The 55,736-nt window shown below is 63.3% G+C and carries 58 protein-coding genes (2 of these 58 only partly in view); 25 read left to right on the forward strand and 33 right to left on the reverse strand.

Annotation, left to right across the window (positions count from 1 at the left end):
• A protein-coding gene (gene ccoN / locus BTO32_RS02365) for a cytochrome-c oxidase, cbb3-type subunit I (protein ID WP_076722817.1) crosses the window boundary here: on the reverse strand, window positions 1-179 show its start. The gene continues 1,252 nt to the left of window position 1, outside the view; the window shows 179 of its 1,431 coding nt (coding positions 1-179); its start codon is at window positions 177-179; its stop codon lies beyond the left edge, outside the window.
• A 212-nt stretch (window positions 180-391) separates the two neighbouring features.
• On the opposite strand from ccoN, the gene BTO32_RS02370 reads away from it, so the two are divergent.
• Entirely contained in the window at window positions 392-1,054 is a 663-nt protein-coding gene (locus tag BTO32_RS02370) for an alpha/beta family hydrolase (RefSeq protein ID WP_425435210.1), read from the forward strand.
• On the opposite strand, the gene BTO32_RS02375 is transcribed toward BTO32_RS02370, so the two are convergent.
• The gene (locus tag BTO32_RS02375; RefSeq protein WP_076722819.1) at window positions 1,044-2,888 is read right to left on the reverse strand and encodes a sensor domain-containing diguanylate cyclase; all 1,845 of its coding nucleotides are present in this window, start codon (window positions 2,886-2,888) and stop codon (window positions 1,044-1,046) included. The two genes, BTO32_RS02370 and BTO32_RS02375, sit on opposite strands and share 11 nt — an antisense overlap.
• A 114-nt stretch (window positions 2,889-3,002) precedes the next feature.
• On the opposite strand from BTO32_RS02375, the gene rlmM reads away from it, so the two are divergent.
• Complete coding sequence (rlmM, locus tag BTO32_RS02380) at window positions 3,003-4,079, forward strand: 23S rRNA (cytidine(2498)-2'-O)-methyltransferase RlmM (RefSeq protein ID WP_076722820.1); 1,077 nt, start codon at window positions 3,003-3,005, stop codon at window positions 4,077-4,079.
• 2 nt (window positions 4,080-4,081) lie between these two features.
• On the opposite strand, the gene BTO32_RS02385 is transcribed toward rlmM, so the two are convergent.
• Window positions 4,082-4,372, reverse strand: a complete 291-nt coding sequence (locus tag BTO32_RS02385; RefSeq protein ID WP_076722821.1) for an antibiotic biosynthesis monooxygenase family protein — start codon at window positions 4,370-4,372, stop codon at window positions 4,082-4,084.
• A 94-nt stretch (window positions 4,373-4,466) separates the two neighbouring features.
• Here BTO32_RS02385 and tusA point away from each other — a divergent pair, with 94 nt between their 5' ends.
• A complete protein-coding gene (gene tusA / locus BTO32_RS02390) occupies window positions 4,467-4,706 on the forward strand; it encodes a sulfurtransferase TusA (protein ID WP_076722991.1) in 240 nt (79 codons plus the stop codon).
• Window positions 4,707-4,712: 6 nt separating this feature from the next.
• On the opposite strand, the gene dsbD is transcribed toward tusA, so the two are convergent.
• Window positions 4,713-6,593: a protein-disulfide reductase DsbD gene (gene dsbD, locus BTO32_RS02395; protein ID WP_076722822.1), complete on the reverse strand. Its 1,881-nt coding sequence runs from the start codon at window positions 6,591-6,593 to the stop codon at window positions 4,713-4,715.
• Between the two features lie 126 nt (window positions 6,594-6,719).
• On the opposite strand from dsbD, the gene BTO32_RS02400 reads away from it, so the two are divergent.
• From BTO32_RS02400 to pdxB, 3 genes are read left to right on the forward strand one after another with little or no spacing between them, the layout of a single operon-like run.
• Complete coding sequence (locus tag BTO32_RS02400) at window positions 6,720-7,286, forward strand: elongation factor P hydroxylase (protein ID WP_076722823.1); 567 nt, start codon at window positions 6,720-6,722, stop codon at window positions 7,284-7,286.
• 20 nt (window positions 7,287-7,306) lie between these two features.
• On the forward strand, window positions 7,307-8,584 hold the full coding sequence (locus BTO32_RS02405) for a DEAD/DEAH box helicase (protein WP_076722824.1): 1,278 nt from the start codon (window positions 7,307-7,309) through the stop codon (window positions 8,582-8,584).
• An 18-nt stretch (window positions 8,585-8,602) separates the two neighbouring features.
• The gene (gene pdxB, locus BTO32_RS02410; protein WP_076722992.1) at window positions 8,603-9,757 is read left to right on the forward strand and encodes a 4-phosphoerythronate dehydrogenase PdxB; all 1,155 of its coding nucleotides are present in this window, start codon (window positions 8,603-8,605) and stop codon (window positions 9,755-9,757) included.
• A gap of 217 nt (window positions 9,758-9,974) precedes the next feature.
• Here the strand turns inward: pdxB and BTO32_RS18265 are convergent, their stop codons facing one another.
• Together BTO32_RS18265 and BTO32_RS17985 are read right to left on the reverse strand one after the other, a co-directional pair.
• Entirely contained in the window at window positions 9,975-10,184 is a 210-nt protein-coding gene (locus BTO32_RS18265) for a carboxymuconolactone decarboxylase family protein (protein ID WP_139339010.1), read from the reverse strand.
• Between the two features lie 589 nt (window positions 10,185-10,773).
• Window positions 10,774-11,019 (reverse strand): alpha/beta hydrolase, encoded by a 246-nt coding sequence (locus tag BTO32_RS17985; protein WP_217696994.1) that lies wholly within the window; start codon window positions 11,017-11,019, stop codon window positions 10,774-10,776.
• Between the two features lie 265 nt (window positions 11,020-11,284).
• Here BTO32_RS17985 and BTO32_RS02425 point away from each other — a divergent pair, with 265 nt between their 5' ends.
• Together BTO32_RS02425 and BTO32_RS02430 are read left to right on the forward strand one after the other, a co-directional pair.
• A complete protein-coding gene (locus BTO32_RS02425; RefSeq protein WP_076722825.1) occupies window positions 11,285-12,514 on the forward strand; it encodes an MFS transporter in 1,230 nt (409 codons plus the stop codon).
• A 144-nt stretch (window positions 12,515-12,658) separates the two neighbouring features.
• Entirely contained in the window at window positions 12,659-13,957 is a 1,299-nt protein-coding gene (locus BTO32_RS02430) for a DEAD/DEAH box helicase (protein ID WP_076722826.1), read from the forward strand.
• A gap of 138 nt (window positions 13,958-14,095) precedes the next feature.
• On the opposite strand, the gene BTO32_RS02435 is transcribed toward BTO32_RS02430, so the two are convergent.
• The 4 genes from BTO32_RS02435 to BTO32_RS02450 all read right to left on the reverse strand — a co-directional run bounded on the left by BTO32_RS02435 (window position 14,096) and on the right by BTO32_RS02450 (window position 17,413).
• Window positions 14,096-14,614: a transposase gene (locus BTO32_RS02435; protein WP_139339002.1), complete on the reverse strand. Its 519-nt coding sequence runs from the start codon at window positions 14,612-14,614 to the stop codon at window positions 14,096-14,098.
• Window positions 14,615-14,729: 115 nt separating this feature from the next.
• Window positions 14,730-15,611, reverse strand: coding sequence for a protease HtpX (gene htpX / locus BTO32_RS02440; protein WP_076722828.1), 882 nt, complete (start codon window positions 15,609-15,611; stop codon window positions 14,730-14,732).
• A 114-nt stretch (window positions 15,612-15,725) separates the two neighbouring features.
• Entirely contained in the window at window positions 15,726-16,187 is a 462-nt protein-coding gene (locus BTO32_RS02445) for a hypothetical protein (protein WP_076722829.1), read from the reverse strand.
• Between the two features lie 11 nt (window positions 16,188-16,198).
• Window positions 16,199-17,413: a pyridoxal phosphate-dependent aminotransferase gene (locus BTO32_RS02450; RefSeq protein ID WP_076722830.1), complete on the reverse strand. Its 1,215-nt coding sequence runs from the start codon at window positions 17,411-17,413 to the stop codon at window positions 16,199-16,201.
• 261 nt (window positions 17,414-17,674) lie between these two features.
• Between BTO32_RS02450 and BTO32_RS02455 the strand changes: the two genes are divergently transcribed.
• Both BTO32_RS02455 and BTO32_RS02460 read left to right on the forward strand, forming a co-directional pair.
• Window positions 17,675-18,160 carry a glutathione peroxidase gene (locus BTO32_RS02455; protein ID WP_076722831.1) on the forward strand — a complete coding sequence of 162 codons (486 nt, stop codon included), beginning with the start codon at window positions 17,675-17,677 and terminating at the stop codon, window positions 18,158-18,160.
• The gene (locus BTO32_RS02460) at window positions 18,160-18,627 is read left to right on the forward strand and encodes a MarR family winged helix-turn-helix transcriptional regulator (protein ID WP_076722832.1); all 468 of its coding nucleotides are present in this window, start codon (window positions 18,160-18,162) and stop codon (window positions 18,625-18,627) included. Before BTO32_RS02455 ends, BTO32_RS02460 begins: the two co-directional genes overlap by 1 nt.
• Here BTO32_RS02460 and BTO32_RS02465 read toward each other — a convergent pair.
• Together BTO32_RS02465 and BTO32_RS02470 are read right to left on the reverse strand one after the other, a co-directional pair.
• On the reverse strand, window positions 18,581-20,923 hold the full coding sequence (locus tag BTO32_RS02465; protein WP_076722833.1) for a hybrid sensor histidine kinase/response regulator: 2,343 nt from the start codon (window positions 20,921-20,923) through the stop codon (window positions 18,581-18,583). The two genes, BTO32_RS02460 and BTO32_RS02465, sit on opposite strands and share 47 nt — an antisense overlap.
• Before the next feature lie 47 nt (window positions 20,924-20,970).
• Entirely contained in the window at window positions 20,971-21,741 is a 771-nt protein-coding gene (locus tag BTO32_RS02470; RefSeq protein WP_076722834.1) for a hypothetical protein, read from the reverse strand.
• A 234-nt stretch (window positions 21,742-21,975) separates the two neighbouring features.
• On the opposite strand from BTO32_RS02470, the gene BTO32_RS02475 reads away from it, so the two are divergent.
• Entirely contained in the window at window positions 21,976-22,986 is a 1,011-nt protein-coding gene (locus BTO32_RS02475; RefSeq protein ID WP_076722835.1) for a LysR family transcriptional regulator, read from the forward strand.
• Here the strand turns inward: BTO32_RS02475 and BTO32_RS02480 are convergent.
• From BTO32_RS02480 to BTO32_RS18185, 8 genes are all read right to left on the reverse strand, one after another.
• Window positions 22,975-23,943 (reverse strand): GNAT family N-acetyltransferase, encoded by a 969-nt coding sequence (locus BTO32_RS02480; RefSeq protein ID WP_076722836.1) that lies wholly within the window; start codon window positions 23,941-23,943, stop codon window positions 22,975-22,977. The two genes, BTO32_RS02475 and BTO32_RS02480, sit on opposite strands and share 12 nt — an antisense overlap.
• Window positions 23,944-23,946: 3 nt before the next feature.
• The gene (locus BTO32_RS02485; RefSeq protein WP_076722837.1) at window positions 23,947-25,098 is read right to left on the reverse strand and encodes a cupin domain-containing protein; all 1,152 of its coding nucleotides are present in this window, start codon (window positions 25,096-25,098) and stop codon (window positions 23,947-23,949) included.
• 15 nt (window positions 25,099-25,113) lie between these two features.
• Entirely contained in the window at window positions 25,114-26,481 is a 1,368-nt protein-coding gene (gene purB, locus BTO32_RS02490) for an adenylosuccinate lyase (RefSeq protein ID WP_076722838.1), read from the reverse strand.
• 83 nt (window positions 26,482-26,564) lie between these two features.
• Entirely contained in the window at window positions 26,565-27,221 is a 657-nt protein-coding gene (gene hflD / locus BTO32_RS02495; RefSeq protein ID WP_076722839.1) for a high frequency lysogenization protein HflD, read from the reverse strand.
• Window positions 27,218-28,396 carry a tRNA 2-thiouridine(34) synthase MnmA gene (gene mnmA, locus BTO32_RS02500; RefSeq protein WP_076722840.1) on the reverse strand — a complete coding sequence of 393 codons (1,179 nt, stop codon included), beginning with the start codon at window positions 28,394-28,396 and terminating at the stop codon, window positions 27,218-27,220. The genes hflD and mnmA overlap by 4 nt, the downstream gene beginning before the upstream one ends.
• A gap of 49 nt (window positions 28,397-28,445) precedes the next feature.
• On the reverse strand, window positions 28,446-28,895 hold the full coding sequence (locus BTO32_RS02505; protein ID WP_076722841.1) for an NUDIX hydrolase: 450 nt from the start codon (window positions 28,893-28,895) through the stop codon (window positions 28,446-28,448).
• Window positions 28,892-29,527 carry a pseudouridine synthase gene (locus tag BTO32_RS02510; RefSeq protein ID WP_076722842.1) on the reverse strand — a complete coding sequence of 212 codons (636 nt, stop codon included), beginning with the start codon at window positions 29,525-29,527 and terminating at the stop codon, window positions 28,892-28,894. Before BTO32_RS02510 ends, BTO32_RS02505 begins: the two co-directional genes overlap by 4 nt.
• Window positions 29,528-29,727: 200 nt before the next feature.
• Window positions 29,728-30,039 carry a cold shock domain-containing protein gene (locus tag BTO32_RS18185; RefSeq protein WP_076722843.1) on the reverse strand — a complete coding sequence of 104 codons (312 nt, stop codon included), beginning with the start codon at window positions 30,037-30,039 and terminating at the stop codon, window positions 29,728-29,730.
• Window positions 30,040-30,348: 309 nt separating this feature from the next.
• Between BTO32_RS18185 and clpS the strand changes: the two genes are divergently transcribed.
• A complete protein-coding gene (gene clpS / locus BTO32_RS02520; RefSeq protein ID WP_076722844.1) occupies window positions 30,349-30,708 on the forward strand; it encodes an ATP-dependent Clp protease adapter ClpS in 360 nt (119 codons plus the stop codon).
• Window positions 30,709-30,726: 18 nt separating this feature from the next.
• On the forward strand, window positions 30,727-32,997 hold the full coding sequence (gene clpA / locus BTO32_RS02525; RefSeq protein WP_076722845.1) for an ATP-dependent Clp protease ATP-binding subunit ClpA: 2,271 nt from the start codon (window positions 30,727-30,729) through the stop codon (window positions 32,995-32,997).
• Window positions 32,998-33,070: 73 nt separating this feature from the next.
• Here clpA and infA read toward each other — a convergent pair whose 3' ends face one another.
• The 9 genes from infA to BTO32_RS02570 form a co-directional block, all read right to left on the reverse strand.
• Complete coding sequence (infA, locus tag BTO32_RS02530; RefSeq protein ID WP_076722846.1) at window positions 33,071-33,289, reverse strand: translation initiation factor IF-1; 219 nt, start codon at window positions 33,287-33,289, stop codon at window positions 33,071-33,073.
• A gap of 83 nt (window positions 33,290-33,372) precedes the next feature.
• Complete coding sequence (locus BTO32_RS02535; protein ID WP_076722847.1) at window positions 33,373-34,086, reverse strand: arginyltransferase; 714 nt, start codon at window positions 34,084-34,086, stop codon at window positions 33,373-33,375.
• Window positions 34,087-34,800 (reverse strand): leucyl/phenylalanyl-tRNA--protein transferase, encoded by a 714-nt coding sequence (gene aat / locus BTO32_RS02540; protein WP_076722848.1) that lies wholly within the window; start codon window positions 34,798-34,800, stop codon window positions 34,087-34,089.
• A 16-nt stretch (window positions 34,801-34,816) separates the two neighbouring features.
• Window positions 34,817-35,770, reverse strand: a complete 954-nt coding sequence (trxB, locus tag BTO32_RS02545) for a thioredoxin-disulfide reductase (RefSeq protein ID WP_076722849.1) — start codon at window positions 35,768-35,770, stop codon at window positions 34,817-34,819.
• A 150-nt stretch (window positions 35,771-35,920) separates the two neighbouring features.
• Entirely contained in the window at window positions 35,921-36,832 is a 912-nt protein-coding gene (locus BTO32_RS02550) for an AAA family ATPase (RefSeq protein WP_076722850.1), read from the reverse strand.
• 7 nt (window positions 36,833-36,839) lie between these two features.
• Entirely contained in the window at window positions 36,840-37,763 is a 924-nt protein-coding gene (locus tag BTO32_RS02555; protein WP_076722851.1) for a carbon-nitrogen hydrolase, read from the reverse strand.
• On the reverse strand, window positions 37,760-38,812 hold the full coding sequence (locus BTO32_RS02560; RefSeq protein WP_076722852.1) for an agmatine deiminase family protein: 1,053 nt from the start codon (window positions 38,810-38,812) through the stop codon (window positions 37,760-37,762). The genes BTO32_RS02555 and BTO32_RS02560 overlap by 4 nt, the downstream gene beginning before the upstream one ends.
• Window positions 38,813-38,911: 99 nt before the next feature.
• Window positions 38,912-39,214 carry a hypothetical protein gene (locus tag BTO32_RS02565; protein WP_076722853.1) on the reverse strand — a complete coding sequence of 101 codons (303 nt, stop codon included), beginning with the start codon at window positions 39,212-39,214 and terminating at the stop codon, window positions 38,912-38,914.
• A 68-nt stretch (window positions 39,215-39,282) separates the two neighbouring features.
• Window positions 39,283-39,870: a PilZ domain-containing protein gene (locus BTO32_RS02570; protein WP_076722854.1), complete on the reverse strand. Its 588-nt coding sequence runs from the start codon at window positions 39,868-39,870 to the stop codon at window positions 39,283-39,285.
• 118 nt (window positions 39,871-39,988) lie between these two features.
• Here BTO32_RS02570 and BTO32_RS02575 point away from each other — a divergent pair, with 118 nt between their 5' ends.
• Both BTO32_RS02575 and lolD read left to right on the forward strand, forming a co-directional pair.
• Window positions 39,989-41,230, forward strand: a complete 1,242-nt coding sequence (locus tag BTO32_RS02575) for a lipoprotein-releasing ABC transporter permease subunit (RefSeq protein ID WP_076722855.1) — start codon at window positions 39,989-39,991, stop codon at window positions 41,228-41,230.
• Window positions 41,223-41,933, forward strand: a complete 711-nt coding sequence (gene lolD, locus BTO32_RS02580; RefSeq protein ID WP_076722856.1) for a lipoprotein-releasing ABC transporter ATP-binding protein LolD — start codon at window positions 41,223-41,225, stop codon at window positions 41,931-41,933. The genes BTO32_RS02575 and lolD overlap by 8 nt, the downstream gene beginning before the upstream one ends.
• Here lolD and BTO32_RS02585 read toward each other — a convergent pair.
• On the reverse strand, window positions 41,921-42,442 hold the full coding sequence (locus tag BTO32_RS02585; RefSeq protein ID WP_425435211.1) for a DUF2062 domain-containing protein: 522 nt from the start codon (window positions 42,440-42,442) through the stop codon (window positions 41,921-41,923). The two genes, lolD and BTO32_RS02585, sit on opposite strands and share 13 nt — an antisense overlap.
• Window positions 42,443-42,610: 168 nt before the next feature.
• Here BTO32_RS02585 and BTO32_RS02590 point away from each other — a divergent pair, with 168 nt between their 5' ends.
• The 9 genes from BTO32_RS02590 (at window position 42,611) to murB (ending at window position 51,384) form a co-directional block, all read left to right on the forward strand.
• Entirely contained in the window at window positions 42,611-44,905 is a 2,295-nt protein-coding gene (locus tag BTO32_RS02590; protein ID WP_245820254.1) for a DNA internalization-related competence protein ComEC/Rec2, read from the forward strand.
• Window positions 44,906-44,977: 72 nt separating this feature from the next.
• Window positions 44,978-45,604, forward strand: coding sequence for a MotA/TolQ/ExbB proton channel family protein (locus BTO32_RS02595; RefSeq protein ID WP_076722859.1), 627 nt, complete (start codon window positions 44,978-44,980; stop codon window positions 45,602-45,604).
• Between the two features lie 5 nt (window positions 45,605-45,609).
• Complete coding sequence (locus BTO32_RS02600; RefSeq protein WP_076722860.1) at window positions 45,610-46,038, forward strand: ExbD/TolR family protein; 429 nt, start codon at window positions 45,610-45,612, stop codon at window positions 46,036-46,038.
• Entirely contained in the window at window positions 46,034-47,809 is a 1,776-nt protein-coding gene (msbA, locus tag BTO32_RS02605) for a lipid A export permease/ATP-binding protein MsbA (protein WP_076722993.1), read from the forward strand. Before BTO32_RS02600 ends, msbA begins: the two co-directional genes overlap by 5 nt.
• Window positions 47,806-48,861: a tetraacyldisaccharide 4'-kinase gene (gene lpxK, locus BTO32_RS02610; RefSeq protein ID WP_076722861.1), complete on the forward strand. Its 1,056-nt coding sequence runs from the start codon at window positions 47,806-47,808 to the stop codon at window positions 48,859-48,861. The genes msbA and lpxK overlap by 4 nt, the downstream gene beginning before the upstream one ends.
• Window positions 48,854-49,042, forward strand: coding sequence for a Trm112 family protein (locus BTO32_RS02615; protein ID WP_076722862.1), 189 nt, complete (start codon window positions 48,854-48,856; stop codon window positions 49,040-49,042). Before lpxK ends, BTO32_RS02615 begins: the two co-directional genes overlap by 8 nt.
• Window positions 49,043-49,067: 25 nt before the next feature.
• Entirely contained in the window at window positions 49,068-49,856 is a 789-nt protein-coding gene (kdsB, locus tag BTO32_RS02620; protein WP_076722863.1) for a 3-deoxy-manno-octulosonate cytidylyltransferase, read from the forward strand.
• 2 nt (window positions 49,857-49,858) lie between these two features.
• Complete coding sequence (locus tag BTO32_RS02625) at window positions 49,859-50,335, forward strand: low molecular weight protein-tyrosine-phosphatase (protein WP_076722864.1); 477 nt, start codon at window positions 49,859-49,861, stop codon at window positions 50,333-50,335.
• Entirely contained in the window at window positions 50,332-51,384 is a 1,053-nt protein-coding gene (murB, locus tag BTO32_RS02630; protein WP_076722865.1) for a UDP-N-acetylmuramate dehydrogenase, read from the forward strand. Before BTO32_RS02625 ends, murB begins: the two co-directional genes overlap by 4 nt.
• A gap of 32 nt (window positions 51,385-51,416) precedes the next feature.
• Here murB and BTO32_RS02635 read toward each other — a convergent pair whose 3' ends face one another.
• Both BTO32_RS02635 and BTO32_RS02640 read right to left on the reverse strand, forming a co-directional pair.
• Window positions 51,417-53,150 (reverse strand): proline--tRNA ligase, encoded by a 1,734-nt coding sequence (locus BTO32_RS02635; RefSeq protein WP_076722866.1) that lies wholly within the window; start codon window positions 53,148-53,150, stop codon window positions 51,417-51,419.
• 140 nt (window positions 53,151-53,290) lie between these two features.
• Window positions 53,291-53,788, reverse strand: coding sequence for an Lrp/AsnC family transcriptional regulator (locus BTO32_RS02640; RefSeq protein WP_076722994.1), 498 nt, complete (start codon window positions 53,786-53,788; stop codon window positions 53,291-53,293).
• Window positions 53,789-53,934: 146 nt separating this feature from the next.
• Here BTO32_RS02640 and leuA point away from each other — a divergent pair, with 146 nt between their 5' ends.
• The gene (gene leuA / locus BTO32_RS02645) at window positions 53,935-55,632 is read left to right on the forward strand and encodes a 2-isopropylmalate synthase (RefSeq protein WP_076722867.1); all 1,698 of its coding nucleotides are present in this window, start codon (window positions 53,935-53,937) and stop codon (window positions 55,630-55,632) included.
• A gap of 78 nt (window positions 55,633-55,710) precedes the next feature.
• Here the strand turns inward: leuA and BTO32_RS02650 are convergent, their stop codons facing one another.
• On the reverse strand, window positions 55,711-55,736 hold the 3' end of the coding sequence (locus BTO32_RS02650) for a cold-shock protein (RefSeq protein ID WP_076722868.1). The gene runs 184 nt beyond the window's last position; only the last 26 of its 210 coding nucleotides appear in the window; its start codon lies off the right edge, out of view; its stop codon occupies window positions 55,711-55,713.

Consider the following 55,736-nt stretch of genomic DNA (forward strand, 5'->3'; position numbering starts at 1 on the left):
AGCGGCCGCAGGCGACCGAAGTGGGTAAAGGGCAGGTCGAGGTTGAGGGACGGCCAGACCAGCTGCGCTGCGATCAGCACACCCAGGGCCATACCTACAATACCCCATACCACTGTCATGATGGCGAATTGTCTCACCACCTTGTAGTTGTATGTCAGGTTTGCATTTACTGTGCTCATAGCCTTACCAATGGGTTTAAAATGGGGAATTGTGCGGGCGCAAGTATGGAGAAAGCATTAGCGCTTTGCAATGACTCAGGTCAACTCCAAAACCCTGCCAAATCCGCCGGAAACGCCCGCATGGCGCGCATGAGAGGCATTCCGGGTATTGGCTTTCGCCCGCCGTTACAAGGGTGCATTGCACCCAATATGATAGCGCACGTATTCCTGAGGTGAATGGTTTGAAACTGATCAAAAGCGGTCGGTATGGCGATCATGCCGGACCGGTGCTGGTGCTCGCCCATGGTGCCGGGGCCGGCGCGGACTCCGAATTCATGGAAGCGCTGGCGCGGGCGCTGGACGGCGTGGGGGTGGCGTCGGTTCGGTTTGAGTTCCCCTACATGGAGCAACGACGCCTCGATGGTCGCAAACGACCGCCGGACCGGGCGCCCCGCTTGCTGGCGCGGTTCCGGGACGTGCTGGCCCAGGTCCGCCAGGAAACCGGCGGCCATCGACCGGTGCTGATCGGGGGTAAGTCCATGGGTGGCCGTATGGCGAGCCTGCTGGCGGCGGAGTCAGCGCAGATGGACGGTGTGGTCTGCTTCGGGTATCCGTTTCATCCGCCCGGCCGGCTGGACCGATGGCGAACCGCACATCTGCCCGAGGTATCCTGCCCAATGCTGGTGCTCCAGGGTACCCGGGACCCGTTTGGCAAGCCGGAGGAGCTGACACCCCACAACGCCGAACTGGGGGCCTGCGAGCTGGTCTGGCTGGCGGGCGGTAACCACGATTTCCGGCCGCCAGCGCGGCAGGGGGCGACTCAGGCTGACCTGATCGCCGATGCCGCGCGTCATACCCGCGACTTTCTGGAACGGCATGGCCTGATCAGTCGCTGAGCGCCAGGGCCGCGACGCAGACCCGGTCGCGGCCGCTGCTCTTGGCCTGGTACAGCGCCTCGTCGGCGCGCTGAAACAGGGACTCGGGGGCCTCGCCAGGCACCAGCTGCGCAACGCCCGCGCTCATGGTCAGGGTCAGACCGGCCCGGTCCGGAGTGGCCACAACCAAGTGTCGGAGGTCGGCCAGGATGTGTTCGCACAGTTGCCGCGCGCCCTGGGCGTCAGTACCGGGCAACAGCAGGGCGAATTCCTCGCCGCCGAAGCGGATCGCCACATCGCGGGGGCGCTTGGCGTGGCGCTGGAGCACCTCGGCAATGCGTTGCAGGCAGACATCGCCGAAGGCATGGCCCCAGGTGTCGTTGATGGCCTTGAAGCGGTCTGCATCGATCAGGGCCAGGGACAGTGGCTGCCCGGTTCGCCGCGATTCGGCGCAGAGCTCCGGCAGCGCCGCGTCCATGTGGCGCCGGTTGTGCAGGCCGGTGAGAGCATCGTTCAGACTGAGGGCGGCCAGCTTCCGGTTGGCCCGCTCCAGTTCGTGCATGGTGGAACGGAGCTGGGCGGTTCGTTCGTGTACCTTGAACTCCAGTTCGGTGCGGGCCTGATGTTCCATTTGCAGCAGTTTCTCGTTGAGCAGGCGCCAGCGCTGCACCAGGGCGTAGTTCAGCAACACCACCTGGCCACCGATGGTGGCCTGCATCAGGGACTCCCGGGCCAGGAAATCGGCCAGGTAGCCAAAGGCGGCCAGGGCGTAGACCAGGGCTCCGGCCAGCATCACGATCCAGGATAACAGGTACCAGACCGCCGGCGGGTAGCCCTGGCGCCACCGTATCGCGGCAACCACGAGCAGGCTGGCGATCACGGTCAGGGCCAGTACGGTGTTCAGCAGAATGCTTTTGCTGTAGGGGAGGATGAACGTCAACGCCAGAAATCCCAGACAGAACCAGGCCAGGGTGGTGAGGGTGGTGGCCGGCAGGGTATCGGCTTGTACCTCCAGGAAGGAGCGGCCGAACAGGGTCATGGCCAGCGCGCACAGGGTCAGGGAAATGGGGATGGCGAGGTTCGCGAAGTGCGCGCTTTCCGGCCAGAAATACTGGTTCGCGAAACCGCCCATGGCAAACAGGAACAGCCCCATGGCGGCCATGTAGAACGCATTGTGGAAGTAGTAGGGGGTGCCTGAGCTGAAAAACAGCAGCAGGTTGAATGCAGCGAAGATGACGAGGGCACCATAGAACAGGCCATGGGTCAGGGTCAGGTGGTTGCTGCTGGCAATCACCTCCTCGGGGGTTTCCAGAGCCAGCGGCACGTTCAGAGCGCCGCTGCTGTGGACCCGGATGGTCACCTGGCGCTGTTCCTGGCTGGCCAGGGCAAGGGGCAGGAGAAAATACCGGTAATTGACTTGCCGGGATGCAAACGGATACTGGTCGCCGGTGATCATTGAGCTCCGGTAGCCGTCCGGGCCGATTTGCCAGAAACTGACCTCGTCGAGCAGCGGGTAATCGAGTTTCAGGTACCAGAGCCGGTGCGGGTCACCGCCGTTCCAGACATGCAGGTGAATCCAGTAAACCGACTCGGTGTGGCTGAACACCAGGTCGTGGCCGTTGGCCGGGGTCCAGGCGAAATTCTCCGGAAGCTGGTCCGGCGAGCGGGCTTCGTGGCCGGGATCGCCCGGACTGGCGGTGTGATAGCAGACATGGTCCATCAGGTGCTGGCGGGCAGTGTCGTCGGACAGGTCGAGGACGGGGCAGTCGCCGTGGCGGCCGGGGCTGTCGGCGTGGCCCGACAGCGACAGGCAACAGGCCAGGAGGGCGGGCACGATCCGTGTCAGGAGGGACATCTGCTTCTTCCGACGCTGGGGATGAGCCGGAAGTGTAGCCAACGGATACTGTGGCCGCTGTTAAACAGGTTCAAGTTTATCACTCCGGGGGAACCCGGTTGACAAGGAAACTTCATGGATCAGCTGATGGCATTCTGTCGGCCAGGCTTCGAGACGGAAGCCGGCCGGGAACTGGTGGACGCGGCGATGGCCGAGGGGATCTTCGGCTATTTTGAACCGGGCAAGGATCAGGGGCTGGTCCGATTTATCTTGACGGGCCACGAGTCCGCCCCGGACTTGCTCGCCCGGGTCCGTCTGGACGATCTGGTCTTTGTCCGCGACTGGTTCGTGGTTCTGGCAACCCTCGATCTGCCCATCCGGGACCGGGTGGGCGCCGTGATCGAGGCATTGCGCGGAGAGGGTCTGGCGCTGCCGGAAGCCTGCCGCGTCGAGGTCAGGGTTCTGGAGAACAACACCGACCGGGACCTGGGTAACTTCGCCAGGAAATGGGTGGCGCCTCTGTCCCGGGCGCTGCGCGGGGCCGGGCTGCTGAAGGCCGACCCGGACGCCGGGGCCGAGGCGCGTCTGGACATTCTGTTGCCCAATTTCTCGACCGCCATCGTTGGCCTCAGCCTCGCGGGCAACCGGGCTCGATGGCTGGGCGGTGCGCCCCGCCTGCGCCTGCCGGCCGCCGCGCCAAGCCGGTCGGCACTGAAGCTGGAGGAGGCCTGGAAGGTGTTTTTGCCCGCGGGACGCGAGCTGGATTATCTTGGCGGCGGCAAGAAGGCGGTTGATCTGGGCGCCGCGCCGGGCGGCTGGACTTGGCAGCTGGTTCGCCAGGGTATGCGGGTCGTTGCGGTGGACAATGGCCCGATGGATCCGGGGTTGATGGCTTCGGGGCTGGTGGAGCACGTCCGCGCGGATGGTTACCGGTGGCGGCCACGCCGTGGTGTCGACTGGATGGTCTGCGACATCGTCGACCAGCCTCGCAAGAGTGCGGCCTTGGCGGTAACCTGGCTGGCGGAACGGCTGTGTCGCTACACCGTGTTCAACCTCAAGCTGCCCATGAAGCAGCGGTACGAGGAATGGCTGTTGTGCCGGGAGCGCATTGAGCAAGGGCTGGCGGAGGCGGACATTGGCTACCGCATGCGGGCCCGTCATCTGTATCACGATCGCGAGGAAATCACCTGCTTCATCGAACGCCTGGACTAGGCTCAGACGGCGCTCTGCTCCAGCACGGTGATGGTCTCCTCCCGGTCCATCATCGGGATCAGTTCGGCCATCAGCTCCTTGCGTTCGTCGGAGTGGTACCAACGGTTCCAGTCCGCTTCCGAGCGCCAGTTCGCCAGTGTGATCCGGTGGTTCGGGTCGTGGGCGTCGAGCAGGGTTTCCCCGGACACGAAGCCCGGCGCGGCCACCGCCTGCTGCAGGACTCGCCGGGCCCGCTGTTCGTAGGCGTCCTCCAGGGATTCGGCGATGTGGCGTTCAATCAGAACCCGTATCATGGCTATGTTCCCTCTTGTTTTTTGCCCCTATAAGCAAGAAATTAGCAGGAATTTCCGGAAAATCAGGTTCATTGCAGGCAAGGAGTGAATTTTGGTGACGGCTGCTGAATTCCAGGCCGAATTGGATGCCCGGGGGCTGTACTGCCCCGAACCGGTCATGCTGTTGCACAATCGCATCCGCGACGTGGCGCCCGGGGAGGTGTTGAAAGTACGGGCCACGGACCCCTCGACCACCCGCGACATCCCCCGCTTTTGCCAGTTTCTGGGGCATGAGCTGGTGAGTCAGGCGGCGCAGGGGGACGAGTTCGTGTATCTGATCCGCCGCGGCGCCTGAGCCGGGTCAGGACGAGCCCGAGGGCAGTCGTTCCAGGTGTCGGAGGAAGGCCTCCCGGTCCATCTCGCCCAGGACGCGCCGATCCGTCAGTTCCTGCCCGTCGCGGGTGTAGAACAGAAGAGCGGGGGGGCCGAACAGCCCCAGTTCGTCCAGCAGGGCCTGCTGCGCCGGAGTGTTGTCGGTCATGTCGATCTGCACCCGGGCGAAATCCGACAGGGCCCGGACCACGTCTGGATCGCTGAACACGGTGCGTTCCATGACTTTGCAGGAGATACACCAGTCTGCGTAAAAGTCCAGGATCGCCGGTCGTCCCTGCCGACGTGCGGCGTCGAGTTGCGCCTTCACCTGTTCCGGGTCCGGCGTGCGGCGAAACAGGGCATGAGCCGGCGCCTCGTCCCGGACGGACGAGGCTGAGGCGACGGTAAACGGCGCCAGCGGGTTGAGCGGGTCCCGGGCGCCGCTCACCGCACCGGCCAGCAGTGCCAGGCCATACGCGAACAGCACCAGTCCCAGCCCCTTGCGGGTCCGTTCCCAACCCGCCCGTGCCGGATCCAACGCGCCCAGTTGCACGCCGGTGATGGTCACCAGCAGCCCCCACAGCGTCAGCGCCGCCCAGGCCGGAATCAGCCGCTCCACCAGCCAGATGGCAACGGCCAGCAGCATCACGCCATAGACGTGTTTGACGGCCGCCATCCAATGGCCGGTACTGGGCAGCAGCTTGCGGCCACCGATCGCCACCAGGATCAGCGGCATGCCCATGCCAAGGCCGAGCGCAAACAGGGCGAGGCCACCCATGACGGCGTCCTGGGTGGTGGAAATATAGAGCAGACTGCCCGCCAACGGCGCCGACACGCACGGTGACACCACCAGCGCCGACAGGGCCCCGATACCAAAGATGCTGGCGACGCGGGTGCCGCTGAGGCGGTGGCTGGCTTCGTTCAGGGGATCCCGGATGAAGCGGGGCAGCTGGAGTTCAAACAGATCGAACATGGACAGCGCGAAGATCACGAACAGTGCCGCGAACAGTCCCAGGACCCAGGGTGACTGCAGCTGCGCCTGCAGGTTGAAGCTGGCGCCCAGCAGGCCCGTCAACACCCCGGCCGCGGCGTAGGTGATGGACATGCCGAGCACATAGCTGAACGACAGCAACAGGGCATGACCGGTCGTGCGGGTATTGTGGCCCGAGACCAGCGAGGAAATGATCGGCACCATCGGCAGTACACAGGGAGTGAAGGTCAGGCCCAGCCCCAGCAGGAAGAACAGGCCCGCCACGGTGGCACCGGAGCGGCTGGAAAGGAAGCCGGCCAGGCCGGTCGCGGTCTCGGTGTCCGGCTCCATGTCTGGCCCGGTGTCGGGTGGGGGTGACGGCGTGGTCGGGCCCGCGGCCGGAGTACCGGCGGCGGTGCCGGGGTAATACAGAACTTCCCGGGTCTGAGGCGGGTAGCACAGACCTGCCTTGGCGCAGCCCTGGTAGGACACCTTGAGTGTGGCTTCCCGGGCGCCGTCGGGCAGCGACACCGGTACCCGGGCCTGGACCGGGTCATGGAACACGGTGACCTCGCCAAAGAACTCGTCCTCGGTGGTGTCCCCGGGTAGGGAGAACGACGGTGTTCCCACCTCGACCCCGGGTGTAACCGGGGTGACCGAGATCCGGTGTCGGTACAGGTAGTGGCCGGGCGCGATGTTCCAGTCCAGCAGCAGGGTGCCGGGCTCCGACGAGAAGCTGAACGGCAGGGCCTGGTCCACCGGCAGGAAGTCCGGGGAATCCCCGAACAGCCCGTTCCCGTGGGCGGTTGGGACCAGGAGCGTCAGGCCGCTGGCCACCACGAACAGGGCCCGACGTATGGGCCCCGGACAAATACGTGCAAGAAGGGTTGGAAAAACCATTGATGTCATGCTATCCGGTTGCGCGTGGGTCGAAGGGTCTGGCTCGCCCGCTGTGGACACAGGGGGCGGGGGAAAGTTCCCTCCAGTCTGGTATTGCGTCGTGTAAAGTCGCACAATAGCCGTCCGATGAAGCACAGTCCAAGCGATCTTATCATGCTGTTCAATGACCTGTTCCGGGACGACTACCGGACGATTCTGGTCAGGGGCGGCGACGAACCCGAATACCTGCCTGCGGACGGGCCGGATGGCCTGGCCCAGGTCGTGTTTGCCCATGGCTATTATGCCAGCGCCTTGCATGAAATCAGCCACTGGTGCATCGCCGGTGAGTACCGGCGCACACTTCATGACTATGGTTACTGGTACTGTCCGGATGGCCGTACCCGGGAGCAGCAGCGCGCGTTCGAGACGGTGGAGGTCAAGCCCCAGGCTCAGGAGTGGCTGTTTTCGGTGGCTGCGGGCTTCCGGTTCCACGTCAGTCTGGACAACCTGTCCGGAGGCGGTGCCTGTGACGAGCGGGGGTTCCGGCTCAAGGTGCTGGCCCAGGCTGAACAGTACCTGGCGCGGGGGCTGCCGCCGCGAGGCCAGGCGTTCTTCGATACGCTCACGGTATTTTACGGCACCGCGGAGACCTTCCACGAGTCCTGGCGGCAAGACGTCCAGCGTCTGATACCGCCCGACCTGTTTTACGACTGACCAAGGAATACCGAATCTGTATGACATCCAACCCCAAACACACCAGCGACTTCAAGTTCAGCGATCTCAATCTGGATCCGCGTCTGCTGGCGGCGATCGAGGCCATTGGCTATGAATATTGCACGCCGATCCAGGCGGAAACCCTGCCTTGGACACTTGCCTGCCAGGATCTGATTGGCCAGGCCCAGACCGGCACCGGCAAGACCGCGGCGTTTCTGATCACGGCCATCCAGGCGCTGCTGGAAACCCCGGTGCCGGAGTCCGAGCGGTTTGCCTCCGAACCCCGGGTGCTGGTACTGGCACCCACCCGGGAACTGGCGCTGCAGATCGCCAAGGACGCGGAGCCGCTGTGCCAGTATACCGGCCACACCGTCGCCACGGTGGTGGGCGGTATGAACTACGATAAGCAACGGGACCAGCTGCAGAACGAAATCGTCGACATTCTGGTGGCGACGCCGGGCCGACTGATCGACTTTCTCGGTTCTCAGGATGTGTTCCTCGACCAGATCGACATCCTGATCCTGGACGAAGCGGACCGGATGCTCGACATGGGCTTCATCCCCGACGTCAAGCGTATCATCCGGCGCTGCACGCCCAAGGAGGAGCGTCAGACCCTGTTGTTCAGTGCCACCTTCAACCAGGACGTGTTGAACCTGGCCTCCATGTGGACCCGGAACGCCGAGTTCGTGGAAATCGAGCCGGAGCAGAAAACCGCGGAGCGGGTGGCCCAGACGGTCTACTTGGTGTCCGAGGATGACAAACTGCAGGTGCTGGTCAATTACCTGAAACGCCCGGAAGTGGAGAAGGCCATCGTGTTCGCCAACCGCCGGGACCAGTGCCGGGATCTGGAACAGGATCTGCGCAATCAGGGCATCAAGGTCGCGCTCATGTCGGGGGAAATTGCCCAGAACAAGCGCCTGCGGACCCTGGACCAGTTCAAGAAGGGCAATATCCAGGTGCTGGTGGCCACGGACGTGGCGGGCCGGGGCATCCACGTCAGCGGCGTGACGCACGTCTTCAACTATAATTTGCCGGAAAACGCCGAGGACTATGTCCACCGCATCGGCCGTACCGGGCGCGCGGGCAGTCATGGGGTGTCGGTGAGCCTGGCCGGCGAGGACGACGCCTTTGCGTTGCCGGCGATTGAGTCCTACATTCAGCAGAAACTGAAGACCGAGGTGCCGGACGACAGCCTGATGGCTGCTCTCGATCAACCTCCGATTGCCCGCAAGAGGGGCGGCCGGCGAGGTGGTGGCGGGCGCCCGCAGGGTGGTCGCGGACGGCCGCGCAGGCATTGAAGGATAACGGGGATGACCATGCTGATCGTGGCAGACGAGAACATTCCGTTACTGGATTCCTTCTTTGGCGACATGGGGGAGATCCGCCGCGTCAACGGCCGGGACTTGTCGCCCGGGGAGGTCCGGGATGCCGACATTCTGCTGGTTCGCTCGGTCACCCGGGTCGACCAGCGACTGCTGGAGGGAAGCCGGGTCCGCTTTGTCGGCACGACCACCATCGGCACCGACCATGTGGACCTGGCTTGGCTGGAAGCCAACGGCATCCGTTTTTCCGCAGCCCCCGGGTGCAACGCCAACAGCGTGGTCGAATACGTGCTGTCGGTGCTGTCCCTGTACGCTGAACGTCGCGGCCTGGCGGACTGGAGTGATCTGAGTGTCGGCATCATCGGCGTGGGCAACGTCGGTGGCGGGCTGGCTGCTAGGTTGGATCGTCTGGGGTTTACCGTGCGCCTGTGCGATCCGCCACGGGCGGAGCGGGAAGGCGAGTCGGGGCCGGAGTTCGTCAGTCTTGACGAAGCGCTGGCGTGCGACGTGGTGACCCTGCACACGCCGCTGACCCGGGAAGGGCCTCACGCCACCCATCACCTGATTGGCGAGCGGGAATTGTCACGCCTGGGCGCCGGCCAGCTGCTGATCAATTCCGGCCGGGGCGAAGTGGTGGACTCGGCGGCGCTGAAAGCGCGCCTGCAGGCACCGCAAGCGCCGACGGTGGTGTTGGATGTCTGGGAGCGGGAACCGCGTATCGATCCGGAACTGGTTGAGCGGGTCTGGCTGGCGACGCCCCACATCGCCGGTTACAGCCTGGAGGGCAAGGTGCAGGGCACCGAAATGATCTACCAGGCGGTGAGTCGCTTTCTCGGGCTTCCGGTTCGCAAGAAGGCGGGCCAGTTCCTGCCCGAGCCGGCTCTGAGCAAGATGTCCTTTACCGGTGCTGCCGACGAGGGGCGGGCCCTGAGCCTGGCGCTGCGGGCCTGCTACGATCCCCGCCAGGACGACGCCCGGCTGCGCCTGGCCATGGCCGGTGACGCCGAGGCCCGTGCCGCCGCGTTCGACCGCCTGCGGCGGGATTATCCGGTGCGCCGGGAGTGTTCCAGCCTCAAGATTCAGCTCAAGGGAAGCAGCCGGTCGCTGCAGGACACCTTCCGGGCCATGGGGTTCAAGCTCAAGATTTGACACGAACGTTACGGTGACACGGCTGGGTGGAGGTAAAAAATAACCGCGAGCCCTGTCGCGGTTATTTTGCCAGCTCCGGGGAGGCTGTTTTCACACAGCCTCCCCGGAGTGCCTTTTTCGTTTCCTGCCATATCATGGCGCGGCGGCTGCCGGCCCGCTTCTCACTGCGACATCTGATAGAGGCTGCCCAATATCGCCCGCTGCGACCGATACGCGATCAGCCAGCGTTTCCCTGCGGATGCAGGACCGCTTCGATCGCCTGTTCAACACGCTGCGCCTCGATCTTGCCGACGATGGCCGCCAGCACCTGCGCCACATCCCTGAGCTGCTGCTCGGTCACGCCGACGTTGGTGGCCATGCGGATATGAGCACGCAGCTGAGGTTCGGCGCAGTGCCGACACCGTAACCAGCTCGCGGTGCTGATAATCCAGAATGCCGCGGGCGAAGATGTCGCCGAACAGGTGGCTCTGCAGGTAGGTGTTCATCACCGGCGCAAAGTCGAACAGCGGGCCGCTCACCGGCGCACCGACCAGCTCGGTTTGTACCTGCTCGCCGATCTGCTGGCTGGATTGCCCGGCCGGGATCGCGCTCGGCTGCTCGCCGATCCGGTCCTCAATGCCGTTCGCCTTGCGTTCATCGACGATCCGCATCAGCGTCGCGGTCGCATTGAGTGCGCGCGGGAAGCCGGTGTAGGCGTACAGATGTACCTGCAGCACCTTGATCTCGTTGACGCTGAGACCCGCATCAAGCCCCTTCACGATCGCCTGTTCCAGCGACGCCAGATTGCCTTGGGTAGCCCAGGCTGCGATCGGCACCATCGCCTGTTGCTGCGCGGTCAGCGTGGCGACGTTAGGTGCGGCCTTGCGGTCGAGCGCCTGCGCATACTGGGCATCGGTGACCTTTTCCTTCCAGATCACGTTTTCGCCATCCTTGCTGCCGGTAATCACCCAGACCTTTGCGTTTCTGTGTCATGGAAACCTCCAAAGTGGTGTTGGAAATGGAAACCGTTGGCGCGATCAGGATGCGCGCTCCGCTGTCAGCGCGGTGGCGAAGAACTGCTCCAGCTTGTCGAAGGGGATCACGTCGGTGCGATCGTACAGATCGACGTGATTGGAGCCCGGCACCACATAGAGCTCCTTCGGTTCGGCCGCTGCCGCGTAGATATCTTCACTGAAGTAGCGCGAGTGTGCGTGCTCACCGATGATCAGCAGAATCGGACGCGGCGAAATCCACTCCAGCTTGTCGAGCAGCGGGAAGTTCATGAACGCGGGCGCCGACGTCTGTGTGAACTGGGTAATGGAGTTGGGGTGGTAACCGCGCGGGCGGGAGTACAACTCGCCAAACTCACGCCCGATCGGGTGCGTGTTCTCATCGATCTGCAGCGGCGCGCCGCGCTCGCTGAGTGCCGGTCGTCCGCTTTTTGGTCGGCGTTACCTACATTGAATCCCACTGACCGCAGAAGCAATTGGCGCACACCGGCAGGCTTCCCTAGAATAGCGCGCCCTTCGGACCGGAAATGGATAACTGATGACCGCCTCCTCCCTGCTCAGAGACACGACCTTCATGCGCTTCTGGGTTGGCCAGATGGCCGCCTCCTTCGCGCAGCAGATGCTGCTGGTGGGGCTGGGCTGGCAGATCTACAACCTGACCGACAGCGCCCTGAGCCTCGGCCTGGTCGGGCTGGCGCGCTACCTGCCGCAGCTGGCCCTGACTCTGTATGGCGGTCATGTCGCCGACAACCTGAACCGGCGTACCATCATGCTGATCAGTCGCGGTGTCATGACACTGACCATCGCCGTGCTGGCCATCACCAGCGTGCTGGAGATCATCACCCCGGCGATCATCTACGGCTGCTGCATCACCATGGGCGCCGCGCGTGCGTTCGAGATGCCGGCCACGCAGGCGATGGTGCCGAAACTGGTCGGTCCGGACCTGCTTGCGCCGGCCCTGACCTGGACCGCATCAGGCCGCGAGGCGACCACGATCATCGGCCCGGCACTCGGTGGCGTCATCTATCTCTTCGGCGCCGGCGCGCTGTACGGCACCAGCGCCGCCTGCGCCCTGCTGTCGGCCGTCATTCTGCTGGGCCTGGACTACCGCCACGAGCAGCGCCCGCGCCAGCCGATGACACTGGACTCGCTGCTGGGCGGCTTCCGCTTTACCTGGCATAACCCGGTGGTGTTCGGCTCGATCTCGCTGGATATGTTCGCCGTGCTGGTGGGCAGCGTCACCGCGCTGCTGCCGATCGTCGCCCGCGATATCCTGCAGACCGGCCCCTGGGGGCTGGGCCTGCTGCGCAGTGCCCCGGCTGTCGGTGCCGTGCTGATGTCGCTGTATCTGGCCTGGCGCCCGATCGATAGCCGGGTCGGGGTCAAGGTGTTTGCCGCCGTGGCCGTGTTCGGGGCGATGATCGTGCTGTTCGGGCTGTCGCACAGTCTCTGGTTGTCGGTCATCGCGCTGGCGGTGATGGGCGCGGCCGACATGATCAGCGTCGTGATTCGCCAGACGCTGGTGCAACTCGAGACACCGGACGAGATGCGCGGTCGCGTCAGCGCCGTCAACTCGATCTTTATCAGCACCTCGAATCAGCTCGGTGAGTTTCGCGCCGGGCTGGTCGCCTCGCTGATCGGCGCCGCCCCCGCCATCGTCATCGGTGGCCTTGGCACACTGGCGATCACCGCGCTCTGGGCCTGGTGGTTCCCGGCGCTGACCCGGCGCGACCGGCTCGATATGCGCGCCGGGCCGAAAACGAAATGAATAGCCAGCACCGCCGCGTTAGGGTAAGCTGCACGTCTTTCCCAAGCACTTTCCCGCACCGGTTTATCCCGCCCGCGTTCTGAAAGCACTGAAGTTCCGGTTCCGCCGCCTCCGGCGACCACCATTTTTACCAGAGAGTCATTCATGAGTTTTGCCAGTCTTGGCCTGTCCGACCCTATTCTCAAAGCGATTGCCGAGCAGGGTTACGACACCCCTTCCCCCATTCAACAGCAGGCGATTCCCGCCGTGCTGGACGGCCGCGACGTCATGGCCGCGGCCCAGACCGGCACCGGCAAGACCGCCGGCTTCACGCTGCCGATTCTGGAGCGTCTGAGCAAGGGTCAGCGTGCCGGCGCCAATCAGGCGCGTGTGCTGATCCTGACCCCGACCCGCGAGCTGGCTGCACAGGTGGGCCAGAGCGTTGCGACCTACGGCCAGTACCTGCCGCTGCGTTCCACCGTGGTCTTTGGCGGCGTCAAGATCAACCCGCAAATGATGGCGCTGCGCAAGGGCGCCGATGTGCTGATCGCCACGCCGGGCCGTCTGCTCGATCTCTACAAGCAGAACGCGGTGCGCTTCGATCAGCTTGAAGTGCTGGTACTGGACGAAGCCGACCGCATGCTCGATATGGGCTTCATCCACGACATCAAACGCATTCTGGCGATTCTGCCGGCGCAGCGGCAGAACCTGCTGTTCTCGGCCACCTTCTCCGACGAGATCCGGGCGCTCGCCAAGGGGCTGGTACAGGATCCGGTCGAGGTGTCGGTGACGCCGCGCAACGCCACTGCCGATACCGTGAAGCAGTGGATCGCGCCGGTCGACAAGAAGCAGAAGGCACCGTTGCTGATCAAGCTGATCAACGATCACGCCTGGCATCAGGTGCTGGTGTTCACGCGCACCAAACACGGTGCCAACAAGCTCACCACCCAGCTGGAAAAGTCCGGCATCAAGGCCGCGGCGATTCATGGCAACAAGAGCCAGAACGCGCGCACCAAGGCCCTGGCCGAGTTCAAGGAAAATCGCCTGCAGGCGCTGGTGGCAACCGACATCGCCGCCCGCGGACTGGATATCGATCAGCTGCCGCAGGTGGTCAATTACGACCTCCCCAATGTGCCGGAAGACTATGTTCACCGTATCGGCCGCACCGGTCGTGCCGGTGCGACCGGACAGGCGGTATCGCTGGTCTGTGCCGACGAGATCGATCAGCTGCGCGCCATCGAGCGCCTGACCAACAAGGTGCTGGAGCGCCGCACCGTGACCGGGTTCGACCCCAGCCATGCGCTGCCGGAATCCAGTCTGGAGAACAAGCCGGCCCGTCGTCGCCGGCCGAAGAAACCCAGGCCGCAGCACCGCGACGGCGTGCGCTCCGGCGATACCCACCGCGGCCATCAGCCGCGCGGCAACGGCGCGACTCCGGCGGCACGCAGCCAGCGGCAGCGCTGAGCACCGCGTCCGCGCAACACAATAAGGCACCCTGGGAGGCTGTGTAAAAACCGATTTCCAAGCCGCTGAGCGGGAAAGCAAGATGCCTCGGACAGAGTCCGGGGCATGTTTGCTTTGAGGCGGTTATAGTTTCAGGCTTCAGAAACCCTGAGAGGAGACCCAGGCCAGTCTCTCCAGCATTCCCTTCACATCGACCAGCGTCTTAAGCTCATCCTGCAGTTCCGCCTTGAACTTGCTGCCATCAATCGCCACCAACTGGCCACTGACCAGTCCTGCCTGCTTACAGAACACAATGAACTGGCGGCACACCTGCTTGATCGCATCACCGTTATCCTTGCGGAAGTCCGCGATGGTCTTGAAGTCCGGTGCCAGCTGCTTCATCAGCCAGAGCACTTCCAGGTTGCGATGACATTCTTTTTCCAGCCGTCGGGTACTGCTGGTCTGGTTGAGGTAGGCGTAGATATAAAGCTTGAGCAAATCACCGGGATGGTAAGGGCGGCGGCCGGTACGAAGCGTCTGAGCTTTCCTGAACCCCATCTCTGACAAATTCAGTGAATCCACAAACGCATCAATGACGCGAACCGGATGATCTTCGGGGGCATAATTCTTCAGCGCTGGGTGGGAGCAACAGCGCCTGACTTCGAGCGGTGCCTTCAAGATGTCTCATAAAAAATAACCGCGAGCCCTGTCGCGGTTATTTTGCCAGCTTCGGAGGCTGTTTTCACACAGCCTCCGTTCGGTCCCCTTTTGGGTTGGGTTGCCCGCTTCGCCATCAAAGACTGGCCTGCTGCAGGGCCCGGATCCGCGCGTCCAGAGGCGGGTGGGTCATGAACAGGGCGGCAAAGCCTTCCCGGGCGCCACGGTTGATGCCGAAAGCCTGTAGCGTGTCCGGCATTTGGTCGGGCACTTCGCTTTCCTGTTTCAGCCGCGCAAGGGCGCTGATCATGGCCGCGCGCCCGGCAAGTCTGGCGCCGGCAAGGTCGGCACGGAATTCCCGCCGGCGCGAGAACCAGAATACGATGGTGCTGGCGAGGATGCCCAGGACCAGTTCGGCCACCATACTAACCACGAAAAAGCCGATGCCATGCCCCTGCTCATTACGGAACACCACACGGTCGACCAGTGATCCGATGACCCGGGAGGCGAAAATCACGAACGTGTTCACCACGCCCTGAATCAGGGCCAGGGTCACCATGTCGCCATTGGCCACGTGCCCGATTTCGTGGCCCAGTACCGCCCGGATCTCCTCCTTGTCGAAGCGCTGCAACAGCCCCTCGCTGACCGCGACCAGGGCGTCGTTCCGGTTCCAGCCGGTGGCAAAGGCGTTGGCCTGGGACGCCGGAAACACGGCGACCTCGGGCATGCGGATTCCCGCCTTGCGGGACAGCTCGGCCACGGTGTCCATCAGCCAGCGCTCCGCAGGGGTGCGCGGTGCGTCGATCACCCGGGCGCGGGTGCTCCACTTGGCCATCGGTTTGGACAGGAACAGCGAAACCAGGGCGCCGGCAAAGCCGAACACGGCGGCGAACGCCAGCAGCGACCCGTAGTCGATGCCCTGTTGGCTCAGGTAGCTGTCGACTCCAAGCAGACGCAGGGTGAAGCTGGCCACCAGAATGACGGCCAAGTTGGTCGCCAGAAACAACAGTATGCGCATGGTAATTCCTTGATATCTCCGTCAAAGACACAACGTCCGTCTGACCGGAATATGCGTCCGGAGTTCACCGCTTCAATATCATTACAGCGATTTAATGATTGGTCGCAGGCGGCGTCACCAGGAGGATGTGCTAAAGAAGGCCGCCCGGACGATGGCGCCGATGCGCTCGGAATGGCCGCTCCTGAGGGCCTGACGAATCAGGTGGATGTAGGTGGATAGGTCCTTGCGGACCGATGGGGGCAGCTCGCTTTCGTCGGGTGTGACACCCGCCAGCTCCGCCAGGGCTGCCGGTGCCGGACTGCTGAGGCGGATGAAGGCGTCCCGGGTGAGCACAGCCTGGTCCAGGGCCTCCTGACGGATGGTGTCGACATAGCGCAGAAAACCTTCTTCGGCCAGCCAGAGCAACGCGCCGAAGCAGGCCATGTGGCGTTTGCTGTGAAGGCCGAATTCGTCCGGCTCGTCCGGGCCGGCAATATCCTCGACAAACAGGTTGATCCGCCTGGGAAACGCGCTGTACAGCTGGCTCAGCGCGATGGCAACGTCCCTGTAGAATTCCTCGACGTGAATGTCCGCCATGTCGTTTGTCGCTATTGCTGATATTTGCTGAGGAAGTGGCCCAGGCGGGTCATCGCGTCTTCCAGGGTGTCTTCCCGGGGCAGGAATACCACCCGAAGATGCTGCTTGTCGTCGATATTGAAGGCCGATCCCTGGACCAGCAGGATCTTTTCCTGGAGCAGCAGATCAAGCACCAGCCGCTCGTCATCGACGATGGGGAACCGCTTGGGATCCAGTTTCGGGAACAGGTACAGGGCTCCGGCGGGCTTGACGCAGCTCACCCCGGGAATGTCGTTCAGCATGCGCCAGGCGGTTTCCCGCTGTTCGTAGAGTCGGCCACCGGGAGCCACCAGATCATTGATCGACTGATAGCCGCCAAGCGCCGTCTGGATACCCAGCTGTGCCGGTACGTTGGCGCACAGGCGCATGTTGGAAAGCATCTCAATGCCTTCGATCAGGTCCGTGGCCCGGTGCTTGGCGCCGCTGATGATCATCCACCCGGAACGGTAGCCGGCGGCCCGGTAATTTTTTGACAATCCGTTGTAGGTGAAGAACAGGACGTCGTCGGCCAGGGACGCAATGGACACGTGCTCGGTGCCGTCGTACAGGATCTTGTCGTAGATTTCATCGGACAGCACGATCAGGTTGTGCTGGCGAGCCAGCTCAATGACCTGCTCCAGAAGTTCGGTCGAGTAGACGGCGCCGGTCGGGTTGTTGGGGTTGATCAATACGATGGCCCGGGTACGACGGGTGATTTTCTTGCGGATGTCGTCGATGTCCGGAAACCAATTCTGTGCCTCGTCGCACCGGTAGTGCACCGGCTTGCCGCTGGACAGGGTGACGGCGGCCGTCCACAGCGGATAGTCGGGAGCCGGGATCAGTACCTCGTCGCCGGTATTCAGCAAGGCCTGCATGGACATCACGATCAGTTCGCTGACACCGTTGCCCAGGTAGATGTCGTCGATATCGACCTTGTCGATACCCCGCTGCTGGCAGTAATGCATCACCGCCTTGCGGGCGGAGAACAACCCCTTGGACTCCACGTAACCCTGGGCTTGGGGCATGTTGTAGATGACGTCCTGCTGGATTTCCTCGGGCACGTCCAGCTCGAATGCCGCCGGGTTACCGATGTTGAGCTTGAGCACGCGGTGCCCCTCTTCCTCCAGCCGGCGCGCCTCCCGCAGAACCACCCCCCGGATTTCGTAACAGACGTTATCGAGTTTGGCGGACTTGTAGTAGTTCTGCATGGATCGGATTCCTTAGGTAACGAATGGACAGGCCGGATGATCGAGGCAAGGGTTATTCTAGCGGAGCCGGCCCGGTCGACAATAGGGGAAATATGATCAATTGTGGCGAACTGGGGCGGGGTTAGCGGCCAAACTTCAACGCGATCCTCGGTTCTGTGAACCGGTGGCCCGTTTGGCGGTTCCGGACCATGTAAATTGTGCCATAGTATCTTGTGCGCAAGATAATTCTTGTTCAACGATCACTCTCAGAAGGCACGTGTCATGGCGGATACCCGTATTTACGATTTCACGGTCACCGATATTCAGGGCAACGAACGCAGTATGGCGGACTACCGGGGCAAGGTGCTCCTGATCGTTAACACCGCCAGCAAATGCGGGTTCACGCCACAGTTCGAGGGGCTCCAAGCGCTGTACCGGGATCTCCGCGACCAGGGGCTGGAAGTCCTGGGATTTCCCTGCAATCAGTTCATGAATCAGGACCCGGGGGATGAAGCCTCAATCCAGGCGTTCTGCTCCCTGAACTACGGCGTGGAGTTCCCGATGTTCGCTAAGATCGAGGTGAACGGGGACGGCACCCATCCACTGTACCGGTTCCTCAAGCGTCAGGCCCGGGGAATGATGGGTTCCGAGGCGGTCAAGTGGAATTTCACCAAGTTTCTGGTGGATCGCGAGGGGCGGGTGGTGCGCCGCTACCCGCCGACCGCCAAGCCCGAGGCGATCCGGGCGGACATCGAGGCCCTGCTTTGATGGCAGCGTCCGACGACCCGTTGCTGGCATTGGACAACCAGCTATGCTTCGCGTTGTATGCGGCGTACCGGGCGGTGGCGGGCCGATACCGGTCGCATTTGGCGGCATTGGGGCTGACCTATCCCCAGTACCTGGTGATGCTGGTGCTCTGGGAACATGCCCGCGAGGGCCGGGTGACCCGGGTGTCCGACCTGGGCGAACGTCTGCGGCTGGATTCGGGCACCTTGACGCCGCTGTTGAAGCGGCTGACGGCGCAAGGGCTGATCCGGAAGCAGCGGGCAGCGGACGACGAACGGGTGGTGCAGGTGTTTCTGACGGATGCGGGCGCGGCCCTGAAAGCGCGGGCCCGGCAGGTTCCGGCCCGGTTGCTGTGCGACCTGCCGGTGTCGCCGGAGCAGGTCGCGCGGTTACGCCAGCAACTCAGGTCTCTGCTGGCGGCGATGGATCAAGCGGTGCCCAACGGTTGATGGCGGCCCGCAGCGCCTCCCGGTTGTAAGGTTTGGTGATGTAATCGTTCATACCGGCCTTCAGGCAGTTCTCGCGGTCGCCGGCCATGACGTTGGCGGTCACCGCGATGACTGGCAGGTCCCGCCATTGGGGCTGCTGACGTATCCGCCGGGTCGCCTCGTAGCCGTCCATAACCGGCATCTGGCAGTCCATCAGTACCAGGTCGTAGTGTTGTTGCCGGAGTGCTTCCACAGCCCGCTGGCCGTTTTCCGCGAGATCCACGCGATGGCCCAGTTTCTTCAACAGGCTGCTGGCCACCAGCTGGTTCACCTGGTTGTCTTCCACCAGCAGGATGGACAGGGACGGGATGCGGACCGACGACTCCGCCGGAGCGTTGGGTGCCGGCAGGGCCGGGGGCTGGCAGCCGGCCGCCTGGCACAGGCACTGGTGCAGGTCTTGTCGACGCAGTGGCAGGGGCAGCACCTGCTGCCGGCTGTTGCCGGCGAGCCGGTTGCCGGTGCTGTCCGCCAGGATCACGCCCTCGCCCTGCCAACTGTCCACGAAGCGTCGGGCTTCCTCGGTGTCATCATCGAGGCTGGCCAGCAGGATACCCTCCGGGTGCCGGCTGGCACCGCGAACCGGCACCCCCCAGGCACGCAGCTGGCTTTCGATGGCGAGCCGGTGCGGGTAGCCCTGGGGTAGGGCCAGAGCGACCCCCACCCGTTTCACTTTCTCGGGCACGTCAAGATCGAGCGACGGTGCGGGAATTTCCTGGACCGGCAGCGGCAGGGTGACGGTGAAATGCGAGCCGCTGCCTTCCTGGGAGTCCACCAGGATCTGGCCATGCATGCGTTCGACCAGCTGTCGACACAGGGTCAGGCCCAAACCGGTGCCGCCAAACAGGCGCGTGGTTTGTGAGTCGGCCTGGGAAAATGGCGAGAAGATTCGCCGCAGGCCCTGGCGGGACATGCCGATGCCGGTGTCGATCACTTCCAGCCGTAGGCTGCCGCCGGAGTGGCTGGCCTTGATCCGGACCTGCCCCTTGTCGGTGAATTTGATGGCGTTGCTGATCAGATTGTTGAGAATCTGTCGGGTCCGGGTCGGGTCGCCCACGAACCCTTCGGGCAGCTCCGGGTCGATTTCGGTGATCAGATCAATGCCTTTGCGGCGAGCCTGTTGGGCATGGAGGGTGGCGCACTCCTCAATCAGCTGGCGCATGCTGAAGGGGATGCTTTCCAGGCTCAGCTTGCCGGCTTCGATCTTGGAAATGTCGAGGATGTCGTTGAGCAGGCTGAGCAGGCTTTCGCCCGCAGTGATGGCGATGTCCAGGCGGCTGCGCTGGCCCGGTTCCAGCTCGCCCTCGCGCACCAAGCTGAGCATGCCCAGTACGCCATTCAGCGGGGTTCGAATCTCATGGCTCATGCTGGCCAGGAAGTTGGCCCGGGCCCGGGCCCGGCGCACGGCGTCTTCCTTGGCTCGGACCAGGGCCCGATTGCCCCGTTGCAGGGCTTGGTTCTTTTCGGAGATTTCCCGGGTCCGGTCCGCCACCTCCTGTTCCAGCTGACTGGAGTAGTTCTTGATGGCGCTTTCGGCGGCTCGTAGTCGGGCAAGGCTGGAGTCGATGGTTTCAAGGTGCTGGTTGATGATGCCGACCATGGTGCCGATTTCATCCTGCTCGTGGCGGGCAGGGATCGGCAGTCGCACCTTTTCCGGGGAGTTTGCGGTAACCCGGTTCAAGGTATCGATGACATTGAGAATCGGCCGGGTCAAGACAAAGTAGAAGATGGCCAGCAGCGTGACGGACAGCGCCAGGCTCTTGAGCAGGCCGATGGCCAGGGTGTAGGCGCTTCGCTCCAGGAACTGGAGACCGTAGTGAAAGGTGTCGATGGTGACCACCAGGCGCCCCAGCGGCAGATCCTCGAGTTGCGGAACGCGCAGTTCCGAGCTGAACCTCAGGCTGTCCGAGAACAGCAGGTCGGAGACCCAACGGTAGGGGGACTCGGGGCGGTTCTGGTGGGCCGAGGCCAGGACGTGGCCCTCCCTGTCAACCAGGCGGGCATCAATGGTGGCCGGATGGCGCAGCAGTCCGTCTAGGAGCTCCTCGGCCAGCCGGATATCGATGTTGTAGGCGATCTGCGCCGCGGGGCTTTGACTGATCTCGATCATGGCGTTGATTTCCGCGCGCATCGAGGTCCTGGCGTTGAAGTAGTCCAGGGTGATCTGGATCAGATTGAGAACCAGCCCCAACGCCATGGCCACCAGCACGGTGTCGCGGGTTAGCCGGTAGGACAGGCGTTTGCGGAAACGGTTGGTCACGTCGGGCCGGGTTCCTATTGCGTGGGTGGCTGCGGCTAGGTCGACTGCTAGTCGTCGTAGTCGGCCTTTTTCTTCCATTCATCGTCCTGGAGGAAGTGGTCCCACTCCCGATCCAGTTTCGACAGGGACGCCTTGCTGCCGTCCTTGCCATTGGTACTCATGGCTTCCAGCTCCTTGATGCGGGTCCGGAAACTCTTCACGGCCTTCAGGGCCAGGGGATTGTCCTTGGACTTGCCCATTTCCGTGCTGGCCAAGTGGTAGGCGTGGATCGCCTTGCGGATCTGATTCTGCCGGACGTAGTCACGGGCCTGGAACACGTGGAGGTCGGCATGGGTCTTGTGAACCAGGAACAGCACGTATTTCAGGTTCTTCTTGGCGGTGGCCGCGTTGATGCTGCCGGATTTGTGCATGCCTTCGATCATGCGGAACAGGTTCTGCAGCAGTTCCTTGACGTAGCTGGCCTTTTCCGGGGAATCGATGCGCACCGGTGGGCGGGAGTCCTGGCTTTCCATGACCGCTTTCTTGGCCTGGGTAATGGCTTCGAGCCACTGCGCCACCGGTAGGTTGGACTTCAGGGCCTGCAGCTCATGGCAGGCCTCCTCCATGCGCTTGAGAATCAGCAACTTGAGGTCCGGTGTCAGGTACTGGCCGGGGATCTCGGTCAGTAACCGGTGCGCTCGGTTGTAGGTGTCTTCCTGGGCGGTGATTTTCCGCGCCCGTTCGATGCGAGCCCGTTCGCGCATCTGGCTCAGGACGATGATGACGATCGAAACGACGACGATACCGGTCAATAAGAGAACAATGGTGGTGGTATCCATGGTGTCAGCGCGAACTCCGGGGTCAGGTCAACGGGGATATGGCTCAGCAACGGATAGGGTTCTGGCGATCATAGTCAACTAGTCTAGGCAAGAGTAGCAGAAATAGTGGGTTAGGTCCGCCAGGGCGGATTGGGAACCTCATCATAGTCTTGGTGAATTTCTTCGGGCTGCCGTATTATCTCGGTGAATGGGCCCTGTCCCGAAATCCGTTTGCCACCGCGCTGGAGTGAGTCCGTGGATCTGTCCCGTGTCGACCTGAACCTGTTGGTTTACCTGGATGTGCTGCTCAGGGAGCGCAATGTGACCAAGGCTGCCAACCATCTGGGCATCACCCAGCCGGCCATGAGTAATGGGCTGCGGCGGCTCAGGGACCTGTTTAGCGATCCGCTGCTGGTCCGCACCAGCGAGGGCATGACCGCAACGGAGCGGGCCCGGGAGCTGCAGCCGCTGGTTCGCTCCATCCTGTCGGACATCGAGCAGGCGGTGCAGGAGAAAACGCCGTTCTCGGCCAAGGACAGCCAGCGAGTGTTCCGCATCATGGCCAGTGACTACGCCGAATCGTGCCTGATGCCGCGGGTGCTGCGGCGGATACGTCAGGAGGCCCCCCATGTCACGCTGGACGTGCTGACCCCCAGTGACGTCAGCTTCCTGGATGTGGAGCAGGGGCGCCTGGATATGGCGATCAACCGGTTCGACAAGATTCCCCAGTCGTTCCATCAGAAAACGCTCTGGACCGAGTCGTTTGCCTGCCTGATGAATGCCCGGAACCCGATTCTCAAGCAGCCCTTTACCCTGGACACCTACCTCGACGCCAGCCATATCTGGGTCAGCAAGACCGGGTTTGGGGTCGGCGTCGGGGTCAACCCTAAGGACGTGCAGCGGCTGGGCTGGGTGGATGAGGCCCTGGCCCGGATGGGGCGAAAGCGCCAGATATCGGTGTTCACCCGTCACTACCAGGTTGCCATGCTGCTGGCGGAGCAGCACGACCTGATCGCCACCCTGCCGTGCCGTGCCGCGTGGCTGCAGAAAGACAACCCGAATCTGGTGGTCAAGGTGCCGCCGTTCGAGATTCCCCCGTTTGAGCTGAAGATGGCCTGGAGTCCGCTGTTGCAGCACAACGCCGACCATCAGTGGCTGCGTAAGCTGATTGTCGAGGTGGCCGAGGAGGTGGATGCGGAATTCGCCCCGTTCGGAGCCAGGTTCGAGCAGGCCGAGGTGCCCCTGGCCCACCACTCAGAGCGGTAGTTCCCTCAGTTCCAGAGAGGGCCGGGCGGCGTCCCACATGCGCTGGTAGCTTTCGGCCAGCAGTTTGGCCCGGCCGCCGTGGGCGAAGCCGGCAACCCCCGACGGCTGGTCGAAGTCGTGGCGCCAGAGCAGGCCCTGCCGGTCCACCAGAAGGAACGGCTGCTCTTCCCGGGGGTAGTCGTCGTGGGTGAGTCTCAGCTCCATCTTGCTCGGCAATCGCCGCAGCAGCTCCACCAGCTGGTGACGGCGCTTGACCAGCGGTGTGTCGTCATGAATCAGCAGGCGCACCTCGCTCAGCCGGTGGCGACGGGCCAGCGCGGAAATCAGTTCCCGGAACCGGAAACGGTCGTACAGGTCGTGTTGCAGCCAGCGGTCGTAAAGCCACAGCCGTTGCCGGGCCTGGCCCACCAGCGAATCCATCAGCGCCAACATCGTCGGCTCGTCATTAAAGGTCCAGCTGCGTTCGTCCCGCTCCAGAACCAGGGGCGCGTCGCCGTCGGCCAGGGCCGCCACCGCCAGCGCCGGTGCCAGGCAGCGCATATCGTAATGGGGGATGCCGGCGTCCTGATAGGCGTCCGAGCACAGGTGAAAGCCGGATTTCTGATAGAAGAGGACGGCGTGAGCCTGCGCCGACAGCCGGATTTCCTGAAACTGGCCGGCGGCGTCGGCCATCAGTTGCCGCAGCAGGGCTTCGCCGATGCCTTGGCCCCGGTGTTCTGGCAAGATCGCCATGCGACCGATGTGGGCGGTTTCCTCCAGCGTGCCGAACAGCCGCGCGACGCCGACGGGGGTGTTGTCGGGCAGGACCGCCAGGTAGTGGTCGGCGATGTCATCGGTGGCATCCCACTCCAGCTCCGGCGGCACGCCCTGTTCTTCGATGAACACCCGGCGGCGGATGTCGCGGATGTGACCGGGCGCCAGCTGCCAGCTGTATTTACGAATCCGGATCCGGGGCATGCCTTACTCGAAGTATACGGAGCCTTGGTTGTATAGGGCGGTGATCAGCCCGAGCAGGGCCGAGTCCTCGGCCAGGGGAGCCAGGGCCGCCATGGGGATACGGGCACCGGCGCACAGCAACGGGGCCAGGGGCCGGGCGTCGCCGCGCAGGAGATAGTGCTCGCCGTCGACGAACAGGGCGGTTTCCTCGCCCAGGTCGTGGTAGGCAAACCGGGACCCCTCGTTCCAGCGCAGCTGTTCCCCGGCGCGGATGGCCTCGGCCAAGTCTGCCTCGCCGGCAGGGTCATCGGGGGGAACCACGATGTCCAGGCTCTTGGGCGCGGTGGTGTACTGCCCGAACCACAGCACCAGTTGGCGGCGATCCAGCAGCCGTTCCCGGATCAGGGACTCAATCCGGTCGATCACCCGCGGGGCGATGATGCCGGGGTTGTCCTGTACCTGGAGATCCGGGTCGGACAGGTGTTCGGCAGCGTCGGACTGGCCACAGAGAAAATCGGTGAAGCCGGTCAGGATGTCATCCACGGTCGGCGCCCGGAAGCCCACCGAGAGGGTAATGCAGTCATCCTCGGCCACGCCATGATGGCCGATGCCGGGCGGCAGGTAGAGCATGTCCCCGGGGGCCAGGGTGACCGTTTCCTCGCCTTCCCAGTGGCTCAGGATGCGCAGCGGTGTTCCTTCCACCCGGGGTGAGGTGTGGTCACAGTGGCCTCCGAACGTCCAGCGGCGGTGGCCCTGGGCCTGGAGCAGGAAGACGTCGTACTGGTCATAGTGAGGGCCGACGCTGCCGCCTCGGGGGGCGTAGCTGGCCATGATGTCATCCAGGCGCCAGTTAGGCACAAAACGGAAGTGGTCGAGCAGGTCGGCGATTTCCGGCACCCAGTGGTCCAGTCCCTGCACCAGCAGTGTCCAGTCCTGCTCCGGCAGCTGCTGGAAACGGTCGGGTTCAAAGGGGCCGTTGTACAGCTGCCAGGGTTTGCCGTCTTCGTTTTCGATGATGATCCGGGATTCCACGCCCTGCTCGCAGGCTAGCCCGGCGAGCTCATCGGCGCTGACTGGACACTGGAAGCCGGGAAACGCCTGGCGGATGACCCGCGGCTTCTTCTGCCAGTAATCCCGCAGAAACTCGGAAGGTGTCAGTCCGCCCAGCATGTCCATGGTGCTCTCCCGTGTTCAGATTTTCCTGGCCTGTTCGGCGGCGTTGCCGATGTAAGTGGCCGGAGTCAGTGCCATCAGCTCCGCCTTGGCTGCGTCCGGAATGTCCAGACCCGCGACGAAATTCTGGATCACATCCGCCGACATCGCCTTGCCACGGGTCAACGCCTTGAGTTTTTCATACGGCTTTTCGATGTGATAGCGCCGCATGACGGTCTGGATCGGTTCTGCCAGCACTTCCCAGGCATGATCGAGGTCCTCGTTCAGGCGGTCCGGGTTGATCTCCAGTTTACCGAGCCCCTTGAGGGTTGCCTCGTAGGCAATGAGGCTGTGGGCAAAGCCGACGCCCAGATTGCGCAGTACGGTGGAGTCGGTGAGGTCCCGCTGCCAGCGGGATACCGGCAGTTTCGCCGCAAGGTGGTCGAACAGGGCGTTGGCAATCCCCAAGTTGCCCTCGGAGTTTTCGAAATCGATGGGATTGACTTTGTGCGGCATGGTGGAGGAGCCAACCTCACCCTCAACCGTCTTTTGCTTGAAATAGCCCAGGGAAATGTAGCCCCAGATATCCCGGTCCAGGTCGATCAGGATGGTATTGAAGCGGGCGATGGCATCGTACAGTTCGGCGATGTAATCGTGCGGTTCGATCTGCGTGGTGTAGGGGTTCCAGCTCAGGCCGAGGCTTTCGACAAAGGCCTGTGCGTTGGCGGCCCAGTCGACGTGCGGGTAGGCCGACAGGTGGGCATTGTAGTTGCCCACGGCGCCGTTGATTTTGCCCAGCAGCTCAATGCCCCGTATCTGCTCGAGCTGGCGGCGCAGGCGATGGACGACGTTGGCCAGCTCCTTGCCTACCGTGGTCGGGGAGGCGGTCTGGCCATGGGTGCGGGACAACATCGGCTGCGCGGCGTGGGCCCGGGCCAGCTGAGCCAGTTTCTCGATCACCCGCTCCATGGCCGGCAGCAGGCCCTGGTCCAGGCCTTCACGCAGCATCAGAGCATGGGACAGGTTGTTGATGTCTTCCGAGGTGCAGGCGAAATGGACGAATTCGGTCACCGCGTGCAGCTCCGGCACGGCGGCGATCTTCTCCTTGATGAAGTACTCCACCGCCTTGACGTCATGGTTGGTGGTTCGTTCGATTTCCTTGATGCGCTCGGCATCGGCCAGGCTGAATCCGGTCACCAGGTTGTCGAGGAAGGCGTTGGCTTGGTCCGAAAACGGCGGCACCTCGGTGATCTCCGGGTGGGCGGCCAGTTGTTGCAGCCAGCGGATTTCGACGGTCACACGGTTTCGAATCAGTCCGTACTCGCTGAAAATATTGCGAAATACGCTGACTTTGCTGCCATAGCGTCCGTCAACCGGGGAAATGGCGGTCAGGGCGGTGAGTTCCATCGAAAACCTCTCAAGTCATCAAGTATCGAAACAAGGGTAAACCGGGGCGACAATCATACACCAGGCGGGCACCTGAATCAGCGTCAATCGTGGGGGTGCCCGGGGTGGCCGTGGCGGGCCCTGCGTGCCAGTTCCCGGGCCGTATGGATTACCTTGCGTCGCGCCAGCACCAGTTGCCAGCGCCGCCCACCACACTGGCGCCAGAGCACGGCGGAGCGGATGCCCGCCAGCAGCAGCGCACGGATTTTCTCCGCGTTCTCGTCCCGTTGCAGGATGTCGGGATTGCCGGTGACCTGGATCCGGAGCCGGAAAGTGCTGATGGTATCGGTGTAGATGGAAGCCAGGTTGGCGAGCAGGTTGGGGTGGCTGTGGCCGAAATGGCTGGCGGTGTGGCGCGCCTGCTCGATGCGGTTGCCAATGACGTCCAGCAGGTCGGACCGGCTGCGGAGCTTGGACTCCAGGTGCACCAGGTTCAAGGCATAGCGCAGGATATCGATGTCCTGCTGCCGGCTTTGTTCGCTCATGACGCTGGCCAGTGTTTCCAAGCCGGTGTGAAGGTTGGCCAGATCGCCGCCGTACACGTCAAGGGTGGTGTCCGGGACAGTCACGAACAGCGAACGGATGCTGGTTTCCAGGGCACGCGGGTCCACCGGAATGCCATGTGCGGTCTGCTGGACCAGCCGGGCCGCCTGGAACACGCCCGCCAGGGCGAGAGTCTGGTCATACAGGGTCCGGCTCATGGCTGGGCGGCCCCGGCGGTGCGGACGGACAGCCGCTCGGGCAGGACCTCGCCGTCACGCCAGGTCTGCTCAATGACGCCGCCACCCAGGCAGACCTCGCCGTCGTAGAACACCACGGACTGTCCGGGTGTCACCGCCCGTTGCGGTTCATCGAACACCACCTGGACACCGCCGTCGATCAGGGTCACTTCACAGTCCTGGTCGGGTTGCCGGTAACGGGTTTTGGCCCGGCAGCGGAAGCGGGCGGCCGGGGCTTCGCCGGCAACCCAGTCGATGGGGCCGGACACCAGCCCGCGGGCGAACAGCAGGGGGTGATCCTTGCCCTGAACCGCGATCAGGACGTTGCGTTCAAGGTCTTTGTCGGCAACGTACCAGGGGTCGTCACCGAAGTCGGCCAAGCCACCGATGCCCAGGCCCTGGCGCTGACCGATGGTGTGGTACATCAGGCCCTGGTGACGCCCGATCACCTGGCCGTCCGGCGTCTCGATGTCACCCGGCTGGGCCGGCAGGTATTGCTTGAGGAAGTCCCGGAACTTGCGCTCACCGATGAAGCAGATACCGGTGGAGTCCTTCTTGTCGTGGGTGACGAACCCCTGTTCGGCGGCGATCCGCCGGACCTCGGGCTTTTCCAGCTCACCCACCGGGAACAGGGTGCGGGCGATGCGATCACCGGAGACGGCGTGCAGGAAATAGCTCTGGTCCTTGTTCGGATCCAGGCCCTTAAGCAGCTGGGCACGACCGCTACCGTCGGCCAGCGGGCGCTGGCGGGCGTAATGGCCGGTGGCGATGTAGTCCGCTCCCAGGGTGATGGCATAGTCCAGGAAGGCTCGAAACTTGACTTCCTTGTTGCAGAGAATATCGGGGTTGGGCGTTCGCCCGGCCCGGTATTCCGACAGGAAGTGCTCGAAGACCCGGTCCCAGTACTCCGCGGCGAAGCTGGCGGTATGCAGGCGGATACCGATAGCATCGGCCACCGCCTGGGCATCGGCCAGATCGGTCATGGCGGTGCAGTACTCGGTGCCGTCGTCCTCGTCCCAGTTCTTCATGAACAGACCCTCGACCTGGTATCCCTGCTGCTTCAGGAGCCAGGCCGCAACCGAGGAGTCGACACCGCCGGACATGCCGACGATGACTCGTGTGGATTCCGGGGATGGAGTGTCGGGAGTGTGGTTCATGTCAGCCCTGTGATTGTCAAAACACCGAATGATAACACTCTCGATGCGCCTACGCCTGGGTATCCACCACCACATCCAGGGGGTAGCGGCGCCCGTTTCGGTAATCTTCTATGCAGCGCAGCACCATTGGACTGCGCAGGCGATCGCCCAGGCTGCGGATATCGTCCAGGGCCATCCAGTGAGCGGCGACGATACCGTCGTCCAGCGTTGAGGAAACCCGTCGCAGCGCCTTGGCGGCATAGCAGAAACGGTAGTAGGTAACGCCGTTGGCCGGCGCCTTGTAGGTATAAACGCCCAGGAAATGGCAGGGTTCTACCTGCCAGCCGGTTTCCTCGAGGGTTTCGCGTCGCACCGCATCCAGGATGGCTTCATTTTCCTCGACGTGGCCGGCGGGCTGGTTAAAGACGACGCGTCCGCCACTGACTTCCTCAACCATGAGAAAGCGCCCGGCCTCGTCCTCAACGATCACGGCGACGGTGGCATGGGGTGTCCAGGTCATGGCGCGCGGAACCTCCTGCGGCGATGGGCGGGGACTTTCCCTGGTTTGGCGGGCGCTGTCGTGGCTGCCGGGGAGTGCACGGTAACGGTCCGGTACTCGCCGGGGCGCAGCCCCTCCAAGGTCCAGTCTCCTATACGGTAGCGGATGAGACGCAGGGTTGGGAACCCGACCGCGGCCGTCATGCGCCGGACCTGCCGGTTGCGCCCCTCGGTCAGGGTCAGTTCCAGCCAACTGGTGGGAATGGCCGCCCGGTACCGGACCGGTGGCGTTCTGGGCCAGACCGGCGGCGGCTCAATGCGGCGTGCCCGGGCGGGGCGGGTTCGGCCGTCCTTCAGGTCGACGCCCCGGGCAAGCTGGGTCAGGGCCTTCTCGCTGAGCTCGCCTTCAACCTGGACCCAGTACGTCTTGGCCATCTTGTGCCTGGGTGATGCGATGCGGTGCTGCAGGGGGCCGTCGCTGGTCAGCAGCAGCAGGCCCTCGGAGTCGTAATCCAGTCGGCCGGCGGGGTAGACGTCCCGCTGAGGGATCCAGTCCGCCAGGGTGGCGCGCGATGGAACCTCCGGGGTGTGGCGTGGGTCGGTGAACTGGCTGAGTACTTGAAACGGTTTGTTGAAGAGAATGAGTTCGGCCATGCCTGGGCGTCGGGCTCGTTGGTTTTCGAAAGTGGAGGCAGCACAGGGTATCGCAATCGAAACGCTTGGCAAGCCTCGGAGTGGAGAGGGTTCGGGCAAACAGACCGGGCGGGGACACCCCGCATGGCGTCCCGGGGGATGCATCGGCCACCAGGCCCGGGCGTGTAACGTCCTGCCGCCCGCGGACGTGGGGCCGGAATTCAGGCGTTGACTGCCCGGGGCGGATAGCCGCCGTCGTTGTCGGTGCCGTCTTGGGAGGGCTTGGTGTCGTCCTGCCCGGCGTCGGCCCGAGACCGTTTGGACGGGGTTTCCTCCGGAACGATGTTGATGGCGTGTACGCCCTTGTCGCTGGGTTTTTTGTCGAAGGTCACGGTCTGGCCAGCTTTCAGCGTCTTGTACCCTTCCATTTGCACCGACGAGAAGTGGGCAAACAGATCATCGCTACAGCCGTCTTCAATGATGAAACCGTAACCTTTGGCGTTGTTGAACCACTTGACCTTGCCTCTGGGCATGATGAACTCCCCTGTTCCTTTGCTGTCTATTCTTATTGTTCGTACCGGACTTCCGGAGACTCCGCCGGTTTGACGTTGTTACGTTGGCATCGCAAATGTTTACATTTTTTAACAATGCACTCTAACTGTCGACCAATTGGGTGCCGGAGTCAATACTTTCTGGCGGTGGAATGTGTGGTTTACCGGGGCTTGGAAGCGGTATCATGCGATGAACGGCGAGTCTCTCGCGCGAGCAGGGGCTGGCTGCTTGAAATGCATCCCGCCGACAACCACATTTATCGAAGGACACCGAGCAACCGGTAAAGAATCATGCGGACTATCGACCATTCTCTACTAGTATTGAATCAGGGGGAGGACAACCAACCGGACCGGCACGACGACGTGAGCGTTGCGCCGGAGAAGCCCGCCCTGAAACGCCCGGCCCGGTATCGGGTGGTGCTCCTGAACGATGACTACACACCGATGGATTTCGTGGTGGATGTGCTGATGAAATTCTTCGGGATGAATGAGGAGAAGGCGACGCAGGTGATGCTGCTCGTCCATACGCAGGGAAAAGCCGTGTGCGGGGTATACACCCGCGACATCGCGGAAACAAAGGCGGCCCAGGTGAATCAGTATTCTTCGGAATGCGAGCATCCGCTCCTTTGTGAGATTGAACGTGCGGACTGACAGACGTTGGGAGGGCCCATGCTGAGCAAAGACCTTGAAATTACGTTGAATACGGCCTTCAAAAATGCCCGCGACAAGCGTCATGAGTTCATGACCGTCGAGCATCTGCTGCTGGCCCTTCTCGACAACGAATCGGCGGTGGGCGTCCTGAAAGCCTGTGGCGCGGACCTGGAACGCCTGGAAGAGGAGCTGGTGGAGTTCGTGGATTCCACCACGCCCCTGATCCCGAGCAACGACAACGAGCGCGAGACCCAGCCGACCCTGGGTTTTCAGCGGGTGCTGCAGCGGGCGGTGTTCCACGTGCAGTCGTCCGGCAAGAAGGAGGTGACCGGGGCCAACGTGCTGGTCGCCATCTTCAGCGAACAGGAAAGCCAGGCGGTCTACGTTCTCAAGAAACAGAACATCGCCCGGATCGACGTGGTGAATTACGTTTCCCACGGCATTTCCCGGGTCCAGGGCAGTGAGGACCAGGAAGGGCACGACCAGGCCGCACACGATGACGCCGGTGAAGACGGTGTTCAGTCCCGGCCCCTGGAAAGCTATGCCACCAACCTGAACGAACAGGCCCGGCAGGGGCGGATCGACCCGCTGATCGGCCGTGAGCATGAAGTGGAACGGGTGGTTCAGATCCTTGCCCGTCGCCGTAAGAACAACCCCCTGCTGGTGGGTGAGGCCGGCGTGGGCAAGACGGCGATTGCCGAGGGCTTGGCCAAACGCATCGTCGACGGTCAGGTGCCGGACATCATCTCCGATGCCGTGGTTTATTCTCTGGACATGGGCGCGCTGCTGGCCGGTACCAAGTACCGGGGCGACTTCGAGAAGCGCCTGAAGGGGCTGCTCAACGAACTGAAGAAGCAAAAACACGCGATTTTGTTCATCGACGAGATTCACACCATCATTGGTGCCGGATCGGCCTCCGGCGGGGTCATGGATGCCTCCAACCTGCTCAAGCCGATGCTGAGTTCCGGTGAAATCCGGTGCATCGGATCCACGACCTTCCAGGAGTTCCGCGGGATTTTCGAGAAGGACAGCGCACTGGCCCGGCGGTTCCAGAAAATCGATGTAAACGAGCCGAGCGTGGAGGATACCTACCAGATCCTGAAGGGCCTGAAGCCCAGTTTCGAAAAGCACCACGACCTGAAATACACCGACAAGGCTTTGCGGGTGGCGGCGGAACTGGCCGACCGTTACATCACCGACCGGCATTTGCCGGACAAGGCCATCGACGTCATCGACGAAGCGGGTGCCCGCCAGCGCATGCTACCGGCGGACAAACGCAAGAAAACCATCGATGTGTCGGAAATCGAGGATGTGGTCGCCAACATCGCCCGCATTCCGCCGAAGAATGTCTCCACCAGTGACAAGGATCTGCTGCGCAACCTGGAGCGGGACCTGAAAATGGTGGTGTTCGGGCAGGATCCGGCCATCGAGTCGCTGGCGAACGCCATCAAGCTGGCCCGTGCCGGTTTGAAGGCGCCGGAGAAACCTGAAGGGGCCTTCCTGTTTGCCGGTCCCACCGGCGTGGGCAAAACCGAGGTTACCCGGCAGCTGGCCAAAATCCTGGGGATTGAGCTGGTGCGCTTTGACATGTCCGAGTACATGGAGCGGCACACGGTGTCCCGATTGATTGGGGCGCCCCCCGGATACGTCGGCTACGACCAGGGGGGCCTGCTGACCGAGGCCATCAACAAACACCCGCACTGCGTGCTGCTGCTGGATGAGATCGAGAAGGCGCACCCCGAAGTGTTTAACCTGCTGCTGCAGGTCATGGACCATGGGACCCTGACCGATAACAATGGCCGCAAGGCGGATTTCCGGCATGTGATTCTGGTGATGACGACCAACGCCGGCGCGGAAACCATGTCCCGTCGATCCATTGGCTTCAGTGAGCAGGATCACAGCACGGACGGCATGGAGGTGATCACCAAGACCTTCACGCCGGAGTTCCGGAACCGTCTGGATGCAATCATCCAGTTTGCTGACCTGCAGAAGGAGACCATCACTCACGTGGTGGACAAGTTCCTGACCGAGCTCCAGGCTCAGCTCGACGAGAAGCACGTGGTGCTGCACGTCGACGAGGACGCCAAGGCCTGGTTGGCGGAGAAAGGGTACGACGTCACCATGGGAGCACGCCCGATGGCCCGCCTGATCCAGGACAAGATCAAACGGCCGCTGGCGGAGCAGATTCTGTTCGGCCGGCTGTCGGAGCGGGGCGGGGACGTCTATGTCCGCCTGAAGAACGACGAACTGGAGTTCGAGTACGAGGACGAGCCAGCAGAGGCGGTTTGAACCGCGTCCCGGTTCACGACCAACAAAAAACCCCGCTCAGGCGGGGTTTTTCCGTTCAGATGTCATGCGCCGATCAACGGGCCCGATAAACGATACGGCCCTTGCTCAGGTCGTAAGGCGTCAGCTCAACCTTGACCTTGTCGCCGGTCAGGATGCGGATGTAGTTCTTGCGCATTTTGCCGGAGATGTGTGCGGTGACCACATGGCCGTTGCTCAGCTCAACGCGGAACATGGTGTTGGGAAGGGTATCGATGACCACGCCTTCCATTTCAATGACATCTGATTTCGCCATTCAGTAGAGACCTCGCTGTGAAACGCTTCGGGTGATTTTAAAAATTGCGCAATTTTGCCTGATTTGTCGCCATATGGCAAAGATCAGTTCGGCTCCATGACCCGCCATTGGCCGTCACGGAGGGCTTCCAGGGGGTGGAAGCGGGTTTTGTAGTTCATCTTCCGGCACTGTTTGATCCAGTAGCCAAGATAGACATGGGGCAGGTCCCGGCGCCGGGCTTCTTCCACCTGCCAGAGAATCGCGTAGGTGCCCAGGCTGCGCTCTTCGAGCTCCGGTTCGAACGTGGTGTAGATCGCCGACAGGCCGTCGTCCAGGGCGTCAATGGCTGCCAGCCCCACCAAGGTGCCGTTCAGGCGCATTTCCAGAAACCAGGAGTCGGTGGCGCCGTCGACCAGGAACGAGATGAACTGTTCCCGGGACGGTGGGTACATGTCGCCGTCGCTGTGCCGTTGTTCGATATAGCGGGCGTAGAGCGCGTAGTATTCCTCGCTGAACCGCGTCGGCACCAGCTCGCAGGTCAGGTCCTGGTTTCGCTTGAATACCCGGCGCAGGCCCCGGTCTGGCCGGAACTGCTGAACCTGCAGGCGAACGGGTATGCAGGCATGGCAGCGTTCGCAGTGGGGCCGATAATAGTGGGAGCCACTGCGGCGAAATCCCAGCGCGGTAAGCTGGCTGTATAGCCTCTTGTCGATCCTCGCCCTCGGGTCGACAAACATCGTGGTGGCTTCGCGGTCCGGCAGATAGCTGCAGGCGTGGGGCGGGGTTGCGAAAAACACCAGGGTTCTGAGGTTGCTCATTCACACCTCCGGACCGCTCCATTGCCAGGTAAACCGCCAGTCATGCTGGTCGGGCTTCCGATCGATACTTGCCCTGAGTATAGATAAAAACTCGGCGCGGGGAATACTCCGGGCGCCCATGGTCAGCAGATGCCGGCTTTCCACCTGACAGTCCATCAACCGGTAGCCCCAGATCCGGAGCTGGTTGGCAAGATGTACCATCAGGACCTTGGAGGCGTTGGTTTCCAGCGAGAACATGGACTCACCAAAGAAGCAGCGTCCCATCGCCAGGCCGTACATGCCGCCGGCCAGTTCGTTGCTCCGGTTCCAGATTTCGATGGAATGGGCGATGCCCATCCGGTGCAGCTCGGTGTAAGCGGTGATCATATCCTCGGTGATCCAGGTGCCCTCTGCCCGGGTCGATGCGCACAGGCGAATGATCCTGCCGAACGCCTGGTCCGCGGTAACGTGGAAGTAGCGCCGGTTCAGGGTCCGTCGCAGACTTCTGGACACATGGATTTCCTCCGGAAACAGCACGCACCGGGGGTTGGGGGACCACCAGAGGATGGGCTGGTCGTCACTGTACCAGGGGAAGATGCCATTCCGGTAGGCGAGGATCAGCCGCTTGACCGACAGGTCACCGCCGAGGGCCAGAAGTCCGTCCGGATCTTCCAGAGCGCTCTCGGCGGGGGGGAACCAGAGCTGGTCCGGGTCAAGCCAGGGAAGCGAGGTCATCCGGCTCCTGCGAGGATCAGCCCAGTTGATCCAGGTACTTTTCCGCGTCCAGAGCGGCCATGCAGCCAAAGCCCGCGGAGGTGATCGCCTGGCGATACACGTGATCGGCCACGTCGCCAGCGGCGAACACCCCCGGAATGCTGGTCTGGGTGGCCATGCCGTCGAGGCCGGAGCGAATGCGGATGTAGCCGTTGTCCATCGCCAGCTGGCCCTCGAACAACTGGGTGTTGGGCTTGTGGCCGATGGCAATGAACACGCCCGCCAGCTCAAGATCCCGGGTGGAGCCGTCCTCGGTGCTGCGGATGCGCATGCCGGTCACGCCCGTGTTGTCGCCGAGCACCTCGTCCAGGGTATGGTTCCAGATGATGTTGACGTTGCCGTGCTCGGCCTTCTCGAACAGCTTGTCCTGCAGAATTTTTTCCGCGCGGAGACTGTCACGGCGGTGCACCAGGGTGACCTCTTCGGCGATGTTGGCAAGGTAGAGGGCTTCTTCCACGGCGGTGTTGCCGCCACCGATCACCGCGACCTTCTTGTTGCGGTAGAAGAAACCATCGCAGGTGGCGCAGGCGGAAACGCCCTGACCCTTGAAGCGCTCCTCGGATTCCAGGCCCAGGTACATGGCGGAGGCGCCGGTGGCGATGATCAGCGCGTCGCAGGTGTACTCGCCATTGTCGCCCTTGAGACGGAACGGACGGTGGCGCAGATCGGCTTCGTTGATGGTGTCGTAAACAATCGTTGTTTCAAAGCGTTCCGCATGTTTTTGCATGCGTTGCATGAGCTCCGGACCCTGCACGCCATCGTGATCTCCGGGCCAGTTGTCCACGTCGGTGGTGGTGGTGAGCTGGCCGCCGACTTCCAGGCCGGTGATCAGGGTCGGGTTGAGGTTGGCCCGCGCCGCGTAGACGGCGGCGGTATAACCGGCCGGGCCGGAGCCAAGAATGATCAGGCGGGAGTGTGTGCTGTTGCTCATCGCTGTCTCTCAAAGATGTTTGCTGTCAGGCCTTGGGGGCCGTCGGTTCGGATTCGGATAAATGGCAAAAGGCTATCATGAAACCGGGGTGATGCCATTCGATTCGGGCAATTCCACTGATTAAACCTAGCTATGCGGCCGGGCCCGGAACTATTCAAGTACCGGCACGTCGGTCAGCAGTTCCTGCACCCGTTCTTTGCTCTTGCCCGGTTCCCCCTGTTCCAGCCGGTGTTCCGCCACGGCGGGAAACACCGCTTGGAGATCGTCCGGCAGGACATGGTGCCGGCCTTCCATCAGGGCCCAGGCCTTGGCGGCGCGCAGCAGCCCCAGGCCGGCGCGGGGCGACAGGCCATAAAGCAGTCCCGGCAGACGCCGACTCTGCTCCAGCAGGCGCTGGACGTAATCGAGCAGGGCCGGGCTGGCGGTGACCCGGTGCACGCCGTTGAGCAAGGTGTCCAGGGCATCCGGAGTGAACTGGGGCTGCAGCTGTTCGGTCAGTCTCCGGCGGTCCTCGCCTTCCAGTAAGGCGCGCTCGGCCTTCGGGTCCGGATAGCCCAGGCGGATGCGCATGAGAAACCGGTCGAGCTGGGATTCTGGCAGCGGGAAGGTGCCGCCCTGTTCCGCCGGGTTCTGGGTGGCGATAACGAAGAAGGGCGCAGGCAGGGGGCGGGTCGCGCCTTCGATCGACACCTGCTTTTCCTCCATGGCCTCCAGCAGGGCGCTCTGGGTGCGCGGTGAGGCCCGGTTGATCTCGTCGGCCAGGACCACCTGGGCGAAGATGGGGCCGGGGTGGAAGACCAGTGCGCCGGCCTGCTTGTCATACATGGAATAGCCCAGAACGTCCGACGGCAGCAGATCGCTGGTGAACTGGATGCGCTGATAACTGAGCCCGAGAATCCTGGCCAGGGCATGGGACAGGGTGGTCTTGCCCATGCCCGGAATGTCCTCGATCAGGAGGTGGCCACGGGCCAGCAGGCAGCACAGGGCAAGGCGAATCTGTCGCTCCTTGCCCAGCAGGATGCCGTTGAGCGCGGTGATCGCATCGTCGACCAGCGTTTTCATGCCCGGATCAGTCTCTCACCCGCTTGACCAGATCGCCGTAGGCGTCGATCCGGCGGTCCCGGAGGTAGGGCCAGATGCGGCGCACGGACTCGGTGCGGCCGCGGTCGAGGGTGACGGCGAGGACGGTTTCGTCCTGGTCGTTCGCCCGCGCCAGGAACTCGCCCTGCGGACCGCAGATGAAGCTGTTGCCCCAGAAGCGGATGCCATCGCTGTGGCCGGAGGGGTCGGGCTCGGTGCCGACCCGGTTCGGTGCGATGACCGGCAGATTGTTGGCGACGGCATGGCCCCGTTGTACGGTGACCCAAGCCTCCAGCTGCCGGGCCCGTTCGTCCGGGCTATCGTTCATGTCCCAGCCGATCGCGGTGGGGTAGATCAACAGGTCGGCGCCCGCCAACGCCATCAGTCGGGCCGCCTCCGGGTACCACTGATCCCAGCACACCAGCACGCCAAGGTTGCCCACGGAGGTGCGGATCGGCGTGAAGCCGCTTCGGCCGTCGTTGAACTGGGCGTCGCCGGGGGTAAAGTAGAATTTCTCGTAGAAACCCGGGTCGTCGGGGATGTGCATCTTGCGGTAGAGGCCGGCGATCTCGCCGTCCTGTTCGAACACCACGGCGGTGTTGTGGTAGACGCCGTTCATCCGGCGTTCGAACACCGAACCCACCAGTACGATCTCAAGCTCCCGGGCCAGCGCCGACAGCCGCTGCGTGGTGGGGCCGGGGATGGGTTCGGCGAGTTCGAACACCGAGGTGTCCTCGGTCTGGCAGAAGTACAGGGTGGCATGCAGCTCCTGTAGAACCACCAGCTCGGCTCCCTGGGCGGCCGCCTCCCTGATCAGGGCTTCGGATGTCGCCAGGCTGATGTGCTTGTCGTTGCTGCACGTCTGCTGAATCGCGGCGACGCGCAGCTCCTGTGATTGGGTGGTGCGGGTCATGGTTTCACAACTCCTGCGGGCAGTTGCATGGTGACGCAGTGCAGACTGCCGTGTTGGTACACCAGCGGGCGGCAGTCAATGGGAATGATTTCCCGGTTCGGGAAAAGGTCTTGCAGGACGGCGATGGCTTCCCGGTCCTGGGGCACACCATAGATTGGCAGCAACACCGCCCCATTGATGATCAGGAAATTCGCGTAGGTCGCCGGTAGGCGTTCGCCGTCGTCGCCAAACACCGGGTCCGGCCAGGGCAGGGCGGTCAGCCGGTAGGGCTCGCCGTTGCGTTGCCGGAACTCCCGGAGTTCCTCCTCCATCGCCGCGAGGGCGCGGTAGTGCTCGTCGCTGGTGTCCGGGCAGGCGACGTAGCAAATGTGGTCCGGAGCGCAGAAGCGGGCCAGGGTATCGATGTGGCTGTCGGTGTCGTCCCCGGCGAGATAGCCGTGGTTGAGCCACAGCACACGGTCGGCGCCCAGGTTATCGGCGAGCTGCTGCTCAATGGCGGTCCGGTCCAGGCTGGGGTTGCGGGTGGGCGTCAACAGGCATTCGCTGGTGGTCAGCACGGTGCCCTGGCCATCGGACTCGATGGAGCCCCCCTCCAGGACAAAGTCCAGAGAAATGAGGGGGTGGGCTCCGAACACCCCGGCATTGGCCAGGTGACGGTTCAGGGCATCGTCCTTTTCCCAATGGAACTTGCCGCCCCAGGCGTTAAACCGGAAATCCAGCAGCTCGGCGCCGCGGTCGGTCAATACCGTAATCGGGCCATGGTCCCGCGCCCAGGTATCGTTGGCCGGAGCGGGGACCGTGACCACCCGCCCCGGCAGCCCGCGCTCCTCGGCATAGCGGTTGAGGTCTCGGTGAAGCTGCTGGAGGCGGCTGACGTGTTCGCAGCTGATCACCAGGTGTTCAAACCGAAGCACCGCCCGGGCAATGGCTTCGAACACGGTTTCCACCTCCGGAAGCCGGTCGGCCCAGTCGGTGCCCGGGTGGGGCCAGGTAAGCATGACTGCACTTTGGGGCGCCCATTCGGCGGGCAATACGCGTTTCGAAGTCACGGAGGAAGTACCTTACTCGCAAAAGCTGCCATTCTAACCAACGACTGGCGTTACGTCAGGATGCGAAACGCGAATTGTGCCGGGCGGGGTGGCGAGGGCTCAGTGTGAACGGTCGAGTACCGTGTGAATCACCCGATCCCGCTCAAAATAGACGGTGAAGCCCGGATAGCGCCACTGGCTGATCGGCGGCTCGCCCACCGGGCCGCGCACGCTTTGGGGCTCGCCCCACCGGGCCCGGACCGAGGCGGTGCTCATGCCGGCCCTGGGATAGTCGGCCTGGCTTCGGTCCGCCTGGCTGCCAACGGGCACCGCCAGTTCGTCCGCGTGCAGGGGGGTATGCGGAGTGAGTGACAGGGCAGCAAACAGGGTCAGGGCGCCGAGCAGGGTTTTGTTTTTCGTCATTGATGGATCTCCATGGATAAATCGTAATATCCGAAAAAGGTTAGCAAAGACAGCACCTTTTTCTCAGTTTATTCCTTTTGCCGTTGTCGGATTTGCCAACGCATCACATGACGGGCGATTTGTTGCCGGTCGCTGTCGTTCAGCCGGATGAATTCCGTGTGAACCCGCGTGGTACCGGAGGCTTCCGGCTGGCTGCCGAGGACCTCGGCCACCGCGACGGGGCGAAAAAGTTCCGGAGGCAGGGTCATCCGTAGGGCCAGCCGGTCGCCGGGACGCCAGTCTCCCTCCGGGCTGGAAAACGACAGACCGCCTTCGCTGAGGGTCACCTCCTGCCAGGCATCCGGTTGCAACGGATTTTGCTCAAAGGCCATAATGCGCGCCAGTATGTCGAGCTTGCCATTGAGGGATTTGATCAGGGCCGTCAGGGCCCGGTCCCGCTCGGCGAGACTGGCCAGCTGGCTTTTGACCTCGTGATCCAGCCGCACCAGCTCCGCTTTCAGTTGCCCGAGATGGTCACCGTCGAAGACATCGCCATCCAGAGGTGCATCGGCTGCCAGTCTGCGGACTTCCAGGCCGACCCGGTCCTCGATGCGGAAGTATTCCCGGCGCTCCGGGCCGGCGTCGGCCGTGTCGTCGGGGGTGGGGCGTGCGTGCATGATTCGGGCACCAGAATAGTCGTTGATAAAGAAAAGTTTAGCAGTTTCCCGGGACGGCTGGCACCGAAACGGGAAAAGAGTCCACCGAAGAATCAAAGGTAGCAACGGGCGCCTTTTCATGTTTAAACCTCTTTCGATTTGTATCGGCCTGCGATACACCGCGGCCAAGCGTCGCAACCACTTCATTTCCTTCATTTCCCTGACGTCCATGATCGGCCTGATGCTGGGCGTGGCGGTACTGATCATTGTCCTGTCGGTGATGAACGGGTTTGACCGGGAACTCAAGCAACGCATCCTGGGTATGGTGCCGCACGCGGTCATCGAAGGGGTGAACGGCATCGACGACTGGCGGGCGGTCAAGCAGGCGGTGCTGACCCATCCCCACGTCCTGGCAGCGGCTCCGTTTATCCAGGGGCAGGGCATGGTGACCGGCGGCGGCGAGGTTCGGGGCGTGCTCATCAACGGCGTTCTGCCGGATCAGGAGCGGACCGTGTCGATCATCGAGGATCATATGGTGGAAGGGTCGCTTGACGACCTGAAGCCGGGCGAGTTCGGCATCATTGTCGGCCGCTTGCTGGCCGCCAGTCTGCGCTTGCAGGTGGGCGACCGTGTGACCGTCGTGCTGCCGGAAGCCTCGGTCACGCCGGCTGGGGTGTTGCCCAGACTCAAGCGCTTCACGGTCAAGGGTATCTTCAGTGTCGGCGCCGAGCTGGATGGCAACTACACCCTGATTCACATGGACGATGCCGCCAAGCTGGTGCGCACCGGTGGCAAGGCTCAGGGCGTTAGGCTGCTGGTCGACAACCTGTTCGCGGCGCCGAAGGTGGCGCGGGATGCCGCGCGGACACTGGCGGGCCGGTACTATGTCTCGGACTGGACTCGTACCCACGGCAACCTGTTCCAGGCGATCCGCATGGAGAAAACCATGATCGGCCTGCTGCTGATGTTCATCGTGGCGGTTGCTGCTTTCAACATCGTGTCGACGCTGGTGATGGTGGTGACCGACAAGACGGCGGATATCGCCATTCTGCGCACCATGGGGGCTACACCGGGCCGGATCATGCGGATCTTCATTGTCCAGGGGGCGGTGATCGGAGTCTTCGGTACTTTGGTCGGCACCAGCCTGGGTGTACTCGGTGCCCTGAACATCAGCGCCTTTATTTCGTGGCTGGAAGGGGTGATCGGGCACAAGTTCCTGAGCGCGGATGTGTACTTCATCAGTTATCTGCCGTCCCAGTTGCAGTGGCAGGATGTGGCCATCATCAGTGGCGCCGGCCTGGCCATGAGTCTGCTGGCCACCATCTACCCTGCGTGGCGCGCGTCCCGTATCGATCCGGCGGAGGCCTTGAGGTATGAGTGAGAAGCAGGCAGCTGGGCACGCCGATGCCGCAGTCATCGAGTGCCGCTCGGTTACCCGAACCTATCAGGAAGGGCCGGAACGGCTCACCATCTTTTCCGACATTTCCCTGCGGGTGGCGGCCGGGGAAACCGTGGCCATCGTGGGCAGCAGTGGCGCCGGCAAGACCACCTTGCTCAATCTACTGGGGGGGCTGGACAAGCCATCCTCCGGTCAGGTGTGCATTTGTGGCGAGGATATCCACCGAATGTCCGAGTCGGCCCGGGCACGCTTTCGCAACCGTCACCTGGGGTTTGTCTACCAGTTTCATCATCTGCTGCCGGAATTCACGGCCCTGGAAAACGTGATGATGCCCTGCGCCCTGGGGGGCGTTTCGGTTGCCGAGGCCCGGGACCGGGCGCGGACGTTGCTGGATCAAGTCGGGTTGGGCGCGCGCCTGTCCCACAAACCGGGCGAACTGTCGGGCGGCGAGCGCCAGCGGGTCGCCATTGCCCGGGCCCTGGTCAACGCCCCCCAGTGTGTGCTGATGGACGAGCCGACCGGTAACCTGGATGAGCAGACCGGAGAAGGGGTGCGCCAGCTGATCGAATCCCTTCGGGACCGGTCCGGTATTGCGTTCGTGATGGTCACCCACGACATGCGGATGGCCCGCAGCCTGGGGCGGGTGCTGCGTCTGGAGCAGGGACGTCTGGTTCAGGAGGCCTGATCCGTCGCTCGGGCCCGCTGTTGCTGCCGGAGTCGCCAGCTGGCCCGGATCCGGCGTCGCCAAAGGTACTGGATGACCAGGTAGGAGGTGCAGGCGAATGCCGTGGCACAGATCAGCGACCCCAGGTACAGCGGTACACCGATTTCCAGAATGCGCTCGGCGATCCAGGCCCAGGACCAGTGGAATTCGAAATCCAGAACCGGCCGGTGCAGTACCCAGGCCCCGACCTTATAGTTGAAATAGAAAAGAGGCGGCATGGTGATGGGATTGCTGATCCAGACCAGCGCCACCGAAAGCGGCAGGTTGGCATTGAACCAGATGGCGAAAAACGCGGCCGCGACCATCTGAAAGGGCATGGGAATGAACGCGAACCAGATGCCGACCAGGAAGGCGCGTGCCACGCCGTGGCGGTTGATGTGCCACAGATTGGGTTCATGAAGAATATCGCCGAGAAAGCGCAGTGACTGTATGGACTGCACCTTTTCCGGTGTAGGCAGATAGCGTTTCATGAACTGTTTCGGCATAGGCAGCGGTGCCTTCTGTCGTGTGACCGTTCCGCGTACCAGGGACGACGCGGACCGAATTGAAACCCGGGAGGACAAGGAGTGTCCGGAACTGCAATCGGGGCCGCCTGGGCGGCCTTTTCGTGCGGCGTTATCTTACTGTATCGGTTGCCGGTGTTGCCAGCATGGACTTGGCTTGCCGGCGCCGCCATCGTGGTTTTCCTGATCGCGAGCCGGAGGCGGGCACGGGTGTTGGCCGCTCTGCTGGCCGCGAGTCTGGCCGGGATGGCCTGGGCCGCCTGGCATGCCGAGACGCGACTGGCTCAGCGCCTGCCGCCCTCGTTGGAAGGGCAGCCAGTGATCGTGCGCGGCTATGTGTGTGATCTGCCCACGCCGGGCCGTTTCCAGAGCCTTCGCTTCCGTTTCTGTGTCACCGAGTGGCCTGGCCAGACTCAGGGGATCCACCCACCGGACACCCTTCGGTTGTCGTGGTATCGGGGCAGCGCCGAGACCCTGCGGCGGCACCGGCTGCAACTGGACGTTGTGCTCAAACGCCCCCACGGAGCGCTCAATGCTGCTGGTTTCCGCTACGAGGACTGGCTGTTCCGGCACGGATACCGGGCGACCGGCAGCGTGCGTTCGGCGGCCTTCGATCCCGCGGTGCCCTGTCATGGGCACTGCCGGTATGCGCTAGCCCGGCAAGCGTTGGCGGACTGGGTGGAGGCCAGGTTCGGGGCGCTCGATCAGTACCCGTTGATCGCCTCGCTGATGATCGGTAACCGGCAGGCCATGAATGAGGAACATTGGGCCCTGCTCAAGGCTACGGGGACGGTGCACCTGGTGGCCATTTCCGGGCTGCATCTCGGCCTGGTGGCCCTGGCGGTGGCCTGGCTTAGCCGGCGTCTGCTGCTGATGCTGCCGGTCTCCTGGCTGTCCGAGCGTACGCTGCGTCGACTGGTATTTTTCCTGGTGGTCGCCGGCTGTCTGTGTTACGCCCTGGTGGCGGGGTTCACCGTGCCCACCCGGCGGGCACTGGTGATGGTGACGATCGCGTCCTGGACGCTGTTGTGTGCCCGGGAACCGCGCCCCTGGCAGAGCTTCTTCACTGCGCTGGGCTTGGTCCTGATGGCCGACCCGTTCGCGCCTCTGGATCCGGGATTCTGGCTGTCGTTTGCCGCGGTGGCTGTTCTGTTGTGGGTGCTCGTGGGCCGCCTGGGGCCGGTTGGCTGGCTCCCGGGGCTGATACTGACTCAGGTCGCCGTTTTCGCGGGCCTGTGGCCGATACTTGCGTCTCTTGAACAGGGTCAGCCCCTGGCGGGGTTGGTGGCCAACCTGTTTGCCATTCCTTGGGTGTCCGTTCTGGTCATGCCGGCACTGGCGCTGGCGGCGGTCGCAATGGCGCTGGCACCAGGGCTGGCGGAGCCGGTGGTGCCGGGCCTGGATGTGCTTCTGGGAGGCCTTTGGCAGCTGTTGGCGTGGGTTGCGTCCTGGCCCTGGCCGGAACCGGCGTATGCCGGCGCAGGGACACTGGGCCTGGTTGCCGCTGTGCTGCTTCTGGCCCTGAGACTGCCGTTGCCGGGGCTGCCGGTGGCCGTTCTGTTGTCGCTGCTGGTCTGGTGGTGGTCGCCGGTGCCGTCGCCAGCGTCAACGGCGACGGAGTCGGTCACGGTTCTCGATGTGGGGCAGGGTCTTTCCGTGGTGATTCAGGCCGGCGGCCACGTTTTGGTGTACGACACCGGTCCGGCCGTGGATGGCGTGTTTTCCAGTGTGACTTCCACGCTGGTCCCGGTGCTTCGGAGTCGGGGCATCCGGCGTATCGATCACTTGGTGCTCAGCCATGCCGACCAGGACCATGCCGGGGACGTGGCGGGGCTGCTGGCCCGGATGCCGGTCGGGCGCATCGAAACGGGCGAGCCCGAGCGTATCCGGGAGCGGTTGCCGGAGGCTCCACAACCGGTATTGCCCTGTCGTCGGCGACGCGAAACCCTCGGTGGGTTCGATCTGCTGTTCTGGCACAGCCGGCATGCCCAGCGGGGTAACGACGCATCCTGTGTCCTGATAGTGCGCCACCGGGCGTCCGGGGTGGAGTGGGTGTTGCCGGGAGACCTGACTGTCACGACGGAGCAGGAGTTTCTGCGGGATGATGTCCTTCAGGAATCACCGACCTATCGCATCGTGATTGCCCCCCATCACGGTAGCAAAACCTCGTCTTCTCCGGCCTGGGTGACGCACCTGGCGCCGAATCTGGTGGTCTACAGTGCCGGTTACCGGCACCGTTTCGGCCACCCCCATCCGTCGGTGACGGCGCGTTACCGGGCGGTGGGCGCGACCGCGCTGAACACCGCCTGTTCCGGCAGCCTCACCTTTTCCGTGGCCGCGGAGGGGCTGGATATCGTTGAGGCCCGCAGCCGTGCTCCGTTCTGGATCTCGGCTCCGGGACTGGCCCGGTCACAATGCGGCCAACCGTGATGTAACGGGTGTGGCCAGGCCCCGCAGCTATGCTAAAGTAGCGCGGCTTGTAACTGATCAGGGAGACCAAGCGTGTTCGAGTTGTTGAAAGCCGGCGGCATTTTGATGGTGCCCATCGTGGCCTGTTCCATTCTGGCACTGGCCATCGTTCTGGAGCGTTTCTGGACACTGCGCGCGTCGCGGGTGGCACCGCCCCAAACCATCAACGAGCTCTGGCGCTGGATCAAGAAAAAGGAACTCAACGGCCGCAAGCTCAAAGCCCTGCAGGCATCCTCTCCCCTGGGGCGAATCCTTGCCGGTGGTCTTCTGAATGCCAAGCATGGCCGGGAGATCATGAAAGAAAGCATTGAACAGGAAGCCAGCCAGGTCATCCACGAACTGGAGCGTTTTCTCAATCCTCTGGGCACCGTGGCCACCATCGCGCCGCTGCTGGGGCTGCTTGGCACAGTGATTGGCATGATCAAGGTGTTCGCCGAGATTCAGCTGGCCGGGGTGGGCAACGCCGCCAACCTGGCTGGGGGGATTTCCGAAGCCCTGATCACCACCGCGGCCGGGCTGTCGGTCGCCATTCCGGCCCTGATTTTTCACCGCTACTTCATTCGCCGGGTCGACGAGCTGGTTGTCAGTATGGAACAGGAAGCCATCAAATTGATCGAGGTTGTGCACGGGGATCGTGAAATCGACGTGGAAGGAGCCTGAACACCGTGAAGTTCAAGCGCCAGAGAAGCCAGGAAGTGGGCGTTGACCTGACCCCGTTGATCGACGTGGTCTTCCTGCTGCTGATTTTCTTTATGGTATCCACCACGTTTACCCGGGAAAGTCACCTCGAAGTGGAGCTGCCGGAAGCCAAGGGTGAGGTGGCGCCGCCATCGGAGGTGAAGCAGATCGATGTCGTTATCACCGCCGAGGGGCAGTATTTCCTCAATGACCGGCCACTGGTGAACAACCGGCGGGAAACCCTGGAACGGGGGGTCCGGGAGCTGGCCGGGGGTGACACCTCGTTGCCGTTCATCATCACCGCCGATGCCCGTACGCCGCACGAGTTCGTGGTCCGGGCCATGGACGTTGCCGGTCGCCTGGGGTTCGCCAAACTCAGCATTACGACAGAGCGGGAGGCCGAGTCCGGTGATTAAGGCGCCCTCCGCCCAGCCCGCCCTGACGCCGCCTCCGACCGGAGGATGGGACACCTACAAACGCCTGCTGTCATACGTCAAGCCCTTCTGGGTGGCGTTTTCCCTGGCGGTGGTGGGGAACATCATCTACGCGGCCGCCTCCACCGGTATGGCGGCTGCCATGGAATATGTGATTGCGGCCATCGAGCATCCCACCGACGAAAACCGGTTGCTGCTGACCCTGGTGATTGTCGGCGTGTTCGCCTTGCGCGGTGTTGGCACGTACATGAGCAGCTATTTCATCAGCTACGTCGGCCGGCATGTCATCAACGCCCTGCGCAACGACCTGTTTGACCGGATGATGACGTTGCCGTCCCGCTACTTTGACGACAACGCCTCCGGGCGCCTGGTGTCCAAGCTCACCTACAATGTCGAGCAGGTGGCCGAGGCCACCACCAACGCGGTGACCACCACCCTTCGGGAAGGGCTGACCATTGTTGGTCTGCTGGGCTTCATGCTGTACACCAACTGGAAGCTGACCCTGCTGTTCCTGACCATCGGCCCCATCATCGCAGGTGTGGTCAGCTACGCCAGCAAGCGCTTCCGCAAGATCAGCCGGCGGATCCAGGGGTCGATGGGGGATATCACCCACGTAGCCTCCGAATCCATCGTTGGTTACCGGGTGGTCCGTACCTTCGGTGGCGAGGAGTACGTGCGGAACCGGTTCCGGGCGGTCAGTGAGCGCAACCTGCGCCAGAGTCTGAAAATGGCCGCCACTCAGGCGACCAGCGTGCCGGTCATCCAGGTCCTGGTGGCCATCGCCATTGCACTGCTGGTGTGGATGATGCTGGCTCCGGAAATCCGTGGTGAGATGACCACGGGGCAGCTGGTGGCGTTCCTGACCGCGGCCACCACCATGGCCAAGCCGATTCGCCAGGTCACCAACATTCACGCCAAGGTACAAAAGGGCGTGGCGGCGGCCCACGACATCTTCGAGACCATCGACGAGGCTCCCGAGGAGGACCCGGGCCAGCACGCACCCGAACGGGTGGCGGGCGACATTGAATTCCGCGACGTTTCCTTCCGGTACCGCGACCAGCTGGATGATGTGCTTCGCGACATCTCCCTGACCGTGCCCGCCGGCCAGAGCGTGGCCCTGGTGGGTCGCTCCGGCAGCGGCAAATCGACGCTGGTCAGCCTGTTGCCACGTTTCTACGAGTACACCGGCGGTGAGATCCTGATCGACGGCCGACCGCTGCGTGATTACACGCTCAAATCCCTTCGGGCCCAGATCGCGCTGGTGACCCAGAATGTGGTGCTGTTCAACGACACCGTGGCTGCCAACATTGCCTACGGCGCGTTGCGGGACTGCTCCCGCGAGGAAATTCGGGCGGCTGCCGAGAAAGCCCACGCCCTGGAGTTCATTGATCGCATGCCCAACGGGCTGGATACCGTGATCGGCGACAACGGCGTGATGTTGTCCGGTGGTCAGCGCCAGCGGCTTGCCATTGCCCGGGCACTGCTCAAGGACGCCCCGATTCTGATTTTGGACGAGGCCACCTCGGCACTGGATACCGAATCCGAACGGCACATTCAGGAAGCGCTGGAAACCGTCATGAAGGGCCGGACCACCCTGGTCATTGCGCACCGGCTGTCCACCATCGAGAACGCCGACCGGATCCTGGTCATGGACAAGGGACGCATTGTCGAGTCCGGTCGTCACGACGAACTGCTTGCCGCTGGCGGTGCCTATGCCCAGCTGCACCAGGTCCAGTTCAGTGAACAGGCATGAGCTCGCTGGTTGATCGACTGTGGTATGGCGGAGGCCGGCCCCTGCGCTGGCTGATGCCGCTGTCCTGGCTCTACCAGGCGGTGGCGGAGGCCCGTCGCCGCAAGGCCTGGACGGAACGCCACCAGAGCCTGCCGGTGCCGGTGGTGGTGGTGGGCAACATCACCGCCGGCGGTACCGGAAAATCCCCGCTGACCGCCCGGCTGGTGGCGGCCATGGTGGCCGCGGGCTGGCGACCGGTGATCCTGAGCCGGGGCTATCGCGGCAGATCCCGGGAATACCCGTTGCGGGTGACCGGTGATTCCGATCCGGCGCTGGCCGGCGACGAGCCGGTGATGCTGGCCCAGGCCACGGGCGTGCCGGTGGTGGTCGACCCCAGGCGCTCAAGGGCTGCAGCCCATGCTCTGTCTCAGTCGTTGGGCGATGTTCTGATCTGTGACGACGGCCTGCAGCACTACGCTTTGCCCCGCGACATCGAGTTGGCCGTATTTGACGCCAGTCGCGGGCTGGGTAACGGCGCCCTGATTCCGGTGGGCCCGCTGCGCGAACCCGTGTCTCGCCTGACCGGGGTGGACTTCGTGCTGGTCAACGGTGCCGACGGCGACCGGGACGGGCGTCTGGCGGCCTTCGCCGGAATCGAGCACCCCGGACTGTTTGCCATGGGGCTGCGCGCCACCACGCTGGTGCACCTTCGGACGGGCCGGCGAGCGCCGCTATCGGAGTTGCGGGGGCGGCCGGTTCACGCACTGGCCGGTATTGGCAACCCCCGCCGGTTCTTCGACATGCTCCGAAGCCTGGGAGCAGAGCTGCGGGCAACGGCCTTTCCCGACCACCACCGGTTTTCCCAAGCGGATCTGGCCAGCCGTGCCGGGGAATGGCTGGTGATGACGGCAAAGGACGCCGTAAAATGCCGTGGGTTCGCGCCCGACAATGCCTGGTATCTGGCCGTGGAGGCAGAGGTTCCCGATGCCTTTCTGGACGCCTTCCTGGCGCAGCTGGATGCCAGTGCCCGACAATTCAACGATGCAAGACACATGAGAACGGACCATGGATAAGAAGCTGATCGCGTTACTGGCGTGCCCTGTGTGCAAGGGGGAACTCAAGCTGGACCGGGACAGGAACGAACTGATCTGCTATCAGGACGCCATGGCGTTTCCGATCCGGGACGGCATTCCTGTCATGCTGGCGAGCGAGGCCCGGACCTTGACCACCGACGAACGCCTGGACAAGCACTGACCGGCCGCAGGAGTATCGAACAGCCATGAGTTTCACCGTTGTTATTCCCGCCCGCTATGCCTCCACCCGGTTGCCGGGCAAACCCCTGGCCGACATCGCGGGCAAGCCCATGATTCAGCACGTCTGCGAGCGCGCCGCCGAGAGCCTGGCCGGTCGTGTGGTGGTGGCCACCGACGATGACCGTGTCCGTGCGGCCTGCGAGGCGTTCGGCGCCGAGGTAGTCATGACCTCTCCGGATCACGCCAGCGGCACCGACCGGCTGGAAGAAGTGGCCCGCCAGCTTGGCCTGGAGCCGGACCACCGGGTGATCAATGTTCAGGGCGATGAGCCCCTGATCCCTCCGGCGTTGATCAATCAGGTGGCGGAAAACCTGGAGCAGTACCCGGAAGCGGCGATCGCCACGCTGTGCGAACGCATCCATGACATCGAGGCGCTGTTCAACCCCAATGTGGTCAAGGTGGTGTTCGACCATCAGGGGATGGCCCACTATTTCAGCCGCGCGCCCATTCCCTGGGCCCGGGACACGTGGCCCGATCTGGCCGCCGCCGCCCAAGGGCTGTGCTCGCTGCCGGATGGGGTGGGCTATTTCCGGCACATCGGCATTTACGGTTACCGGGCCGGCGTATTGAGCGATTTCGTGTCCTGGGCGCCGGCACCGACGGAGCGCACTGAAAGCCTGGAGCAATTGCGGGCCCTGTACAACGGCGCGCGGATCCATGTAGACATCGCCGCTGAGAACCCGCCGGGTGGTGTCGATACCGAAGCCGACCTGGCCCGTGTACGCCAGTGGTTCGCCTCCCGGGGGGAGGGCTGATCATGCCCGAACGCACACGGGTTCTGTTCGTCTGCCTGGGCAACATCTGCCGCTCGCCCAGCGCTGAGGGCGTGTTTCGAGCGCTGGTGCGCGAGGCGGGGGCGGACTGGATCGAAACGGATTCCTGCGGTACCGGTCATTGGCATATCGGCAAAGGGCCCGACCCCAGGGCCGTGGCCGCGGCCCGGCGCAGGGGAATCGACATCAGTGACCTGCGCGCCCGCCAGTTCCGGGCATCCGATCTGGACGACTTTGACTTCATTCTGGCCATGGACCGGCAGAACCTGGCGGACATCCGGGACATTTGGCATCAGAATGGCGGGACCGAACCGGAGCTGTTCCTTGCCTATGGCTCTACAGCGCACGAGGAAGTCCCGGATCCCTACTATGGCGGTGATCAGGGATTCGAGCACGTGCTGGATCTGATCCACGACGCCAGCCAGGGCCTGCTCGCGCATATCATGGAGCGGCGCCGTTGACCGAGCAGTTGTGCATTCGTGAACGGGTCGATCTGCAGCCGTTCAATACCCTGGGCGTAGCGGCCCGGGCCCGCTATTTCATGGAGCTGACCGACCCGGCCCAGGTACCGCCCGCCCTGTCCTGGGCCGCCGAACGTGGCCTGCGGCCGCTGATTCTCGGTGGCGGCAGCAATCTGATTTTCGCCGGGGCGGAGATCCATGCCCTGGTTCTGCGCATGGCCATTCCGGGCCGCCACTGGGAGCGGGTCGAGGGCGATGAGGCAACCCTGGTGCTGGGCGCCGGGGAAAACTGGCATGAGGCGGTTCTCTATGCTGCCCGGTCCGGTTACCGGGGCATTGAGAACCTGGCCCTGATTCCGGGAACCGCGGGCGCGGCGCCGGTTCAGAACATTGGCGCTTACGGCGTGGAACTGTGCGAGGCGCTGGAATCGGTGACGGCGTTCGACCGGGAACGGGCGCAATGGCGGCGACTGGGCACCGACGAGTGCCGCTTTGCGTACCGGGACAGCCTGTTCAAGCAGTACCCCGGCCGCTTCGTAATCTCGCAGATCCACCTACGCCTGTCCCGGAGCCAGCCCCTGCGACTGGAGTATCAGGAGCTGCGAGATTACCTGGCGGACTGCCCGGTGTCATCTCTGGACGCCCTGGCCGTGGCCCAGGCGGTGATGGCCATCCGCCGGCGCAAGCTGCCGGACCCGGCGCGGATTCCCAATGTCGGCAGTTTTTTCAAAAACCCTGTGGTGAGCGAGGCGGACTACGCCCGGCTCAAGTCCCGGCATCCGGGGCTGCCGGCCTATCCGCAACCCCAAGGCGTCAAACTGGCGGCAGGTTGGCTGATCGACCAGTGTGGCTGGAAAGGGTATCGGAACGGGACGGTCGGCGTACACAACCGGCAGGCGCTGGTGTTGGTCAATCACGCCGGTGGTTCCGGTCGTGACGTGCTGGCGCTGGCCACGGAAATCCGGGCCTCGGTCCTGGAGCGGTTTGGCGTGGAGCTGGAGATGGAGCCCGGGGTGGTCGGCGGCGCCGGGCTTCCTCCTATCGGCTAGCGCCCGCGTGGCCGCCGCGGGCGCCGTGGGTCTCAGAGCCCTTTTCGGGGCGATACCTTGATCAGAAACGACAGCGCGTCCTCCAGTGGGATGTCCTGTTTGTCCGTGTCCCGGCGACCCTTGTACTCCAGAGTGCCCGCAGCCAGTCCTCGGTCGGACACGACCAGACGGTGAGGGATGCCGATCAGTTCCATGTCCGCGAACTTGACCCCCGGCCGCTCGTTACGATCATCCAGCAATACATCGAAGCCGGCTTGGCGCAACTGCTCGTACAACTTCTCGCCGGCTTCCGCCACGGCGGCGGACTTATGGGCGTTGAGGGTAACGATGGCCACTTCGAAGGGGGCGATGGCGTCCGGCCAGATGATGCCTCGATCATCATGGTTCTGCTCGATGGATGCGGCCACGATCCGGGATACGCCAATGCCGTAGCACCCCATTTCCATGACGACGCTCTTGCCGTGTTCGTCCAGAACCGTCGCGTTCATGGCCTCGCTGTATTTTTTGCCCAGCTTGAAGATGTGGCCGACCTCGATGCCCCGGCGAATCTCCAGGGTGCCCTTGCCGTCGGGGCTCGGGTCGCCCTCGACCACATTGCGCAAATCCTCGACGCGGGCGAGCGGCACGTCCCGTTCCCAGTTGACGCCGGTCAGGTGATAACCATCCCGGTTGGCACCGCAGATGAAATCCGCCAGATGCGCGGCGCTACGGTCCACGATCACCGGCACCGGCAGATTGACCGGACCCAGGGAGCCCGGCGCGCACCCGATGGCGTTTCGGATTTCCTCGTCGGTGGCCAGGGTCAGCGGCTCGGCAACGCCGGGCAGCTTTTCCGCCTTGATGGTGTTCAGGGTATGGTCCCCGCGCAGTACCAGCGCCACCAGACCGGCCTCACCGTCCGTGCCGGCTTCGCCCCTGACCACCAATGTCTTGACGGTGCGGCGGGGGGCAACGCCCAGGAAGTCTGAGATGTCGCCGATGGTTTTCTGCTCGGGCGTCGCTACTTCCCGCAGAGGCTCGGTCGGCGCCGGACGTTCACCGGCCGGTGCCAGGGCCTCGGCTTTCTCAATGTTGGCGGCGTAATCGCTTTCAGTACTGAAAGCGATGGCGTCTTCGCCGGAGGCGGCCAGTACGTGGAATTCGTGGGAGGCATTGCCGCCAATGGCGCCGGAATCGGCTTGCACCGGACGATAATCCAGGCCGAGACGGTCGAAGATGTTGCAGTAGGTGCGGTGCATGACCTGATAGGTCTCGTCGAGCGACTCGGCATCCAGATGGAAGGAGTAGGCGTCCTTCATGATGAACTCCCGGGCCCGCATGACACCAAAGCGGGGACGGCGTTCGTCCCGGAACTTGGTTTGGATCTGGTAGAAGTTGGCGGGCAGTTCCTTGTAGCTCTTGAGCTCATTACGGATGAGGTCGGTGATCACCTCTTCATGGGTGGGACCGAAACAGAAGTCCCGGCCGTGCCGGTCGTTGAGGCGCAGCAGTTCGCCGCCATACTGGGTCCAGCGTCCGGACTCCTGCCACAGCTCGGCCGGCTGGACCGCCGGCATCAGCACTTCCTGGGCGCCGCTCTTGTCCATTTCCTCGCGAACAATCCGCTCCACCTTGCGCAGGGTACGAAGCCCCAGGGGCAGCCAGGTGTACAGGCCTGCGGCCAGTTTTCGGATCATGCCGGCTCTCAGCATCAGCTGATGGCTGATGATTTCCGCGTCTGCCGGTGTCTCTTTCAGGGTCGCTATCAGGTAACGGCTTGCTCGCATCGTGTCTTCCGTATTGGTCAGGATCGGGAATGTTGCGCCGGTGTCCGGGTACCGCGCCCGCCCCGGCGTTGGGTTTTGTCCTAGCTGTCGGCTATTGTACGGAGCCTGTCAGGAGAGGTACAGACGCTCGCCCCCCCGCCTTATGCCAGGTAACCGAGCGGCAGGGCCGTGCTGTCGATGACCCGCCTCAGCACGAAGCTGGAATGGACGCCGCTGACGCCGGGGATGCGGGTGATGTGGTTGAGCAGAAATTCGTGATAGCTGTCCATGTCCGGTACCACCACCTTCAGCATGTAGTCGGCATCCTGGCCGGTGATCAGGTAGCACTCTTGAACTTCTGGGTAACCGGCCACCTGTTCCTCGAACGCGGAAAAGCGTTCCGGGGTGTGCCGGTCCATGCCGATCAGGATGATGGCGGTGAGCGAAAGTCCGAGTTTCTTGTGGTCAAGTATGGTGGCTCGGCGCAGGATGATGCCGGCATCCTCCAGCGCCTTGACCCGTCTCAGACAGGGGGAGGGGGACAGGCCGACCTTTTCCGCCAACTCCTGGTTGGTCAGGGCGCCATCTTTCTGGAGCCACTCCAGAATCTTTCGGTCGGTTTTATCGATTTTTACCAATCCCTTGTTTGCTTTGGACATGTTCATTCTTTATTTTCGTGATTGTTAAAATTTAATGCTAAAAAATAGGCCATTTGGGGGCAAGAAAGCAAGAAAATGGCGATTCCGTTGAGTTAGCATGGTAATGAAATCGCAGCATCCTCTGATACTGGCAAGGAATTCGACCCATGGCCTTCGATCATCGCAAATACACGGCTTTCAAACCCATCGCCAAGAGCGACCGGCGCTGGCCCGACCGGGTCATCGAAAAGGCGCCGGACTGGTGTGCAGTGGATCTCCGGGATGGTAATCAGGCATTGGTCAAACCGATGTCCGTGGCACAAAAACAGCGCATGTTCGATTTGCTGGTGAAGCTGGGGTTCAAGGAAATCGAGATCGGTTTTCCCTCGGCCAGCCAACCGGATTTCGATTTTTGTCGCAAGCTGATCGAGGAATGCCGCATTCCGGACGACGTGACCATCCAGGTGCTGACCCAGGCGCGCCCAGAGTTGATCGAACGTACTTTCACGGCCCTGAAAGGGGCCAAACGGGCGATCGTCCATGTCTACAACTCCACCTCCACGGTGCAGAGGGAGCAGGTGTTCGGGCTGGATCGCGCGGGCATTCGGGACATCGCCGAGCGTGGCGCCCGCCTGGTCAGGGACATCGCCGCCCGCCATCCCGAAACCGAGTGGATATTCCAGTATTCCCCGGAGAGTTTCACCGGCACCGAGCTGGACTTCGCGGCCGAGGTGATTGACGCCGTCACCGACATCTGGCGTCCGGACCTGGGGCAGCCGGTCATCATCAATCTGCCGGCAACGGTGGAGATGGCCACGCCCAACGTGTTCGCCGACCAGGTGGAATGGATTTGCGACACCATCCGGCACCGGGAGCACCTGCGCATCAGCGTCCACACCCACAATGACCGGGGCTGCGCGGTCGCCGCAGCGGAGCTGGCGGTGATGGCTGGCGCCGACCGGGTTGAAGGCACGCTGATGGGCAACGGCGAACGCACCGGCAACATGGATCTGGTGACCATGGCCATGAACCTGTATTCCCAAGGCATTGATCCGACGCTGGATCTGTCCGGTATGGCGGAAATCACCGAGGTGGTGGAAGCCTGTACCGAGATTGCGACTCATCCGCGCCACCCCTACGCCGGCGAATTGGTGTTTACGGCGTTTTCCGGTAGCCATCAGGATGCCATCCGCAAGTGTCTGGCGCGGCGCAGGGAGGGGGACACCTGGAACGTCGCCTACTTGCCGATCGATCCGTCCGACGTGGGCCGCCGTTACGAGGAAGTGGTCCGGATCAACAGTCAATCCGGCAAGGGGGGCGTTGCCTACGTGCTGGAGCGGGACTATAACATCAGCCTGCCACGCTGGCTGCAGATCGAGTTCAGCAAGGTGGTGCAGCGGGAGGCGGAAACCAACGGGGGCGAAATCGATTCCCACACCATCCACCGATTGTTTGAGGCGCACTACCTGCGGGTTCGGCCCGGCTGGGCGCTGCGATCCTATGACCTGCATCGCGACGAGCATGGTGTGCGGGCGGACGTGGTGATCGGTACCGACGACAGTCCGGTCCGCCTGGAGGGCCGTGGCCTGGGGGCCGTGGAGGCGGTTTCGGATGCCCTGGAACGGTATTTTTCGGTCGATATTGCGGTGGAGGCGTACGATGAGTTCGCGCTGGAGGAGGGGACCAGTGCCAAGGCTTTGGCCTGCATCCGGCTGAATGCCAACGGTGAGCCCCGCAGCGCCGCAGCCCTGGCGGAAGATACCACATCGGCAACCCTGCAGGCGCTGTTTTCGGCGGTGGCGCAGGCGGTTGAGGTGACACCGGCGGTCGAGGCTGGACGGGCAGCCGCCGCGGAGACGGTCTGACCAAAAAACAAGCCGGCGAATCGCCGGCTTGTTTCCTTGTTGCCCGTGAGGGTCAAGGCGTTGTGGGCATGACCCTGCTCACAGGGGGGTGACGTTTTCCGCCT

It is taken from the genome of Marinobacter lutaoensis, assembly GCF_001981305.1.
Lineage (GTDB): Bacteria > Pseudomonadota > Gammaproteobacteria > Pseudomonadales > Oleiphilaceae > Marinobacter > Marinobacter lutaoensis.

Coding starts and splice junctions, on each gene's coding strand:
- BTO32_RS02375 (WP_076722819.1), bottom strand. CDS start 2,888: ATGTCCCTCCTGACACGGATCGTGCCCGCCCTCCTGGCCTGTTGCCTG.
- rlmM (WP_076722820.1), top strand. CDS start 3,003: ATGGATCAGCTGATGGCATTCTGTCGGCCAGGCTTCGAGACGGAAGCC.
- BTO32_RS02385 (WP_076722821.1), bottom strand. CDS start 4,372: ATGATACGGGTTCTGATTGAACGCCACATCGCCGAATCCCTGGAGGAC.
- dsbD (WP_076722822.1), bottom strand. CDS start 6,593: ATGGTTTTTCCAACCCTTCTTGCACGTATTTGTCCGGGGCCCATACGT.
- BTO32_RS02400 (WP_076722823.1), top strand. CDS start 6,720: ATGAAGCACAGTCCAAGCGATCTTATCATGCTGTTCAATGACCTGTTC.
- BTO32_RS02405 (WP_076722824.1), top strand. CDS start 7,307: ATGACATCCAACCCCAAACACACCAGCGACTTCAAGTTCAGCGATCTC.
- pdxB (WP_076722992.1), top strand. CDS start 8,603: ATGCTGATCGTGGCAGACGAGAACATTCCGTTACTGGATTCCTTCTTT.
- BTO32_RS17985 (WP_217696994.1), bottom strand. CDS start 11,019: ATGAACTTCCCGCTGCTCGACAAGCTGGAGTGGATTTCGCCGCGTCCG.
- BTO32_RS02425 (WP_076722825.1), top strand. CDS start 11,285: ATGACCGCCTCCTCCCTGCTCAGAGACACGACCTTCATGCGCTTCTGG.
- BTO32_RS02430 (WP_076722826.1), top strand. CDS start 12,659: ATGAGTTTTGCCAGTCTTGGCCTGTCCGACCCTATTCTCAAAGCGATT.
- htpX (WP_076722828.1), bottom strand. CDS start 15,611: ATGCGCATACTGTTGTTTCTGGCGACCAACTTGGCCGTCATTCTGGTG.
- BTO32_RS02445 (WP_076722829.1), bottom strand. CDS start 16,187: ATGGCGGACATTCACGTCGAGGAATTCTACAGGGACGTTGCCATCGCG.
- BTO32_RS02450 (WP_076722830.1), bottom strand. CDS start 17,413: ATGCAGAACTACTACAAGTCCGCCAAACTCGATAACGTCTGTTACGAA.
- BTO32_RS02455 (WP_076722831.1), top strand. CDS start 17,675: ATGGCGGATACCCGTATTTACGATTTCACGGTCACCGATATTCAGGGC.
- BTO32_RS02460 (WP_076722832.1), top strand. CDS start 18,160: ATGGCAGCGTCCGACGACCCGTTGCTGGCATTGGACAACCAGCTATGC.
- BTO32_RS02470 (WP_076722834.1), bottom strand. CDS start 21,741: ATGGATACCACCACCATTGTTCTCTTATTGACCGGTATCGTCGTCGTT.
- BTO32_RS02480 (WP_076722836.1), bottom strand. CDS start 23,943: ATGCCCCGGATCCGGATTCGTAAATACAGCTGGCAGCTGGCGCCCGGT.
- BTO32_RS02485 (WP_076722837.1), bottom strand. CDS start 25,098: ATGGACATGCTGGGCGGACTGACACCTTCCGAGTTTCTGCGGGATTAC.
- purB (WP_076722838.1), bottom strand. CDS start 26,481: ATGGAACTCACCGCCCTGACCGCCATTTCCCCGGTTGACGGACGCTAT.
- hflD (WP_076722839.1), bottom strand. CDS start 27,221: ATGAGCCGGACCCTGTATGACCAGACTCTCGCCCTGGCGGGCGTGTTC.
- mnmA (WP_076722840.1), bottom strand. CDS start 28,396: ATGAACCACACTCCCGACACTCCATCCCCGGAATCCACACGAGTCATC.
- BTO32_RS02505 (WP_076722841.1), bottom strand. CDS start 28,895: ATGACCTGGACACCCCATGCCACCGTCGCCGTGATCGTTGAGGACGAG.
- BTO32_RS02510 (WP_076722842.1), bottom strand. CDS start 29,527: ATGGCCGAACTCATTCTCTTCAACAAACCGTTTCAAGTACTCAGCCAG.
- BTO32_RS18185 (WP_076722843.1), bottom strand. CDS start 30,039: ATGCCCAGAGGCAAGGTCAAGTGGTTCAACAACGCCAAAGGTTACGGT.
- clpS (WP_076722844.1), top strand. CDS start 30,349: ATGCGGACTATCGACCATTCTCTACTAGTATTGAATCAGGGGGAGGAC.
- clpA (WP_076722845.1), top strand. CDS start 30,727: ATGCTGAGCAAAGACCTTGAAATTACGTTGAATACGGCCTTCAAAAAT.
- infA (WP_076722846.1), bottom strand. CDS start 33,289: ATGGCGAAATCAGATGTCATTGAAATGGAAGGCGTGGTCATCGATACC.
- BTO32_RS02535 (WP_076722847.1), bottom strand. CDS start 34,086: ATGAGCAACCTCAGAACCCTGGTGTTTTTCGCAACCCCGCCCCACGCC.
- aat (WP_076722848.1), bottom strand. CDS start 34,800: ATGACCTCGCTTCCCTGGCTTGACCCGGACCAGCTCTGGTTCCCCCCC.
- trxB (WP_076722849.1), bottom strand. CDS start 35,770: ATGAGCAACAGCACACACTCCCGCCTGATCATTCTTGGCTCCGGCCCG.
- BTO32_RS02550 (WP_076722850.1), bottom strand. CDS start 36,832: ATGAAAACGCTGGTCGACGATGCGATCACCGCGCTCAACGGCATCCTG.
- BTO32_RS02555 (WP_076722851.1), bottom strand. CDS start 37,763: ATGACCCGCACCACCCAATCACAGGAGCTGCGCGTCGCCGCGATTCAG.
- BTO32_RS02565 (WP_076722853.1), bottom strand. CDS start 39,214: ATGACGAAAAACAAAACCCTGCTCGGCGCCCTGACCCTGTTTGCTGCC.
- BTO32_RS02570 (WP_076722854.1), bottom strand. CDS start 39,870: ATGCACGCACGCCCCACCCCCGACGACACGGCCGACGCCGGCCCGGAG.
- BTO32_RS02575 (WP_076722855.1), top strand. CDS start 39,989: ATGTTTAAACCTCTTTCGATTTGTATCGGCCTGCGATACACCGCGGCC.
- lolD (WP_076722856.1), top strand. CDS start 41,223: ATGAGTGAGAAGCAGGCAGCTGGGCACGCCGATGCCGCAGTCATCGAG.
- BTO32_RS02585 (WP_425435211.1), bottom strand. CDS start 42,442: ATGAAACGCTATCTGCCTACACCGGAAAAGGTGCAGTCCATACAGTCA.
- lpxK (WP_076722861.1), top strand. CDS start 47,806: ATGAGCTCGCTGGTTGATCGACTGTGGTATGGCGGAGGCCGGCCCCTG.
- BTO32_RS02615 (WP_076722862.1), top strand. CDS start 48,854: ATGGATAAGAAGCTGATCGCGTTACTGGCGTGCCCTGTGTGCAAGGGG.
- kdsB (WP_076722863.1), top strand. CDS start 49,068: ATGAGTTTCACCGTTGTTATTCCCGCCCGCTATGCCTCCACCCGGTTG.
- BTO32_RS02625 (WP_076722864.1), top strand. CDS start 49,859: ATGCCCGAACGCACACGGGTTCTGTTCGTCTGCCTGGGCAACATCTGC.
- BTO32_RS02635 (WP_076722866.1), bottom strand. CDS start 53,150: ATGCGAGCAAGCCGTTACCTGATAGCGACCCTGAAAGAGACACCGGCA.
- BTO32_RS02640 (WP_076722994.1), bottom strand. CDS start 53,788: ATGTCCAAAGCAAACAAGGGATTGGTAAAAATCGATAAAACCGACCGA.
- leuA (WP_076722867.1), top strand. CDS start 53,935: ATGGCCTTCGATCATCGCAAATACACGGCTTTCAAACCCATCGCCAAG.